The sequence below is a fragment of the Alphaproteobacteria bacterium 33-17 genome (assembly GCA_001897445.1).
Taxonomy (GTDB): Bacteria; Pseudomonadota; Alphaproteobacteria; order Rickettsiales; family 33-17; genus 33-17.
Genome location: MKSX01000025.1, coordinates 1 through 47575, shown reverse-complemented (window position 1 = coordinate 47575; position 47575 = coordinate 1). Strand labels below are relative to the sequence as shown.

Annotated in this window: 45 protein-coding genes; 12 read left to right on the top strand and 33 right to left on the bottom strand. The window is 31.9% G+C overall.

From position 1 onward, the window contains the following. The first annotated feature begins 489 nt into the window (after positions 1 to 489). Both BGO27_03540 and BGO27_03535 read left to right on the top strand, forming a co-directional pair. A complete protein-coding gene (locus tag BGO27_03540) occupies positions 490 to 5034 on the top strand; it encodes a hypothetical protein (protein ID OJV12576.1) in 4545 nt (1514 codons plus the stop codon). A gap of 306 nt (positions 5035 to 5340) precedes the next feature. Then, positions 5341 to 6441 (top strand): cell filamentation protein Fic, encoded by a 1101-nt coding sequence (locus BGO27_03535; protein OJV12575.1) that lies wholly within the window; start codon positions 5341 to 5343, stop codon positions 6439 to 6441. A 47-nt stretch (positions 6442 to 6488) separates the two neighbouring features. Here BGO27_03535 and BGO27_03530 read toward each other — a convergent pair whose 3' ends face one another. The 3 genes from BGO27_03530 to BGO27_03520 form a co-directional block, all read right to left on the bottom strand. Next, positions 6489 to 6893, bottom strand: a complete 405-nt coding sequence (locus BGO27_03530) for a hypothetical protein (GenBank protein OJV12574.1) — start codon at positions 6891 to 6893, stop codon at positions 6489 to 6491. A gap of 74 nt (positions 6894 to 6967) precedes the next feature. After that, a complete protein-coding gene (locus BGO27_03525; GenBank protein OJV12578.1) occupies positions 6968 to 7294 on the bottom strand; it encodes a hypothetical protein in 327 nt (108 codons plus the stop codon). Further along, on the bottom strand, positions 7287 to 7607 hold the full coding sequence (locus BGO27_03520) for a hypothetical protein (GenBank protein ID OJV12573.1): 321 nt from the start codon (positions 7605 to 7607) through the stop codon (positions 7287 to 7289). The genes BGO27_03525 and BGO27_03520 overlap by 8 nt, the downstream gene beginning before the upstream one ends. Positions 7608 to 7913: 306 nt before the next feature. Between BGO27_03520 and BGO27_03515 the strand changes: the two genes are divergently transcribed. Beyond that, positions 7914 to 8093: a hypothetical protein gene (locus BGO27_03515; GenBank protein OJV12572.1), complete on the top strand. Its 180-nt coding sequence runs from the start codon at positions 7914 to 7916 to the stop codon at positions 8091 to 8093. A 1-nt stretch (position 8094) separates the two neighbouring features. Next, positions 8095 to 9069: a hypothetical protein gene (locus tag BGO27_03510; GenBank protein ID OJV12571.1), complete on the top strand. Its 975-nt coding sequence runs from the start codon at positions 8095 to 8097 to the stop codon at positions 9067 to 9069. 18 nt (positions 9070 to 9087) lie between these two features. On the opposite strand, the gene BGO27_03505 is transcribed toward BGO27_03510, so the two are convergent. From BGO27_03505 to BGO27_03485, 5 genes are all read right to left on the bottom strand, one after another. Then, positions 9088 to 9354, bottom strand: coding sequence for a hypothetical protein (locus BGO27_03505; protein OJV12570.1), 267 nt, complete (start codon positions 9352 to 9354; stop codon positions 9088 to 9090). A 7-nt stretch (positions 9355 to 9361) separates the two neighbouring features. Further along, the gene (locus BGO27_03500) at positions 9362 to 9583 is read right to left on the bottom strand and encodes a hypothetical protein (protein OJV12569.1); all 222 of its coding nucleotides are present in this window, start codon (positions 9581 to 9583) and stop codon (positions 9362 to 9364) included. 708 nt (positions 9584 to 10291) lie between these two features. Next, the gene (locus BGO27_03495) at positions 10292 to 12511 is read right to left on the bottom strand and encodes a copper-translocating P-type ATPase (protein ID OJV12568.1); all 2220 of its coding nucleotides are present in this window, start codon (positions 12509 to 12511) and stop codon (positions 10292 to 10294) included. A gap of 16 nt (positions 12512 to 12527) precedes the next feature. Next, positions 12528 to 12824, bottom strand: a complete 297-nt coding sequence (locus BGO27_03490; GenBank protein OJV12567.1) for a hypothetical protein — start codon at positions 12822 to 12824, stop codon at positions 12528 to 12530. Positions 12825 to 12896: 72 nt separating this feature from the next. Then, entirely contained in the window at positions 12897 to 13754 is an 858-nt protein-coding gene (locus BGO27_03485) for a hypothetical protein (protein ID OJV12577.1), read from the bottom strand. Positions 13755 to 14101: 347 nt separating this feature from the next. Here BGO27_03485 and BGO27_03480 point away from each other — a divergent pair, with 347 nt between their 5' ends. Beyond that, a complete protein-coding gene (locus BGO27_03480; GenBank protein OJV12566.1) occupies positions 14102 to 14284 on the top strand; it encodes a hypothetical protein in 183 nt (60 codons plus the stop codon). A 138-nt stretch (positions 14285 to 14422) separates the two neighbouring features. Here BGO27_03480 and BGO27_03475 read toward each other — a convergent pair whose 3' ends face one another. Further along, positions 14423 to 14956 (bottom strand): hypothetical protein, encoded by a 534-nt coding sequence (locus tag BGO27_03475; GenBank protein ID OJV12565.1) that lies wholly within the window; start codon positions 14954 to 14956, stop codon positions 14423 to 14425. Positions 14957 to 15001: 45 nt separating this feature from the next. Next, on the bottom strand, positions 15002 to 17233 hold the full coding sequence (locus BGO27_03470; GenBank protein OJV12564.1) for a hypothetical protein: 2232 nt from the start codon (positions 17231 to 17233) through the stop codon (positions 15002 to 15004). Positions 17234 to 17321: 88 nt separating this feature from the next. Here BGO27_03470 and BGO27_03465 point away from each other — a divergent pair, with 88 nt between their 5' ends. Both BGO27_03465 and BGO27_03460 read left to right on the top strand, forming a co-directional pair. Beyond that, positions 17322 to 18449, top strand: coding sequence for a hypothetical protein (locus tag BGO27_03465; GenBank protein OJV12563.1), 1128 nt, complete (start codon positions 17322 to 17324; stop codon positions 18447 to 18449). Between the two features lie 143 nt (positions 18450 to 18592). After that, entirely contained in the window at positions 18593 to 18829 is a 237-nt protein-coding gene (locus tag BGO27_03460) for a hypothetical protein (GenBank protein ID OJV12562.1), read from the top strand. A gap of 53 nt (positions 18830 to 18882) precedes the next feature. Here BGO27_03460 and BGO27_03455 read toward each other — a convergent pair whose 3' ends face one another. The 13 genes from BGO27_03455 to BGO27_03395 all read right to left on the bottom strand — a co-directional run bounded on the left by BGO27_03455 (position 18883) and on the right by BGO27_03395 (position 33387). Further along, positions 18883 to 20979 (bottom strand): hypothetical protein, encoded by a 2097-nt coding sequence (locus tag BGO27_03455; protein OJV12561.1) that lies wholly within the window; start codon positions 20977 to 20979, stop codon positions 18883 to 18885. A gap of 38 nt (positions 20980 to 21017) precedes the next feature. Further along, on the bottom strand, positions 21018 to 21494 hold the full coding sequence (locus tag BGO27_03450) for a hypothetical protein (protein ID OJV12560.1): 477 nt from the start codon (positions 21492 to 21494) through the stop codon (positions 21018 to 21020). Beyond that, complete coding sequence (locus BGO27_03445) at positions 21482 to 23056, bottom strand: hypothetical protein (GenBank protein OJV12559.1); 1575 nt, start codon at positions 23054 to 23056, stop codon at positions 21482 to 21484. The genes BGO27_03450 and BGO27_03445 overlap by 13 nt, the downstream gene beginning before the upstream one ends. Further along, the gene (locus BGO27_03440; GenBank protein OJV12558.1) at positions 23049 to 23969 is read right to left on the bottom strand and encodes a hypothetical protein; all 921 of its coding nucleotides are present in this window, start codon (positions 23967 to 23969) and stop codon (positions 23049 to 23051) included. The genes BGO27_03445 and BGO27_03440 overlap by 8 nt, the downstream gene beginning before the upstream one ends. Then, the gene (locus BGO27_03435) at positions 23969 to 25249 is read right to left on the bottom strand and encodes a hypothetical protein (protein OJV12557.1); all 1281 of its coding nucleotides are present in this window, start codon (positions 25247 to 25249) and stop codon (positions 23969 to 23971) included. Before BGO27_03435 ends, BGO27_03440 begins: the two co-directional genes overlap by 1 nt. A gap of 519 nt (positions 25250 to 25768) precedes the next feature. Then, positions 25769 to 26806, bottom strand: a complete 1038-nt coding sequence (locus BGO27_03430) for a hypothetical protein (GenBank protein OJV12556.1) — start codon at positions 26804 to 26806, stop codon at positions 25769 to 25771. Positions 26807 to 26821: 15 nt separating this feature from the next. Beyond that, positions 26822 to 27931, bottom strand: a complete 1110-nt coding sequence (locus tag BGO27_03425; protein OJV12555.1) for a hypothetical protein — start codon at positions 27929 to 27931, stop codon at positions 26822 to 26824. Beyond that, positions 27924 to 28592, bottom strand: coding sequence for a hypothetical protein (locus BGO27_03420; protein ID OJV12554.1), 669 nt, complete (start codon positions 28590 to 28592; stop codon positions 27924 to 27926). Before BGO27_03420 ends, BGO27_03425 begins: the two co-directional genes overlap by 8 nt. A 173-nt stretch (positions 28593 to 28765) precedes the next feature. Continuing rightward, the gene (locus tag BGO27_03415; protein ID OJV12553.1) at positions 28766 to 29734 is read right to left on the bottom strand and encodes a hypothetical protein; all 969 of its coding nucleotides are present in this window, start codon (positions 29732 to 29734) and stop codon (positions 28766 to 28768) included. Beyond that, positions 29731 to 30489, bottom strand: a complete 759-nt coding sequence (locus BGO27_03410) for a hypothetical protein (protein ID OJV12552.1) — start codon at positions 30487 to 30489, stop codon at positions 29731 to 29733. Before BGO27_03410 ends, BGO27_03415 begins: the two co-directional genes overlap by 4 nt. Next, a complete protein-coding gene (locus BGO27_03405) occupies positions 30482 to 32812 on the bottom strand; it encodes a hypothetical protein (protein OJV12551.1) in 2331 nt (776 codons plus the stop codon). Before BGO27_03405 ends, BGO27_03410 begins: the two co-directional genes overlap by 8 nt. After that, on the bottom strand, positions 32799 to 33098 hold the full coding sequence (locus tag BGO27_03400; GenBank protein ID OJV12550.1) for a hypothetical protein: 300 nt from the start codon (positions 33096 to 33098) through the stop codon (positions 32799 to 32801). The genes BGO27_03405 and BGO27_03400 overlap by 14 nt, the downstream gene beginning before the upstream one ends. A gap of 7 nt (positions 33099 to 33105) precedes the next feature. Further along, on the bottom strand, positions 33106 to 33387 hold the full coding sequence (locus BGO27_03395) for a hypothetical protein (protein OJV12549.1): 282 nt from the start codon (positions 33385 to 33387) through the stop codon (positions 33106 to 33108). Positions 33388 to 33637: 250 nt separating this feature from the next. Here BGO27_03395 and BGO27_03390 point away from each other — a divergent pair, with 250 nt between their 5' ends. Next, positions 33638 to 34327 (top strand): hypothetical protein, encoded by a 690-nt coding sequence (locus tag BGO27_03390; protein OJV12548.1) that lies wholly within the window; start codon positions 33638 to 33640, stop codon positions 34325 to 34327. Here BGO27_03390 and BGO27_03385 read toward each other — a convergent pair. From BGO27_03385 to BGO27_03375, 3 genes are all read right to left on the bottom strand, one after another. Then, positions 34322 to 34789, bottom strand: a complete 468-nt coding sequence (locus BGO27_03385; GenBank protein ID OJV12547.1) for a hypothetical protein — start codon at positions 34787 to 34789, stop codon at positions 34322 to 34324. The two genes, BGO27_03390 and BGO27_03385, sit on opposite strands and share 6 nt — an antisense overlap. Positions 34790 to 35234: 445 nt before the next feature. Then, complete coding sequence (locus BGO27_03380) at positions 35235 to 36437, bottom strand: hypothetical protein (GenBank protein OJV12546.1); 1203 nt, start codon at positions 36435 to 36437, stop codon at positions 35235 to 35237. Positions 36438 to 36478: 41 nt separating this feature from the next. Beyond that, positions 36479 to 36955, bottom strand: a complete 477-nt coding sequence (locus tag BGO27_03375; GenBank protein ID OJV12545.1) for a hypothetical protein — start codon at positions 36953 to 36955, stop codon at positions 36479 to 36481. Between the two features lie 193 nt (positions 36956 to 37148). On the opposite strand from BGO27_03375, the gene BGO27_03370 reads away from it, so the two are divergent. The 3 genes from BGO27_03370 (at position 37149) to BGO27_03360 (ending at position 41272) form a co-directional block, all read left to right on the top strand. Continuing rightward, complete coding sequence (locus tag BGO27_03370) at positions 37149 to 38057, top strand: hypothetical protein (GenBank protein OJV12544.1); 909 nt, start codon at positions 37149 to 37151, stop codon at positions 38055 to 38057. Between the two features lie 96 nt (positions 38058 to 38153). Continuing rightward, entirely contained in the window at positions 38154 to 40364 is a 2211-nt protein-coding gene (locus BGO27_03365; GenBank protein OJV12543.1) for a hypothetical protein, read from the top strand. An 11-nt stretch (positions 40365 to 40375) separates the two neighbouring features. Next, positions 40376 to 41272, top strand: coding sequence for a hypothetical protein (locus tag BGO27_03360; protein OJV12542.1), 897 nt, complete (start codon positions 40376 to 40378; stop codon positions 41270 to 41272). 199 nt (positions 41273 to 41471) lie between these two features. Here BGO27_03360 and BGO27_03355 read toward each other — a convergent pair whose 3' ends face one another. Together BGO27_03355 and BGO27_03350 are read right to left on the bottom strand one after the other, a co-directional pair. Next, positions 41472 to 41669, bottom strand: coding sequence for a hypothetical protein (locus BGO27_03355; protein OJV12541.1), 198 nt, complete (start codon positions 41667 to 41669; stop codon positions 41472 to 41474). Continuing rightward, positions 41662 to 42315 carry a peptide transporter gene (locus BGO27_03350; GenBank protein OJV12540.1) on the bottom strand — a complete coding sequence of 218 codons (654 nt, stop codon included), beginning with the start codon at positions 42313 to 42315 and terminating at the stop codon, positions 41662 to 41664. The genes BGO27_03355 and BGO27_03350 overlap by 8 nt, the downstream gene beginning before the upstream one ends. Positions 42316 to 42564: 249 nt before the next feature. Between BGO27_03350 and BGO27_03345 the strand changes: the two genes are divergently transcribed. Then, positions 42565 to 43782, top strand: coding sequence for a hypothetical protein (locus BGO27_03345; protein ID OJV12539.1), 1218 nt, complete (start codon positions 42565 to 42567; stop codon positions 43780 to 43782). A 188-nt stretch (positions 43783 to 43970) separates the two neighbouring features. On the opposite strand, the gene BGO27_03340 is transcribed toward BGO27_03345, so the two are convergent. From BGO27_03340 to BGO27_03320, 5 genes are all read right to left on the bottom strand, one after another. Further along, positions 43971 to 44645 carry a hypothetical protein gene (locus tag BGO27_03340; protein ID OJV12538.1) on the bottom strand — a complete coding sequence of 225 codons (675 nt, stop codon included), beginning with the start codon at positions 44643 to 44645 and terminating at the stop codon, positions 43971 to 43973. Then, a complete protein-coding gene (locus tag BGO27_03335) occupies positions 44623 to 45990 on the bottom strand; it encodes a hypothetical protein (GenBank protein OJV12537.1) in 1368 nt (455 codons plus the stop codon). Before BGO27_03335 ends, BGO27_03340 begins: the two co-directional genes overlap by 23 nt. 243 nt (positions 45991 to 46233) lie before the next feature. Continuing rightward, positions 46234 to 46458 carry a hypothetical protein gene (locus tag BGO27_03330; protein OJV12536.1) on the bottom strand — a complete coding sequence of 75 codons (225 nt, stop codon included), beginning with the start codon at positions 46456 to 46458 and terminating at the stop codon, positions 46234 to 46236. Between the two features lie 237 nt (positions 46459 to 46695). Next, complete coding sequence (locus BGO27_03325; GenBank protein OJV12535.1) at positions 46696 to 47343, bottom strand: hypothetical protein; 648 nt, start codon at positions 47341 to 47343, stop codon at positions 46696 to 46698. Next, a partial coding sequence (locus BGO27_03320) for a hypothetical protein (protein OJV12534.1) occupies positions 47312 to 47575 on the bottom strand: 264 nt, incomplete at its 5' end. The genes BGO27_03325 and BGO27_03320, both read right to left, overlap by 32 nt.

The following is a 47575-nucleotide window of genomic DNA, read 5'->3' as shown; positions in this document are numbered from 1 at the left end:
ACTTTGTCATCATTGTCCTTTGCTTCCTTAACTTTAACTAACGCACCTATAATATACTCGTCCTCACAAAACAAGAGACCTAGCTTATCTAAAACCTTGATAATCTCAGTGCGTCTTTTTTCAATTAGTTCAAGTTTTTCAGCTTCTAATGCTTTAATCTTATCTAATATGTTACTCATAATTTATGCCAATACAAATAGTTATAGGGAAGGGGCGTTACACCCCATCACCTTCATTGACAGACATTAAGCATCCCTGCTTGCCTGTAAATTAAATTATAACTCAGGGTGTAAAACAAAGTCAAACAAATTAATCACCTTTATTGTTTAATATCCTAGCGGGTTATAGGGGTGGCAATGAACCCCTTAAAATTAACAAAATATAAGCAACTAGTCTTGCAAGTTGCGAAACCATAGGTTATAATCTATTCTGAGGAATCGGAATAGCGCACTTACGCATTGTGAACAATGCAGGGCGAAATGAGTAAATATGGCTATCTATCATTTGTATTATTGGTATATTGGAGCAAAACGAGCAGATGGATCTGATCGTAGCCTAGTTGCATGCCTCGCATATCGCCTAACGCAGCGTTTAATTGAGACAAATATTGACCATGATACAAATGTAAAAACCTTTGATACTAAAGATTTTACTCGTAAACAAGGACTTTACAGTTCTAAGATATTAGCACCAAGTCATGCCCCAAGTTGGTGTTTAGATGAACAAAGTTTAGTAGATAAAATAATACAAGCTGAAAAAAGAAAAGATGCACGTTATGTAAGAGACTTAACGATAGCCCTTCATAATGAAATATCTATGGAAGATAACATTGTTTTATTAGAAAACTTTATTAATCAGAACTTTGTTTATAAGCATTCATTAGTTGCAAACTATGCCGTTCATATTGACAAAAAACACAATCCTCATGCACATGTGGTTGTAACAACAAGGGCAATTGAAAAAGACGGGTTTTCTGCGAAGAAAAACCGTGAAATTGATAAAGAAGATTTTCTGGATACAATACGTGAGGATTGGGCAACCTTTTCCAATGAGTACTTTGTAAAAAGAGGACTTGATATTCGCATTACTAATAAATCTTATAAGGATTTAGGGCTTGATGTCCAAGCAACAATACATGAGGGATATGCAGCTAGAATCAAGTATCAAATTGATGGTTTTGCAGATCGTATTGATCATAATAATGATGTCCGTTTAAAGAATGCGATGCTTATAATTCAAGATCCTATACAGCTCTTAAAATTGGTATGCCATAAGTATGTAAACTTCACAAATAAGGAAATTTTAGACCAATTATATAATATATGTCAGCCTGTTTATCAGAAGCTTGGAAAAGATGAGAGCTTTCAAGAATTCTTGGATTTATATATGGCTGAGCTAACTGGTAGTGATATGCTGGCAGCGTTTAAAAAAGGGAAAAAGTATAAGTCAACTGATCTACTAGAACACCTCAATAACTTAGAAGGTGCTATCAAGGATAAGAATGATTCAAGCTCAGATAATGAATCCTTTGACGCTTCAAATACTGAAGATCCTGAAGCTAATTCTAGTAATTCTGGAGAACTTAACAAAGAGAAAAGAATTAGTTTAGCGGCTAAATACTTCGAAGAGTTTTGCCGTAAAAGTAAAGGATTCTTTACAGATCATGACCTTAATAAAGCTATAAGGATTATTTCAAATAAAGCAGATAAAACATTGAAAGATGAAGTGTTAAACTTTGCTAAAGCAAACATATTTGAAATTGCCAAAGATTCTAAAGCCCGTCACTTTATCTCGAGATTTACCCTCAATAGCATGTCCAATTCTCAGATTGACGAAGTTATTCAATCTAAGCTTGGCGTTAAAGTAAACGTTGATGATTTAATATTAAAAGCACGTGAATCTGATGGTATTGAATTTAAAATAGATAAGGATATTAAAGACTTATCTAATAAGGTAGTCAAAGAGTTATCAGAAAAATTAGGTGTCTTTACTAAAAATGACCTTACTAGGGCGATTAATCAGCATGTTAGTGTCGAGCAAGCAGATAAAAAAATCAATATTTTGCTTAGAGAGCATATAATTAAAAACCACTTAAGGCTTATGCCTAGACAAACTTTAAAAGGCGAGAACATATATAGTACTTGGGAATATATTAAAGTTGAAGAAGATATTTTAACTTTAGTGAATAAGCTTAATAAAACTAAGTCTGATGTATATTATAGTTCCGAATTTGAAAGAATGCTTGGGCTTACGGATTTATCAATTCCTCAGCAGGGAGCTGTTCGCCATGTTCTTAAGTCTAACAATATATCTATTATTCAAGGGGTTGCTGGTGCAGGTAAAACAAGGTTATTGTTGAGGTTTAAAGAGCTTACTAAACAAACCTCAAAAGGTACCAAAATGTATGGTATAGCTCTTGCTGGGGCAGCTGCACGAAATGGTTATAATGAAACAGGAATTGAATTCTCCACTGCCGAAATGTTCTTAAGAAAATATCATAGAGACCTAAAAAGAGGTGATATTCTTGTCATTGATGAATCGGGAATGCTTGATGCTAGAAAAATACGTGAAGTACTAAAGATTGTGGAAAGAGTAGGCGCTAAAGTGGTAATGGTTGGTGATATTAACCAAGCGCAGCCAATTGATGCAGGTCAATTGTTTGGATATCTTGGTCATAAGCTTGGTACATATGAACTAACAGAGGTTCGTAGGCAAAGGGATGAATGGCAAAGAAAAGCAACTATTCACATGGCTAATGATGAGTTTTATGAAGCTTTAAGTTTATATAATGAGAATAAGTGTTTTAGAGAGTATGAGAATTTAGAGCAAGCCAAAAAGATGGCTGCAATTGATATAGTGACTGACGTACTGGAAGGTAAGTCAAACTTTGATGATTCAATAATACTAACAAGAAACAATAAAGAAGTAGATGAGCTGAACCAGTTAGTTAGAAATCTTTATATTAAGGCTGGAAGGCTGAAAGAGCAGTTTAAAATTAAAGTTGCTAAGGGTAATTACCTTAACTTCTCAGTTGGCGACCGAATTATGTTCTTACAAAATGAATATAAAGATTACAATATTCGTAACGGTATGACGGGTAAGATACTTGAGATTAAAGGGGATATCCTTACTATTGATGTAGTTGGCGAAGGCATTAAGAAGATAGACGTTACGAAATATAACCATATAACACACGCATATGCGGCAACAATTAACAAGTGGCAGGGCGGCTCGGTTGAAAGCGTGTATGCCTTACTTACCAAAACACTTGATTCAAACCTATCTTATCCTTTACTTACAAGGCATAAAGCGAAATTAAAACTATATTATGATAAGAAGAGCTTTAATATTAAACCTAACGACAACATAGTATTTAAACTAGCTGCAAAACTTGCAAGAAGAGCAGTTAAATATAACGTTATTAGCTTCCAAAAAAGCCAAAGAGAACTTGAATACGAAGATAACGCTTTTAGGGATGTTAAAGAGTATAAACAGGTTAATGAAAGAATATTTGATTTGTATAAAGATTATGAGAATGTTGAGGAACGCTCTAAAACACTCCCTGCATTATTTAGTAGAAGAAAGGAATTAGCTCAAAGTATATTGAATGATTACGAAAAAGCAAAAATGTATGTTCAAGAAGCTGGTTATAACAAACTCAAGCTATTAAAAGATGCCAAGTTGCTTGCAACAAGTGACTTTACCGAGAAGCAAAAAGCTAAGATTAAAGAATTCTTGGAGCATGCTAATACTCCTAAAGGTATATTGCTAGCAGACGAGATTGTTAGAACCTGCAATGTTAATCTTTGTCTTGAGATCTTAAATGATAAAGAATTTGATTCATTAGTTCAAAATGCACAGTCAATAAAAGACATCAAAGATAATAATCATTATCAATATATTTATGATATTTATAGTGATGAACAGATAGCATTTGGACTGAAAAGTAAAAAGGATTCATTCATTCGTGATCAAGTCGTAGAAGTCTTTAAAAACATCAATGAGGATAAGGAAACCCTTCTTGAGTTAGAAAGGCAGCTTGAAATGTTTGCAGTTGTAATAAACAAAGAAGAATACAAGATTGAGGAGCTCACCAAAGAAATCAAATTACTAGAGACAAACAAAGACGTTAATGCTGAAGAAATACAGAAAAAAGAGATTTTATTAGAAGCAGCAAAAGAGTTTGTTGAAGTTAAACGCAAAGGTAAGGAATATAATAAATTACTTGTAAAAATCCAAAATACCAAAGAAAAAATCGGTAGATTCATGGACGAAGCCCAATACGAGGTTCTTAACAATTTAGTAGACCGTATTTATAGATTCGAAGCTAATATATCTGATAAAGTTGACGGATGTGTTTTAGATGTAATGCAGAAAGATAGCTTTATGCAGCAGGCACAGGAATATAAAAGCATTATGGCTATTAGAATCAGCCAGCACAATGAAGAGGTAAAAGAATTAGAAGCTATTATTAATTTAGATAAAGAGATATCTAAATTAAGGGATGAGTTATATTCTGCAAAAGAAACAATAAGAATTACAGCATCAAATGTTGAGGACTATAAAACTCATATTACTAATAATTACCCAGAAATAGCCGATAAGGTTATTCAGACTTTAGAATCACCAAGTTTTGACCAGCTTGACTTAAATGAACACTTTAAGAAGCAATACGGAGGTATTTTAAATAGGATCTTTAGTAAAGGTCAAAAATATCAAGAAAGAGCTGTCAAATTTAAAGAGTATAGTGAGAAACTAAGATTTTCACTTAGAAAAAGAGAAGATGCAGTTATTATAAGTAAAATAGCAGAAGAAAAGCTTGTTGCAGCCAAGCTTAAGATTCAGGATATCCTACAAGAACAGAGTCTAAGTGAAAAAGCTCTTAATATAAGTAATAATTTAGCGGATAGTAAATATATACCTTCTAAGATGAAAGAGGAAAAATTAAAACATCTTGATTCAATACTAATTGATTTAAAGGTTAATGCTGATGCTAATAATATAAATATAAAACCAAACGGCTTTAAAATGTAGTTTAATCTTGTCTTTACGACGTAATAAATCTAAAGTTGAATTAGCCGCGTAAAAAAGCTTACCTTTCTGAAAAGGGCAAAGAGTCATCAATGCCCTTGAAGTATTCCAATAATCACCAATAAATCCATAAAGTATTGGGTAATGCCTTATAGTCTATATTATTAGACCTTATTATTCCTGAATTAAAAAGCCGTATTTTAACAATGCGGAGATTATATTCATTATTCTACGCATAATATGCGGTGAATAATGTTGTTATTGCGTTGAAAATGTGATATAATCTATGCATAATATGCGGAGATAGCGATGTACATTCATCAATTACCTTTATGGCCAAGATTTTCATATAACAAAGATATACTTGGGGATTTGCTTGCAAATGTAAGATACCAACAAGGCAAGCTTCTAGGTAAAATGTTACAATTTGGTTTTGAGTTAAGGGAGGAAGCTACTTTAAGAATTCTTACAGAAGAGATTATTAAAACAAGTGCAATTGAAGGGGAAGAGCTATCGGTTGAAGCAGTACGTTCATCAATCGCTAATAGGATGGGAATAGAAATAGCTGGGTTAAATAAAGCAGATAGAAATGTTGAGGGTATTGTTGAAGTCATGTTAAATGCAACCAAGGACAATATTAAACCCTTAACAAAACAAAGGCTTTTTGATTGGCATTATGCCTTATTTCCTACTGGAAGAAATGGTATGCATAAAATTAATGTTGGCTCTTGGAGGAAACCAGAGAATGATCCTATGCAAGTGGTTTCAGGGGCTTATGGCAGGGAAAAGGTTCATTATGAAGCACCTAGTGGTCATATTATTGAAAACGAAATGCAACATTTTTTAGATTGGTTTAATAATTCAAATAATGAAAACCCAGTTCTAAAAGCAGCAATAGCACATTTCTGGTTTGTTACAATACACCCTTTTGATGATGGTAATGGTAGAATAGCAAGGGCTATTTCAGAATTATTACTTGCTAGAAGTGAGGCTAGTCCGCAAAGATTTTATAGTATGTCTAGCCAAATCCAGAAAGACCGCAGTAAATATTATGAGATATTAGAGAATAGCCAAAAAGGAAATCTTGATATAACTGAATGGATTAAGTATTTCCTTGAAACACTTTCTTTAGCCGTTCTGGATTCTGAAAACCTGCTTGGTAATATTCTTGCAAAAGCTAAGTTTTGGGATGTATTTAAAGACCAGTATTTAAATGAACGACAAAAGAATATTATTAACCGCTTACTAGAGGATTTTGAAGGTAAACTAACATCATCAAAATGGGCGAAAATTTGTAAATGCTCGCAAGATACGGCAATTAGAGATCTCAAAGATCTAATTGAAAAGGGTATTCTGAAAAAGGACGATCTAAGTGGTAGAAGCACGTCATACTCATTGGTTGAATATTGAAAAGCGGAAAACATTAAAATATGTTTTCCTGATTTCATACTTCTATGTTATTTCTTTTTATTCTTTTTTTGTTTATTTTGCTTTGAATTTTCTGGAACTTCAAATGTATATTTTGTACCGACAGATTTGTCACCTTTCGCATATTGTAAGGCTTGATTGATACCTTCCAAAATCTCTTTCTCTAATTTAGTTAGCTGTTCTGTTTCTGATTTAGATGGTTTTTTACTATCTTGCAGATTATATTTTTCCTTCATTTCTTCAAAGCTAATCAATTTAGGGTTTGATTCCATAATTTTAACGGCATCATCATAATCTTCTTTGTCTATTAATGACTCTATATATAGATCAATAGCCTCATCTATAATCATATCTAAGGATTTATTGTATTTTTTCGAGAAATGCTTCAAATATTCAAGTTTTTCTTCATTAATATTAATGATTTCATTCATCATCTTTTTTTCCGTCTATTTAATGCTGTACTGCTGTTTTCCAAGCAATATTATGTATTTCATAAAATGATTAGTTATCATTTCCCTAGTATGTTTCTTACATGGAAATCTAATTCTACATTAAGCCCGTCCATTATCTTCAGGAAAGTTGTAAGCTTAGGCTCTGTCTTACCATTCAATAATTTATATAGATTTTGACGATTAATAGTACTTTTCTTTGCTAGTTTTGCTATTCCCCCTTGTGCCTCTGCCACGCTTTTTAGAGCTAATAGGAAAGCTTTTGTGTCTCCATCATTCTTATATTCTTCTAATGCTACTTTTAAATAGATTTCTGCATCATCCGGTTCGCTAAGTAAGGAAAGATTGAACTCTTCAAACGTCCTAAAATTATTTTTGTTACTCATCACTTTCTCCTTTAAAATCATACCAATACTCCTGAGCCTTTTGTATATCATTCTTTTGCGTACTTTTATCTCCTCCGATTAGAAGTACAACTAACCTGGCTCCTTTTTTCCCAAAATAAATACGGTATCCGGAACCAAAAAATAACCTCATTTCATATAAATTTTTCTCGATTGTTTTATAATCGCCAAGATTACCTAAAGCTATTCTTGCTACCCTGTTTCTTATTCTAGCAGCAGTTTCTTTGTCCTTTATCGATTTCAACCACTCAGTAAAAGGTTCTTTGTTATTTTTTTTATAAATTAATATTTCCACTTTGCATCTATATACATTTCTTATTTAATTAATTGTCGCACAAAAGCGACAATATGTCAATTATATTTTTATTTAATTTTGCATTTACTACCTAGAACCCATCTTCTCGGTACTAAACAGCAAAAGGCTGTTTTCCATTAGCCCCAGATATGCACGAAACTCATTTTTAGAACTTATAAAAAATATTGCAAAGTTTACTACCGAGAAGATTTAATATAATGAAAGACGTACGTTATGTACGTATTGACTATTAAGAACAGTACGTATATTATTAATATAACGTACGTTATTATAATAATGGTCATTATGCATAAAGAAATCTCTTCAATTGAACTTAGACAAAATTTAGCTGACGTTCTAAACCAAGTGAATTATAAAAATGAAACTTTTATAATTACAAAGAACGGGAAACCAACAGCAGCACTTATTGACTTAGAAACTTTAAATAAGCTAAAGGATCTACAACCAGATAATACAAGTAGCTAATATGACTAATATTGAAGTTTTAGAATCTAGAGACATTAACATCACCCTGCACAAAGAATCGCAAAACGATTCACTTGGTTACTGGCTGGATACTTATTTTGCAACTCAGGTGCTAAATGCAGCCCCTGGCACAATTAAAGCCAAAAAAAACGATATCACCAAGTTTTTAGAATACTTTTATAAATCTATGAAAACCGACAATATCGATTTTTGGACTACTTCAGTGTCTAAAGGATTTCAAAATCATTTGTTAGAGATTCTATATAACTTTACTTATATCAATAGAATCTTCGCAACCATAAGACATGCGGCTAGGTGGATACATACCCAGCGGAACTTCTTAGCAGGAAATCCCCTTAAAGACGTTATGGATATAGGCATTGAAGAGCCTCAGTGGAGAGGCTTAGACAACTTAACTATACAAAGACTTAAAGCAAGTTGTGAACACCGCATTGCTTTATGTACCAGAGCTAACCAAAACCCATTGATGGAAGTTGCAGTTTTTTATACTTTACTCTACACGGGCTTGAGGGTTTCAGAGCTTGTAAGGCTAAATATAGAGCAATATCATTCAAGAGGTTTTCATAACGTCATAAGAAAAGGGCGAAAGGTTTCAAAAAAAATACCTTTACCAAGTGACGCTAAAGAAAGGGTAGATTTATATTTGCAAACTAGGAAAGAGCTTTTAGAAAAAGAACCGCTATTTGTTTCTAAAAGTGGAAAGAGGCTAACAACAAGAGATGTAAGTTTAATTTGTGATAGGATTGCTAAACAGGCTTCTGTAAAGTCACAAGAACCAATAAAATTATCTCCTCATATGCTCAGGCACACAGTTTTAAAAGCAATTACTAAAGAAGAAGGAATTGAGGTTGCTCATAGACTCAGTGGCAATACTACAATCAAAGAGCTTTTAAGATATATTGCCCCTACTCATGAGGAACTCGCAGCCGCAACAGAAAAGCTATTCAAGAAATAATCTTTATTATAGTGTAAATTATTTAAATAAATCCGAATGTGTACCCGTTCTAATCAAATTTAATTCCTTGATATCTTTATAATAAATTAATAGCCAATCGGGTTCAATATGGCATTCTCTATAGTCATTATAATTAACTAATTTATGGTCTTTATTTTTGATTGGAAGCTTCACATTAGTGGATAGTTTATCGACAATAACTTCAATTTTGCTTAAATTCTTACCTCTTTTCTTCATGAGTCTCAAGTCTTTCTCAAATTGTATTGTGGTTTTAATCTTTAGCATAAAATTATTATCTGAACTTATTAAATAATTCCTTAGCGGAATTATAGGTGTTTAGGTTTTTGTTTTGGTTAACGTCATCTATAGCTTTTAAAGTACTACTTTTAAAAGTTTTCTTTTCATTAAATACACTTTCAAGAATCAGTTCTTTTATCGATTTCCCCTCAAGCGAAGCCATAACCTTGATTTGCTTATGTTGTTCTGGCGTTACTTCCAATACTATTCTAGACATTTCATAACCTTATAATATTTCTTATAATAATAGCATAAATATACATATTGTCAAATGTACATTTATGCTACCTTCTTAAACAAAGTCCTAAGTTAATTATTTAATAATCATGGATTTTTATATATAGGTAATATAAAATTATTATAACGAGTATTTTAAATGTTTGCCCTAATCGACTGCAATAACTTTTATGCTTTTTGTGAGAGGATATTTAATCCAAATCTCAAAATTTGTTTTAGCCTTTTCGCAAAAGCTAGTAAATTCTAAATGATCAAATAATATTTTCGATGTTCAATATAAGTAGCTTTTCTTATAGGTTTATGAATGCTAATTACTGTATCAAAGTTCAAATGCTTACATATATAACTTATAACTAAATTTGAGAGTTCACTTGAATTTTTTAATAACCTGCCATATAGCCTTAAAGCACATAATTTATGACTATTTGTTAAAATTACCTAGAGAAGAAAAATATGAACTGAGAGAAAGTGACGAAAGTTACCTTGGAGTGAAAAGTATCAGTATTTAATGTTCTTTAAAATCGAATAAGTTTTGAACATTTAAGGCATAATTTTCCTAACACTTTCGCGGTTAATATCCCATTTTCTATCGTTATTTTTACTCTGAAATTACCTGGAACCTTCTCTTTAATATTATACTTCTCCGTTATGTAAAACTAATATTTTAAGTAAAATAAATCACCCTAATTTATAAGTCCTTCAATCTAAGTGAATTTATTATTACCGAGATAGAACTAAAGCTCATTGCCACACTTGCAAATATTGGGCTTAATAATACTCCAAGCCAGGGATATAAAATACCTGCTGCTATAGGTACTCCAAGTATATTATAAATAAAAGCAAAGAAAAGATTTTGCTTAATATTACGAATAGTAGCTTTGCTAAGTTTATAAGCTTTGATTATACCGTTAATATCGCCTTTAAGTAATGTAATCCCTGCACTTTCTATAGCTATATCTGTGCCATTTCCCATGGCAATCCCTACATTGGCTTGAGCTAAAGCAATAGCATCATTAATGCCATCTCCTGCCATCGCTACAATCTTACCTTGAAGCTGTAGATCTTTAATAACTTCTGCTTTACGGGCAGGAGTAACTCCCGCTTCTACCTTGTTTATATTTAACTTCTTAGCTATAGCTAAAGCAGTAGTAAGATTATCACCTGTTAACATTATAATATTAACATTATTCTGTTTTAACTCTTTAATCGCATTACAAGCTGAAGGTTTAATAGGATCGGCTGTACAGAACAAAGCCTCTATCTTACCCTCAATCCCAAAGAACATAACGGTTTGGCCATCTCTTCTCATTTCAAAAGCTAGCTTATCTATTTGCTCTATATTGTTAACTTCTTCACTAAATAATTTTAGATTACCAAAAGAGATAGCTACTCCATCAATTGAGCCTATTATTCCTTGCCCAGTAATTGATTGAAAATTTTCTACTTTCGCTAGATTGATATTCTTTTCCTTTGCGGCATTAACAATTGCCGCAGCCAATGGATGCTCACTATTCTGCTCAAGGCTTGCAGCCCAGTAGAGCAATTTACTCTCATCATACTCCCCAAGAGATTTAATCAAAGTTAGCTTAGCCTTTCCTTCAGTTAAAGTACCCGTCTTATCAACGACTATGGTATCAATTTTACTGAGTAACTCTAAACTAGAAGCATCTTTAATTAAAATTCCCAGCTTAGCGCCTTTTCCACTGGCTGCCATAATGGACATGGGAGTGGCAAGACCTAAAGCGCATGGACATGCTATGATTAATACCGCAATACTATTAACCATAGCATAAGCTAATTTTGGCTCAGGACCAGCAATATACCAAATTAAACCCGTGATAATGGCAATAAGTATCACTATTGGTACAAAATAAGCTGAAGTTAAGTCTGCTAATTTCTGGATTTGCATTTTGCTTCTTTGAGCTTTTGATACCATCTCAACTATTTGTGCAAGTACTGTTTCTTTACCTATACGCTCTGCTTTAACAATTATACTACCATTACCATTCAGAGTTCCGCCTATAACTTTATCTCCTATGTTCTTATATACAGGCATTGATTCGCCCGTTAACATAGATTCATCTATATTACTGTTACCTTCTATAATAATGGCATCCACTGGTATTTTCTCACCTGGCCTAATTCTAATAAGGTTACCTATTGCTACTTCTTCTAGTGGTATATCTACCTCTGTATTATCAGATTTAACTATACGGGCAGTTTTTGGAGCCAGTCCTAATAACTCACGAATTGCATTGTTACTATAACTCCTGGCTTTAAGCTCCATCACCTGACCAAGTAATGCAAGCGTTGTAATCACTCCTGCAGCCTCAAAATAAACTCCTACTTTCTGTAGTAGTATGAATTGATGGACTAAGATAATAGATATTACACTGAATATATAAGCTGCTCCTATCCCTAAGCTAAGTAATGTATACATATTTAAGCTTTTATTGAGTAGTGATTGATAACCTAATTTAAAAAATGGCCAACCACCCCAAATTACAATTGGGGTTGCAAGTAGCAGTTCTAATATGTTAGATATTTTATCTGGAATACCAATAAAATGCTTACCCATTGCTATAATCATCAATGGTATTGCTAAAACAGCAGAAATAATAAACCTTTTTTTCATGGAGAGATATTCATGATCTTCTCCTACTTCTAATGTAATTTGTTCTGGTTCAAGTGCCATCCCACATTTTGAGCAGTTTCCAGGACCTTTTTGTCTTATCTCAGGATGCATAGGGCAAGTAAAAAAAGCATCTTTTCCTACATTTAAATCTCCCTTATTGTTTGCCTGATGAATAGCACAACAACTAGCATGATTTTTATGCTCAACTTGGTCATCAGAAGTTTTAATATGCTTAGCACTATGATGATGGTGCTGATGTTCTTGGGTATTCATATATTGCCCTCTAATTTTACTCAAACTTTTTGATCAATTTTTTAATTTCTTCTATTTTTTTCTGCTTTTCATATTCGTCATTTGAATCAAAAGCTTTAGTGACACAATGTGATAAATGAGATTCTAAGATATTTACCTCTACATTTCTTATAGCTATTCTTACCGCCTTTAATTGAGTTAGTATTTCAGGACAATATCTACTTTCTTCTATCATTTTTTTTATACCTTCAATCTGACCTTTAATTTTATTTAATCTTGGTAAATTGATATCATGCATAATGGATTTGTTGTTGATTGTTTTATCATTTGTCATAGCTAAACCTTACTATACCGTATGTTAGAATTTAACTAATGTCAATAAAAAGCCACTGTGCTTTATAAGTTACTAGTGTTGCATTTCATCACATTGTTTGGTTTCAATCTGAATAGTAATATGATCTATACTAAATTCCGAATGTAAGAATTCTCGCATGTTTTTAATAAGTTCATCTTGATTATTAATATTACTATTAACAATAACATGAAGAGTTATTGCGTTACTAGTTGAACTAATCGACCAAATATGTATATGATGAATATCTATAATTAGAGTATTTAACTTTAATAGCTGTGTTTTTACTAGCTCGGGAGTAATGCCTTCTGGGCTACTTTCCATTAGGACCATAGAAGATTGTTTAATTAAGCGCCATGTAGTTTTAAGTAATAAAATTGAAATAAATAATGATAAAATAGGATCAATATTCATCCATCCAGTATATATTATAACTACGCCAGCTACAAACGCTGCAAGCGAACCCAATAAATCGCTTATAACATGAAGTAAGGCACTTTTAATGTTCATATCTTTATGTGAAGATTTGCTAATTATCCAAAAAGCTATAGCATTAACTACAGCCCCAGCTAAGCCTACGTATATTAAGGTTTTACCCTCTAACGTTATTGGTTCAAACAACCTTATTATTGCTTCATAAATAATATAGATAGAGAGAATCAATAAACTTAAACCATTTATCAGAGTGGCAATAATCTGAAAGCGATGGTAGCCATAGGTAAAAATACTATTGGCCGGTCTTTTAGAATAATAAATTGCTATCCAAGATAAAGCTAAGGCTAAGGCATCAGTAAACATATGTCCCGCATCAGACAAAATAGTTAGAGACTGCGAAATTATGCCAACAACAATTTCAACAATCATAAAGCTTACAGTAAGTATTAGTGACTTTAAAAGTAAGCTGCTATTCATATCAAGATTATGGTGTGCATGCTCATGCAGTGTTTTATGTTTACGTTTGCTATTATTATGAGAATGTTCCATATAACCTCTACTTATTATTTATTTTTAAAATAAATAGAAAAAGAGAATAGAAATTACTAAAGCGCCCATGCGCCTAAAGTTAATTGTTAGTAATCATTATTTCCTTTTTCATACATTATAACTTGCTTTATTTTCAATAGTATAATTAAACCCAATACTGATTATAACATATTTACTAACAAATTATATATTTATTTACATGGACTTGATTAAATGTTATGATTAAATAATCTTTTCTCCTTAAAGTACTAACAATTACGCAAGAGGATACTTATATGAGCAAAATTTTATTAACAGCAATTTCAATATTATTAAGCATTAAGCTAAGTTATGCCAATGAAAATAAAGACAAAGAAGATATAAAAAAACAAGAACAAGTTAAAAACATGGATATGAAAGATATGGACCATAAAAATATGACGAATAAAGAAAATACACAAACTAATAATAAAAAATAATTACATTTAATAATAATTTATTAAATGTCTCCGTAAATATAAGGGTAGCTTAAAGCTACCCTTATATTTTTTCTTATATATTTTAAGGTTGTCAAATTTTTCTAATAATACTAAAGTTTTATGTCATGCACTTTTTTATCACCATATTCTTTGTAATAATTTAATTTTATTTAAAAATTGGTGTTTTAAAGCAGCCCCTACATGTACTATTATTAAAGCTGAAAATATGTATGGTATTATTGCATGAATTTCATGGAATAACATACTTAATTCTGAATTTTTTTCAATAAATTTAGGCAAAGTAAATGAAAAAAAAGGAATTTTATATCCAGCAAAACTTGTAGCGAAAATTCCTGTAAGTGGAGCTATCAACATAAAAAAATATAAAAGTTTATGACCTATAGAAGAAGCTAAGTTATTAAATTTACTTATATTTGATGGCAAAGGAGGGATATATGTAGAAAATCTAATATAAGATCTTATAAAAAATAATACTAAAATTAAAATCCCAAAAGATCTATGTAAATTAAAAAGCTCTTTTTTCAAAGGCAGCCCACTTTTTAGTTTTATCATAAACCAACCTTCGCCAATCATAGCAATTAATAATATAGCCATTAACCAATGTAATATTCTTAAACTTAAATGATATTTATTATTATTTTCTAATTTCATAAATTTTTCCTATATTATATTTAGTCTTTTGAAAACATATTAATTTCAAAATTTTATAGATAATCCGATTCCAAATTTTTCTTTGGCATCATAATTACCGGAAATATATAATTGCTTAGTGATGGAATAATTAAGATTAAATCTATATTCGCTATTAGTATTCCATTTCCAATCAAGATTTGTACGATTAGTTAACTGATGTTCATTATTTAAACCAAAACGAAGTTTACCTTTTGAGTCTAAGCGTACATCACTTTTAATTAAAAATGGTAGAGTATATTCAAAACCTATAATGGCTTTATTGGAAGTATCACCGTCTTCTTTAGCAAAACTGCCTCCAACATATGCACCAAAGAACTGAGAAGTAAATCTCTGATATCTAATTTCGGCTTCATAATCCTTGTTATAATTATGCTCTACATCGAATAATAGGTTATCATCATTTCTGGTAAACTTAGTGCTAAAGCTAGCTAAGTTTGAAAATCCTTCAAGTCTATTAACTGCAAACCATTTGTTACCATGGTCTTTTGAATGATTTTTAGAGTGATTAGGGGTATTTTTATCTTCAGGATCAGAGTAACTAACAATGCCACCCATACCTAGTTTCATATGGTAAAGATTATGACAATGGAAGATCCAATCTTTTTCTTCATTAGCATAAAATTCAATTGTTGTAGTTTCATAAGGCGCTATATTTACCGTATGCTTTAATGGACTTTCTTTACCTTGGCCGTTTAGCACTCTAAAGAAATGCCCATGAAGATGAATAGGATGATGCATCATAGTTTTATTAACCAGAGTCATCCTCACATTTTCACCTTTTTTAATAAAGAATTTATCAGCTGCATACATAGGTGTATCATTAATAGTCCATACATAGCGTTCCATTGACCCAGTTAAATTAAGGGTAATTTCTCGGATTGGGTTATTTTTAGGAAGGGTAGAATCTGATAAAGATTTAAGAGCTTTGTAGTTATCCAAATAAGCTATATGTGGTAATTGAGGAGCTGCTTTTGGTTTGTTTTCTTTGTGTCCTTTATATTCCATTTTATCCATGGCTTGCATATTATGCATTTCATGTGTAGAGGATTGTTGTGGTTTTGAATGATCCATGTTCGCCATATCATTCATTTTTATATCCGCTTTAGGAGTATTATTACTACTTTCCATAGCAGTCATACTTGTCATGTCATGACCTTTTGGGCTAGAAGAGCTGCCGCCCATACTACTCATATCGTGCATACCGGACATATTCATATCCATAAGCACTAAGTTAGGCTTGGGAATAGTTGGGGCTGCAACCAATTTTCCTGCACCAATTCTAGCAGTGGCATATCCTGTGCCATCTTCTGAAGTTGCTCTAAACTCATAAGTTTTATTATCTGGTACTGTAACAATAACATCATAGGTCTCAGCCATGGCAATTCTAATTCTTTGAGCGGTAAAAGGCTTAACTTTTATGCCATCTGCTTCAATAACTTTCATAGTGCTGCCGGAATATTCCAGAATAAAATATGAAGAAGCTGCAGCATTAATAATCCTCAGTCTTATTTTGCTTCCTGGTTTTGCTTTACTTAAATCTAATGACTTTTTGCCATTAATGAGAAATGCATCATAACCTACATCTGACATATCCATAGGTCCCATTCGCATGACAGCATTTTTTACTCTTAAATCAAAAGCTTTGTAACCATTGCTTAAAACTTTATCCCAAGATTGCACCGAGTCTTTCTTAAGTGCATAATAATCAGGATCTTTTTTAATATTGGCAAGTACTTGTTCGGGATGTTCATCGGTCCAATCTGAAAGTACTACTATATGTTCTTCATCATATGTTTCTGTTTCTTTCTCAGGATAAAATATCATCGAACCATATACACCCTGTTGCTCTTGTAGTCCTGAGTGAGAGTGATACCAATAAGTACCTGGATGAGTTACTTTATATTGATAAGTAAAGCTCTTGCCTGGATGAATTGGTGGAGTATTTATATAAGGAACCCCATCTTGATCATTAGGTAATAGCACGCCATGCCAGTGTATTGAGGTTTCCTCAGCTAAATAGTTGTTAACTGTAATTTTTAAAGTATCACCTACTTTTGCTTTAACAGTAGGCCCTGGTATAGAATTATTTATTGCTAATCCTCTAGCCTCTTGACCACTATAATTTACCGTTTCATAGTTAACATTAAAAATATATTCTACTGTTTTAGCCTCAGCAAAATTGTTAAATAAAATAACATAGGCTGTAGATAGTAAATATAATATTTTTTTAAACATGGAAAATCCTATATTAGTTTGTTATTTGATTATACTATAAGTAATATTTAAAAAATATATAAATATATTTATTAGGTTTCAAATAAATATGCTGAGAAAATTACTTTTTATATTATTTATAAATTTTCTACTGTCTTCTTGTATTGTTTTCAAAAGTACTAGGCCATCATTACAAAATAATAATGTTTCATTTTATAAAATAAATAAAATAGTAGAAAAATATCCTCAGCTTCCTTGGGACCAATTTACAATAGTATTTTTAAAAAAATACTATAAATATAAACCTGAAGATATGAAATTTATGTTATTAAAAGGTGGTTACTCAGAAGACGCACTTTTTAAAGTTAATTTATTATCTAAGAATTACATTTTAAGGTTTATAGGGTTGAACCGTCCAAAAAATGATCGTGATTTTATTATACAATCTTTTGTATGGGCAGGTTCAAATAATTTTGGTCCGAAAGTTTATTTATATGATAAAGATTCAACATTTCTACTTATGGACTTTTTAGAAGGTAAAACCTTGGAATTAAAAGATACTAAAAATGCAAGTATTTTAAAAGCGTTAGGAAAAACTTTATTTAAAATACATAATGCACCTAATCCAAAATCAAATATTCGACAAATGAGCCAGTTTACTATTGGAAGAGATTGGTATTTATCAGTTAAGAATACTAAGCGTAAATATTTTGGACCTAGCATCCTAAAAGTCGCTTATAATCATTGGCTAAAATTAAATAAAGAAGTAAATGAAACCTCTTATAAAAATTCAATGCTTCATAATGACCCAAACTTAAGAAATGTACTATGGAATGGTAAGAAAATTTTCTTATTAGATTGGGAATTAGCTGGATTAGCAGACCCAAGGAAAGAGTTAGCGCATATATGTGCTTGGTACGGATTAAATGATAAATTAACTGATGTTTTTCTTTCCTCTTACTTGAAACGTAAGCCTTCTTTTCAAGAGTTATTAATTAATGAAAAAATGAAAAAAATAATTTTATTAGAATTTGCATGGGTTGGTTTATCAAGCTTAAAAAATAATATATCTATTAATGATTGGGATAGTTTTTATGCTAAAGCTGGGCCAAAAACAGTTGAAGATTTATCTTTAATTCAAATAAACTCAGAAAGCAAACCTTCTGATGAAACATTAAGAATAATTTATTTAGGCTTGATTAAACAATTCATAATTAAAGTTACCAAAGATAAATAAAATTTATTATCTTAAATATCATATAATTTTTTTAGCCAATATTTAATATGTGATTCAGTCTCGTAATTACAATATCTATAATTTTAATTTAATTCCATATATTTATTATTTGTAAAAACTTAAGAGCGTATCTTTTTGCCAAAATGTTGCTGATACCCCTAATAGATATAGTTCCTGGCGATAAACTACAGTTGCCTCTTATACAAATTGATAAGCCAAAACCTAAGCTAATGAATGTATTAGATGAAATTAATGGAAAGTTCGGCAGAAACACTCTTTTCTTTGCTGCTCAAGGTATTAATGGAGATTGGCAACCTCAATGCACTAAAAAGTCGCCTAATTATACTACATGTTGGGATGATTTGATAAAGGTGGTATAGAGAAAATAAAATAAGGGAATTTAAACTTTTGACCATCAACTCCCTTTTTTTAATTACATAACAAATGAAACCTTTTTCTCAGGCTGAATATGCATAGCTGAGTGAACGATCTTATGATTTACTTCTTGCACTTTTGCCAGAACTTCTGGTTTTTGGATGAATTCTTTTCTAAACTTTAAATCATTATAGTATACAAGGAAATCATCCCAATTACTTGGTTCAGAGACATAGGATTTATATATTTCTTCCTTAGAATATTTTTGATTATTAAAAATCAAAGCTATTTTAGCATCAATGTAATTTTGAGTACTTTCTTTAATATAATTTGCAAACTCATCTTTATCGTAAAAAACACAATTTACTAAATTTGGATTTCTACAAGGAGTCGTTTGATGTGATTCTTTTGTATAATATTGAAATTTTGATGAATTTAGTTTCATAATTATTGTTATGTCTTCCATATATCCTGATACCTTTGATAACGTAAATTTCTTATCTAGATAATCAAGCTTCGCAAGATACTTATAAACTTCCTCTACTGCAAGCAAGTTACTATTGTTTAAAACTAAAACTTCTAAATCTAATTTATTAACATAGCCCCGAAATTCATTAGCAATGCTTTTATTGTAGTGTGGTATTTCTGAATCTTTTATATAATTACGTATAGCGACAGTGCCATTGGAATTTTCATATATATTAATATACTTATCTAGTAATGTAATAAACTCAAATTTATTATTAAATTTCTGATATCTTTCATTTGGCTGAAATGGAGAAATATCATCATGAAGAAATGTGCTATTAATATTATAGACTGAAACCCAAGCATTACGACTTATTGGCTCAGCCATATATTCTAAACAAACATAATGTTTAGGAAAGTTTTCCCATATCTTTTCCTTTATTTTTATTAAGTTATTGGGTTGAAGACAATATTCGTAGGTTTTTCTTATGTTTGCATTATATTCGTCTTTACGATAATTATCCTCTTGTGAGTAGTAATAACTTATTAATTCTGAGGGTTTTGGAATTAATTCTTTTATTTGACTTATATTTTGATTATATATAGCTAGATCCTCCCTATACTTGTATTTTTGTCTTAATAATGAAGTTACATTTTTTGGACATTTACTTAATGTAATTTCTTGTACTGTTTGATTCAGGAGCTTTTGACAATAATCTATTTTGTCTTGTAAATCTTTTATATCATTTTGATATTTGCTAATTTTAGTATCATTTAATTTGATAGTCTCATATCTTTTGTTATAAATTTCAACTAATTCACGGTCATTAGTATCTCTTCCAAATGTTTTATTTAATTTTTTAAAGACAGAAAATAATTTTGCGTCATGATAGTTTTGAAATTTTTTAGGTAGTTCATACATTTCATATAGATTATTGTCTAAAAACTTTTTAAATAGCTTGCATTCAATGTTTATATGTTTGTCCAAATCATATTCCTTGCAAAACCAACTTGAGCTTGTATTAATTTCGGAAATATATTCAAGGAATTCTTCTGCCATGCTATGGAATTTATCTATAGGCATAACTCCTTCTTCTGTTTCTAAAAAATTTGCCGTAAAAGGGATTAGGCATTCTAATTTATGATTAGCATCACCAAAGTTCATGTCATCATAAGCACTATGTATTTCATATAAAAAATCTTGAATTGAATGAAGTTCCTTTAATAACTGCGTCGAATATTCAATGTTATAATTTAAAAACTTATTAAATATGGTAAAATTATCTTTATAATTTTTAGCCATATGAAGGTTGTGCTTTTCATCTATTATATTAAGCTCCTCTAAATAGTAAAAGATTTCATCAACACTTAATAAATCTCCATTATTGATAAGTATCTTCTCAATATCTAATTTGCATGCATATAATAAGTCTTGAAGGGAGTGTTTTTCTAAACATTCATAACCTATTATTTTATGGTTATACTTACTAAGTTCATCTAAACTCTTCTGATTTAAGCTTCTTAAATAAGGACTTATATATTTAATTAGCTCTTCTTTTGTTTCAAATAGCTGATATAAAACTCCGTTATCCTCATATCTAAAGTTTTCCAAACTAAATACCGATGGTTCTGGATGATCAGGATCTAAATAATCTATACAAATATAGTGTTCTGGTTTTGTTGTCATTTTGGTTACCTTCTTAAAAATTAAAATTAATAAAGCTCTTAAAACGTGTGAAAGTTTTTTGAAAATTTGTATATATACTTAGCTGAATGCTCTACATTCTTTGAATGAAATACTGCAACAGCTTTTCGCCAATTTTGATAAACCCCGTAGTTGGTTCTTATAAACTTAGCGGCGTATTCTATGTTATTTTGGGGGTTAAACATGTCGTTTACGTCCTTAAAAGCAGATTTATGATATTTGTAATTAATCTGCATACATCCAATATCAATATTGGTGACGCCTTTTTCGATAAGATTCTTGACGTATTCAATAGCATGTTCCTTTGTTCTAAAATAATAACCTTTACCCTTCACATTTACTGTCCATGGATGCTTTAATGACTCTATATGCGACACCGTTTGAAGGATTCCTTGAGGAATACCGTACTTTTCAGCTGCATTACTAAAATGCGCCTTGCATGATGCTTCTGCGCTTATTGAAAAAAGTACCAGCATTAAAAAAACTAATCTAACCATGTGATTAACCTCCTATTGTTAAACCAAAAGGGAATACTTGCGAAAATTGGTGTATTGGTGCCTAGATCGGATATAATGATGCATTTGTCTTCAGGTAATGAAGTTATTGTCTGGGGCGAAACTAAATCATCTTTTTCATAGGTTACAGATGTGCTTTTGCCTTGCTGATTGGTTTGAACGTTTTCTTTCTTTATCACCGTTTTGCCAATTGCCTGAGAAATGAGGTTAGCTGTTTCTATATCATTTTGCTTAAGTACAATTCTGTACTTGCAAAAAGACTGAAGAACCTGAGCAAAATCTTTTCCGTAAATATCGTATAACTGATTAATAGTCTGGGCTACAAAGATACAGTTAAACTTGTATGACCTTGATATTGCTGGCAAATCAACAAGCGACTTTACTTTTCCTAGTCTTGGGAACTCGTCCATTATTAAAGTAATGCTTCTTGCCTCTGCTTTAGGCTCGCCGTTAGATAAAAGATTACTCGAAACCCTATCAAAAAAGAGCGAGATAACAGGCGATAACCAGTCTCTATCTTGGTCAGGTACTATCAAATATATAGTAATAGGCTTAATTTCATGATTGCGTAAGTCTTCAATAGCAAAACTACTATTACCGCTCATTGCGTTTCTAACATTTTCACTAGCATAAACAGATAATATATTACTTATGCAACCACTAACACCCGACCACTGTTCAGAAGAATGTGTATCATTTGAAATATCATTACAAAGGCTTACTAAGTACTTTAAATCAGAGATTTTAGGATCCCTTAAAATAGCTTTAAATACTTCTTTTGCATCTTGTGAAGTATAGAAATCTCTAATATCAGGTAATGAGGTTGAACCGTTAAGTTCAATTAAATAGCAGGCTATTGTAGAAATTGCGAGTTTAGCCCTGTCGTTAAAAAACTTTCCATTGCCGCTAGTTTCCGCTGAATTAGGCATCAATATGCTAAGAACCATTTCAACGTAATCAGCAACGTTTTTGTTACTAGCTTTAATCATATTGCTGTCAAATGGATTGAAGACGCAACTTTCTTTCATTGAAGGACTAAAAACTAAGATATCGCTAAACTTTGATCTTTGTTCTTTTGTTTTAGCATATATCTCACCTTTGGGATCATGAACTACTATAGAATTACTGCAAGTAAACATAGTAGGAATGATAAAACCTGCTGTCTTACCTGTCCCAGGGGGTGCAAAAAGGAGTATTGAAGTATTAGTTTTAGTAAAAAGGTAATTAAACCCTTTTTTTCCTAAAACAATGCCTTCTTTAAAATTAATTTCAGAAAAGAAAAGGTCAAAGAAAGTAGCCCATCTAGCATTTTTATCCTTTTTGACCTTTTCTTTTACAAAATTTACTATGAAGAACATGCCAAACGCAGCTAGCATCAGGCTTACGAGATAAACCCATGGTAAATTTAAGCCATTTGACTTGAAAAGCTGGTAAGCTCCTACAAATGGAACGTAGCTATACCCCATATTAAACATAATATTAGGTATCATAACCAGCATTAAAAAAAGGTTTACTACCAGAAATACAATTGTAATATCAAGCATCAATCATCTCCTTTTTTTTAGCTATGGAATATGAAATAGAGGAATCAGTTCGTTTAGCTAAAACTACCATATCGATTTTTTCCTCTAAAATACGGTAAAGGCTATCTTGTGATGTACTATCGATATTTCCATTGATAACAGCATATTGCGTTACAGCTCTAAGTGCTGATTCGTATGAATCGGCATGTATGGTTGCCATACTACCCTCATGAGCTGACTCAATAGCCCTATTTAAAATGAAAGCATTCTCCTTTCTGATTTCACCTACTATAATGCGGTCAGGGTTAAGCCTCATTGCTTCATTTAAAGCCTCAGCTGCACTAGAAGATCTAGAATGTTCGTCGTAAACAATTGAGCACCAGTCAGGATGATTACACTTAATTTCAGGTATACCTTCTAAAGTAAGGATTGTTTCATTGTGCGGAATTTGAGAAACCAAAGCATTAAGTAAAGTTGTCTTTCCTGATCCAGTACTGCCCGCTATTAAAATAGTCTTTTTCGCAATAACCGCTTGTTTTAATTCTTCCCTTAAAGCCTCATCTTTAATCACTTCTTCAAAAACTATTGGCTTACTTCTGTTAAGCCTTAAATTCATTGAAAACTCGTGACGTGATAATTTGCCCCCTACAATGGTAACTCTATTGCCCGTACCAAATTCCAATGAAACAGCATTTTTGCTTTCTAAGTCAATGTCATGGGCATTAGCAAGTAAAGTGACGAATTGCTTTAAATAAGAGAGTGACAAACTTTCATCTACATATATTTTGCGGTTACCAAAAATATCCTTAGTAATCACTTCCTCAGGCTTATTGATTTTAACCTCAAAAATTGTTTCATCATCTGCATATTTTAGAATTTCTTTTGAATAAAAGCGCAACATAGGGCGACTCTCTAAAAAATAATCTAAGTCCATTATTCAGCCTCCCCTAATTTTCTGCCAGATCCACATATCTTGAAACTTCTAACAGGGCTGTCCAAATCTTTATAAGTACTTCCATCTATACGTATATATGTTGGCACTTCATTTACCATAGATGTGTAGCAGACTGGTTTGCTAAAACTAAGGTCATAATAGTACCACTTTATTAACCCAGTATCACCGATTCCACTTGATTGTGATGAATATTTAGGTGCGGAAATGTGAACTGACCAAGTAGGTAATTCATCGCTATACTCAAAATTAATTTCGTTACCTGAATTATCTAACCAAGGCGCAGCTGCAACGCCAGTATAACCATATTCGGGAAGAACAGCTTTTTGATTAAGCTGATTATAATAATTTTTAGGATCTTGTAGTGTATACCTAAAACCTGAATCGATTTTAGAAGTAAGTAAATAGTTTGAATCATCATAAGTAAATGAAGGTATGCGTGATAATTCCATATTGGGATATGGCTTGAGTATATCATTAGCAACTTTAATCTGTTCTGAACCTATAGGGCTTGCAATTAAAGTTAAATTAGCTTGTGTGTACGGCGCTTTTTCATATAACATACATGCACCAGCCTTTATCTTTTCATTACCTCTTATGACAACAGGAAACGCATTGATATAGCTCATCTTTTCATTATCACTATGCTTAATTCCGCAGGTTTCATATTCTGCATTGATGATTTCATCGGTTGGAATGCAAGATGATATCTGAAGCTCATTACCGTTATCATCGTAGAAGAATGCTTTTACCACGTGAATCAGTTTTGTATCTTCATTATAATAATACGGCTCATCTTGACATATCTCGCCTCTAAGTACTGCATTCACTTTAGGCAAGCATTGGCTGATTTGAGTTATTACGCCGTCAATATCAACAATTTTACGGGTATTTACTATAGGCTTATCGTCAAAATTGCTTTGTGTGCATCCATCAATTGTTTCAACAATCTGTATCGGATTGATTTTATCAGGCTGGCACTTCTCAACTTGCACAACCTCATCTTTTGAGTTTCGGTAACTTAATCTATATTGTTTAAAGGCTACATTTTCTTTTGCATCTATTTTAGGAGTACAAGCCTGAAAATCTTTAACAATTTCGTATTTAAGGTTTGAGTCATGGCAGCTAACTATCTCCTTTCCGCCTCTTAAGACTCTTTCCTGTACTACCGCTTGCATTGCAGAAAGATCAACTCTAATAGTACAGCCGTCTGTAGTGGTTACATTTGTTAGCTTTTCAAATTGTGGGTTAAATTGAGGCATCTCTCTTTGGGGTTGTGGATTTCCGTATCCACCACTTTGAAAACCACTATTATTGCTTGGCGTATGACCAAGCTCATTTTTCTTTTCCTCTTTTTTCTTTTCTTTTTCATTTTCGATATTGCCTTTTGTTAAATCCTCATAAGCCTTAGCAAGAACTTCTGGCTTTCCTTTGATGGTAAACTTGTCGCCTTCGTCAATTTCCCCTTCTACATGCGGCTTACTTAAAAATGGCTCATCTAAGTTTGTTTCTTTCCCTAAAAGGCTAGCTTTATTCCAAATGATATTGTAGACCGTATCAGAGTTTTTAGATTCCTTGCTAGATACCTTACCAACTATCCTAAGATCTTTTATATCTGAATCACCTTTAGGCTCCTTAATGCTAAGTACTTTAGCCTTTAAATTCTCACCTTTTTTTCATCTACAATGATTTTGAGTAGCTTTTCTTTATCTTTAGCTACGTTTTCTGCTAAAGCGTTTTGTGCGTATAAAGCGATTACTGCAAATAATATATTTTTCATCTTATTGCTCCTTTAATGTTTTTGCTGTCAGGGTTCCACCATGTGCTTCAGGAAGGGTAATTGTCTCGTTAAGTAGAATACTTATATTTGTACCTGATGGTATTTCTATAGATGGCTTAATATTAAGCTTTTGTCTTAAAACTTCACTGGATACGTTACCCATTTCTTTCATTAATGGGTAGATACCCAGTCTTAATCTTTCGTCATTATAAGGTATTGCTAATTGTGAACCTGCAACGATTGATGCAGCAATTCCTGCTTCCTTGTACTTATCACCTGTCCTATTATCAACAATACCCGATAGTCCTGTCCTACCTTGTAAGTCATGGGCTATACTTTCACCTGTAAGAATTATATGAGAACCTTGTGGAGTAATAAATTCTTTAAATACTACGTTAAGCCTTCTGTCACCATGATTTTCAAGTGGCTTAAATTCACCAAGTACCATAGTATATGCAGGCAGTACCTTCTTTGTTCCATCTGTTGAATATACATCATTCTTAACGTACGCTTGAACGGGTCCTTTAACATCTGAGATAATATCGTTATAAAGTATTAAATTGATCCATGTACCTCTTGTAATAGTGCGACTATGATCTAATGGAGGCGTTGAACTTGCTATTGGCTGATCTAAGCGGGCAATTTCAGCTATATTTTTTACATTAGGTTTTAAATATTCAAGTTCCTCTTTCCCTGCTGCCAAAATCTCGTTTGATGCTAGTCTTTGACTTTCAAATTTCTGCTCTGATTTTTTCATTTGATTTTCGATAGAATCATTATCATTTGGTATAAATTCTAACAAATGTTCTTTATTGGGTTTTAAGGTACCTGCTTCAAAAATTTCTTCTTTAAAAGCAGGTTTAAGGAAATCGCTAGCAATTTCGTCTATACGTCTTGTCGGCTCAGGCACAATATCCTTTAAAGGTGGCTTACTTCCTGTATCTTTCACAAGCAGCACTATACCGATACCGCACAAAGTAAAACCAAGTATACTAACTAGAAGCAGATATTTTAAATTTTTGCTACGCTTTTCTAACATTTCCCTAACCCCCAATTAGTCCATTTCAACACAAACTACTTTGTCGCCATCAATGATAGTCCATGAATTTGAGATAGAACTCGCAATAATATGTCCCTGATGAAATCTTAATTGCAAAGGTGCATCGACACCGTCAACCCTTTTGTAAATGACTGGATAACCGCCTGTCATTAAGGGCTTTCTGAAATCAAAGAATGTCTTTTCGCCATCATCATATACAGCCATAGGGGCTATATCTTGATTGCCTCTAATTTTGTATTTGGTATTAATTTTGTCAGGATCAGCCACGTTTTCTAAAAAGTCGTAACGCGATTGGGCTATTTTGTGTTTAAGCTTATCATCTGATTTTGGAGTGTATCCCTTAATTTCAGGATTTCTAACATACACTACCATATCACCAATAACATCTTCGTCTGTATCATATGAACTTAGATAAAATGGATATATTGTCCCTGACTCACCAATAACGGTAAAACTTGTATCGATGCCAGCCTTATTAGTTGATAAGGAAAATATTGTTTTAATATCATCTGCACTCATAACCGAAAAGCCGACATTATCTTTAAGAGCAACCGACTTTATAGCTTCTGGTAAAACAACGTGCGTGAATAAATGCATGCGTATTTTAAGCTTACTGACTTTGTCTTGCTTATAATCAATGTACATAATACTTTTTGGATCAGAACTTATTAAAAAAGCTTTTTGGGCTTTTCTTAAATCATTTTTCTCTATTTGATTATCTTCTGGAAGAGTTTCAGCAAACTCATCTTTCTTAACAGCAGCTTCTGCAATGTTAATAATGCTACAAAACCCTAATGCGAGACATGCAGTCTTTTTAAATAACCGATAATTGAAATCGTTGATAAATAAAAAGATTCTTTTAAGTAATGTTTCTAGGATCTTCCCTTCTTTTGCAAAAGCTAAAACATCAAAATTTAAATTCAAGGTAAGTAATACCGCTTTCAGCGCCCTTGATTTTAAATTTCTTCTGTTTTGGATCGCTTTTTGCGAAGGTAGGCTCCGAGAAACAATTTTGAAACAACCTTTAAAAACGGCTGAAGCTTCGCTTGCGCCTGTTTTCTTTTCTTTGCTCAGGTTCCACCAAGATACAATGTTTTTATTCATGACTTCCCTCTTTTTTCCTTGAGATACTATATTCACTAACTAATATCTTCATTGGGTTTAAATAAGACTCAGTTACTGCATATTTGCGTTCATTGGTAAAACTATAACGAATTTTAGCAGTCCAATATCTGATAGCCTCTTTACCGTCTTTACGGTCTATCGTTTTAAAATTAACCTGATGAATATTATTGTTTTGGCTTAAAGAGTCTGTGATTGCAAAATCGTCTAAAATATCTATAGATCTTGTAACGCCTTTATTTTCCTCTCTAAATTCATTGAATTCTTTTTTAGCTATTTCAATTATTTTCTCATCTGATAAAGCTAAAAAAAGCTGTACATTTTTTTGATCATCAATGAAATTAACCTCATGTCTACTTTGGACGTATCCTCTTAAAAAGCTTCTTACTAATTGATCGTTTTCGGTAGGAATCATATCATGGGCTTTAGGCAGAATCTTTACGAAGGTTTGCTTGTCGCTATTTAATTCAACATAAACAACTTCTGGGGGTTTTGTGATTGTATATAGACTTATGCAAAGAACGCCAATTACCAGTAAAGCACACAAACCACCTAAGGCATAAGCGCTAAATTTATAGGTTTTATTAAGTCTTCTTTGCTCTAGGAATGGTTCAAGTGCCACAAAATCCATATTATCTTGCATGATTTACTAACTCCTTCATTTGCTTAGAACATTCACAGCGACTTTTTTTGTAATTCATTACCTTTGCCGCAGGACCAGCATTACCAGATGCACAAGCTGTTATACTAAGTAAAACACCTGCTAAAATAATCCTTTGAACTATATGCAACACTCTCAACATGATATTCCTCCTGTTAAATCCCTCTTCCATATTTTTGTGCTATATAACTACCAGCAGAAACTGCACCTCTATATACAGAACTTACAGCTGTAGCTGCACCTTTAGCTAACGTACCTGCTCTTGGTCCTGATACATCACTACCCGCACCACTCATAAGCGTAGCAACAATTTCAGGGGCTTTACTAAGTAAAATGTTAGAAACTATACCCATCGCCAATATTTCAATTAAAATCGTATTGCTAAATACAGCCCCCTTTGTAAGATCGACCATACCCTGCTCGTAAAGGTGTAGGCTTTTGGTAATTGGTGTAATACATAGGGTTAAAATTGCTATAGAAACACACGGTATCAGATTGTACGTAAAATAACCTTTAATCATATTACTTGCGATCCATCTAAATTGCGGGAATACAGCCATAGAAATGGCAATAGGGGCAACCAGTAACAATATTGAACTTGCAACATTTGCCAGTATCATTTGAATTGCGAGCAGTATGAAAAATATATTATAAACTACCCATATCACACCTATCATTGCCCAAGACATTATACTATGTAGGCGTAGGCTAGGTAAAAAATCAGATGAAGTCTCTTTTGAATATTTGTCTGTTACAATAGCAATCTTATCAATAAGCAGCATTAAAGTATCATACGGCGATCCACCCGATGTGTTCAATGCCGCCCTAAATAAAAATTGAGGTAATCCATATACTAGATCATTTATAGGACTAAATACCCAGTCCATAAATATATCCTTTTCAAAAGCTATTAGCGTTAAAACATTAAATATTATTACGAATGATATGCAGCTCAACAGATCAAAAGGCGCTTCCCTTTTGTACCAGTTGTATATTGCCCATATTAAATATCCAATTGTTATAAACCCAAACAAAGGCCTAAAATCATTTGCAAGGGCTTGATAAACATTTTCTACTAAATGCCGACTATTTTCTGTAAAAACGGCGGTTAACTGAATTATCATTTACACATCCCCAATGCTCTTGTATAATCTGTACATTTTGCCTTACGGTCTGCCCTAGTATAAATACCTTCCTCTTTTTGGAATGGATTTGAGTTTCCTGATCCAAACAAACTATTATTCTTAGGTTCTGCGGCATCATAACCAGAGTAATTCATCATTGTTTGTACCTTGGTGGTTTGCGCCATTAAGAATAAAAGATCATTCTGAATTTTCGCATTTAATGCGGCAAACTTAATTGCGACGTCTTGTTTTTCAGCTTGTGTTTCAGCATTATCCGCAATTGATAAAAGATATTCGATATCCTTATAATTTTTTACCACGTCGGTTTTGATACTTTCCGTAGTGATTACAGCCTCACGCATTGACATGTTGATATAGTTTTTACGCTGCTCGTAATTACCAGACTCATACAACTTTCCGATAGGTGTAAAAATACTATCGATATTTGAACTAATGTCTCTAATGTTTCCGCTACTTAGTTCGCCAGGTTTGTTGATGTTGTAAATAATGTCATATGAATCCTGTAGTTTGCCTTTCATATTTCCAATATCTCTAAGTAATGGATTAGGAGTGCTTTTTAAAGCACCTTCTACACTTGACATTCTTTCTGTTTGTTGCTGAGCTTCCTTAACTAAGGACATTGTCTGCTGCACATTGTCAATCATGTGTTTATACGCAGTAATATCAGTAACAGGGGTGGCGGCAGCTGCTGAATTTAATGAGATTGCTGATAATAATAAAAATTTTCTAAGCATTTAAGTACTCCTCTACGAAATTATTTGGATTAGATAGTTTAATTCTTTTGAGCTTTTCAACCGAATCAACATCAGATTTAAATAGCCTTAAATATTTGCCAAGGCTAGACAAATTCACATCCAATATAATAGATCCCCTATCTATACGTTTTAACAACACTTGATAATTAGCCCTTGTTTCTTTTACCCATTGAAATTCCTGCTGATTTAGACCTAGTCTATTTACATAGTCCTCTTCCTGAGCGCCTTCATCAGGGAAAAAGATCATATTAGCAATATTAGGACGCATAACATCTTTAAGCGGATGTTTTGCAAAAGTTGCAACGTCCTGAATAGCGCCGATTATCAGTCCTTTTCTTTTTCGCCATTCGCTGGCTGCTTTTCCTAGCTTTTGTACAAATAGTGGATTATTCAAATATTGATGTAGTTCATCTACAAAGCAGATGTGCGGTGCTAATGAATCTGCAACCTGATTCTCAAATGAATGAAACAAGTATGATATTAAAGGATCACTAACCTCTCTATCTGCAATCACTTTGTCCATATCAAATGAAATGATATTATTGTTGAACTTAAGTAAGTCCTCTTTGCTTGTGAAAAGCTTACCTTTATAACTTTGGCTCATAGGTAGCCACCTACAAAGTTCGTTATACAAGTGATCATCTTTTGATAATGATTCAGTTAGCATCATTATATTTTGAAGTTCTGGAACATTTGTACTAACAATAGCTTCAATTGCTTCTTCAATAAGTTGTTTTTGTTTTAAATTGGCACTAGTAAGTCTTACCATTAATGATATTAAGAATTCTCTGTTATATTGAGTGTTTTCCATCATGAAGGGATTTAAACCCAAGTTATCCTCAATAGGATCAAAATATGTGCCACCAAATGTTTCTGTTGCTATGCGCATACCTTGCTTACTGTCAAATGCCAGAATATGCATATTCTCATATTTCAAGCAGTTTGTGAGTAAATAAGTTATCAAGGTTGTTTTACCTTTTCCGCTACCACCAAAAATCATAGTATGACCAAGTGGCGGCTCACTCTCACCCACATGGAAATTAAAACCATACCAGTTATGGCTTAAGGTTTTAAAATATGCGATCGGCTCATCACCAAAGCATTGACTTTCCTGACCAAATTTACTACTTGGAAATGAAGCTAACATACTAAGATTTTCCGTTGTTGGCTTCCAGCCTCTAGCATTAAATAGTGTATTATATACATCTGGAAAATATCCGTGATATATAGCTATATCTTTGCAATATATGTAACCAATACCAAGGTTTTGTAAGCAGTTCTCAAGCTTAAGTACTTTCGCCCTTAACTCTTCTAAACTATCAGCATTAACCCTAAAATAACTGACATAGTCTATAAGACCGCATTTACCAGTTTGGACTTTGTCACCAAGCTCATAAAGTGCGTCAACCGATCCACGGAAAAACATTGAAAAGGTTTGATATAATCTTTGTTTTGTATGAATAGCTTTATTCGCCTTCACTTCCTCAATAGCTTTTGCATGCTGAGTAAAAATGATTTCAGCATCAATATTAAATACTCTTTCAAATACTTCTTGTGATATTGCTGAAGGTAAAACTTTAAGCATGATATAGCTGCTATAACGCTGCTTGCTAGCACCAAAATGTCGATTATCAACATATTTAACAACCCCACTATCGCAATTAATATTGTAGCTTACGTTTCCAAGGTAGTGATTTAAGTTTTTAAAGCTACCGCTCAGTTTTAAAGGCCAAATAGTTTGAGAACTATTATTAATAATAACGTCCCAAAATGACATTAGACCATTATTGAATGTAAGCACTTTTGCATTTAGTTCATGAAAGTACTCTTTGAATTTCTCTACTTGGTTATTGAGTAATCTTAAGTCTTCATAGATTAGTTCCTTAGTTTTGCTCTCAGACCAGCTAATTTTTTCAATATCAAATGCATCTATTTTCTTTGCAAATACTACATATGAAGTATTTTCATAAGCTCCTTTGTAATCCATGCTTCGCGCTTGATTCATCTCTTTAAGAAGATGATTGTTACCACCTTTTAATGAAGGTATAGTGGAAGGGACTCTTAAAGTATAAAATGAATAATAAATATCATTATCAAGCTTTTGATAAAGATAATGACGCTTTTCAAACAAGCTATGTTTCTTTTCTTCTGAAACGCAGGATATATCGATTCCTTCAATACTTATTGTTTGAAGTAAATATCCATTTTTATCTACAATGGTTTTTTGATCATCAAGCAATTCTATGAATGGTATATAATCAACTATCTTATCGTCAGAATATGTAAATTCACCATTTAACATACTTAAGCCTCGCTTTAATAACCCGCTTAAAACCAAATTTCATAACATTAAAATAAAAAGCTTTTAAAAACTCAGGATCTTTGCGGCTTTTTTTTCTCAAAATCAGGATAATCGGAATGATGATAAATATATAAATAGAATAAGATATTACGACATTGAGCATAAACACTGAAGGCAGAATAATAGCAATCATTAATGCCGCTATTACTAACCCAAAAGAATATAGATCAAGCCCTAATATGCTAATAGGCTTGTTCATCTCGTTGAAAAATCTTACCCTTATCATACCACACCTATAACAAAAAGTGGTTAACAAAACCTTGTATACCAACCGCAACAATTGAACCTACTAGATATATAACAAACTTACCGACATCAAAACGTCTTGCAGACCAAGCTTCATAAAAGAACGTAGCCCAAACCACAAGTAACAAAATTGGTATGAATTTACCTATTAAATAGGTTTCTACAATGGTTTTTGACTTTGTTGCAGCTGTATCAAAAGGATTACCGCTTGCTAATGCATTTTGCGCTGAGAACACAAAACCCGCTAATGTGTAAGATAGTTTTTTCATTTTTTTCTCCTAAAACTTTGAATTACAAATAAAACAAAGTGAATTATTTAAATATATGTACAAATATAACTTATTTTATCACATGTGTCAATTTTTAGTTATATTATATAACTAAATTTTTTCTAATAATAATATTTAGTAACTTTTATTGATAAATAATTGACAAGTAATGGGTTTCCGTCATATTATTGAATAATATAAAAATATAACTAATATTTTATTACTTGGCAGGCCTACGGGATTATAAAGGATGACTACAACTTTTGGCGAAAGACTTCAGAAATTAAGAGATATGACAGGATTGTCGCGTTATAGCTTGTCAAAAAAGTATAAGATACCGTATAGCACATTACGTCAATGGGAAGAGGCTAGCCGAATTAGTTATGATTATGTACAAAGATTAATCAAACTATTTAATAGTATAAATATTATTGTTTCCGACGACTGGCTTATTAATGGCACAGGGCCCGAACCATATATTAATAAAGAAACAGATAGGTTGGACTTACAAACAGGTCATCATCAAATTCAATTCGATGACGTTCTTGCCTTAATTGAAGCCAAAGAATATGAAAAGAAATACATCAATAGCATTGTTATCAATATATCTGATCAAGCTATGAATCCTTTGTTTAAACCTGGGGACTATGTCGGTGGATTTGTTACAAGTACAAACAATATGGATTTGTGGATTGGGGATTTTGCAATTGTAATATTACAAGACGGTTCAACATTATTTCGTAAGATTCTATGGTCACAACCTGATAAGGAAGTTGCTTTAGTGGCTATTAATCCACTTGCTAAAGAACATAATAGATATGTAAAGATATCAGATATTAAACATTTTGCACCTTTGTATTGGCACAGAATTTTAAGAAAGGATAAAATTACAACTTATAACAATATACGTGATTCCCGCAATTTTTATGGATTTTTATAAAGTAATTTTTTTAAATTCTTCGAATAATTGTACAAATCGTTCAGCATTTTTGCACATTAAATTCACAATATCCAAGTTATCATCTTTTGAACTCAGTATCAGTTGATATGCTTTCATTGGTGTTTTAGCTATTAAAACAAAGCCATTAGAAATATTCGCTTTCTTTTTTCTTTCTAATATTTTCGTACCTATGGGATTATCAGAAGTAAGAAAACTAAGCAGATTGAAGCCGCTGGATAAGTGAAAACCAGCCTTATAAGCTGGGTCATAATAGGCATAGAATTTTTTATCATATTCTTTTTGCCAATTTAAATCAGAAATAATATAACTTGATGCAGCAATAGTAAAATCATGTTCAATAAACATAAAATCAGTAATTTCAACTGTTTTATATTTATCAAAATGGCTTTTAAAAGCCTTCCTTATACTTTCATCATATATAGCAATATAATTTTCCTTCACAACATTCACTCCGCTAATTTAATTCATGACAAACCTATATCCCGCTACCAAAACAAAAGAGGGGGCGCAAAGTAATCAACTAAAGGTTTAACACGTGTGAATTAATTAACACATTTTCAAGATATAGTTAAGTATTTTTTTATTAACAAATAATTAACGGCGCGGTTTTTCCATATATTTCAGTATGTTACGTAACACATATTTTTCGTAACTCCCATCTAGTGCAGAAGCTAAAACATCAAAAACAATAGTCAAGGTAAGTATTACCGCTTTCAGCGCCCTTGACTATTGTTTTCTTATGTTTTTATTTGCTTTCTGCGATGGGCAGGCTCCGAAAAATGATTTAGCTAGTAACATTTAAGGAGAGAGTTTAGCCTTCGGCTTTCCCCTCTCCTTTTTCTTTCTGCTCAGGGGCTCACCAAAAAATGATTACTAATGTTTCGTCCTACTTTTTTACAATATTCTGGATTGTTTCATGAAGTTCTAATGCACATTTGATACCCTTGTCATGCATAGCCTTATGAACCTTAAAAAACTTTTCACTATTGTTAATAGCTTCTCTTACAAGCAGTCTTACCTGTGCTTCTATATAATTGGAAGCATACCTTTTAACATATAATAACTTAGCTTTATGTTGTTGAAATAATTTATGATATTCGCTGAACAAACCAGAATATGATTTTATGTAATAAGTTTCACCATTTTCTGTACGGAATGTTTTTGGAAGTATACGTCCATCATTATTAACGCCTTTAAAATTACCTATTTTTATAGGCCTTTCGTCAAGAATTGAAAACATTTCAATGAAAAGAGGTAACAAAGAAACATCTAAATAATATGCACCTAACTCTTTGACTGAATTAGATGATAAAGCCAATTTGCAATTTTGTAGAGTATAAATGAATTTCTCTACTATAGCCACCTCGATTGCTACATTATAAACCTTTAAATGTTGATATATAGTATAGAAAGAATTAAGCCACATCTCTTCAGAAAATATTGCTTTTAGCTGTAAATAGATTTCTTCATTATGGTTTTTGATTTCTTCGGCTGTCTTATCTGCATAAAAATCTATGCCTAGATTTTTAACCAACTCAAAATAATCAATCCAATTATCTAATAACTCTAAAGTGCGTTCACTTTGCTGAAATTGCTTAATGATCTTGTCATCAATAGATACTATAATAGGTGAAAGTGCATGTGATACTTCATGTAGTTTCATATAAAGCTCATATTCACTATTAAAACCTGTTGCAGTAGAAATTTTGAACTGCTCTATTATATGGTAAAGATTGCTTTTTATATCAATAATTTCATCGACGTCCAATAAAAACGAGTTGTTAATTATAAGCTCTTCAATTTGTAAAATACAATAATATCTGAAGTTTGTTTCTAGTTGGTTTTCTATTAAAATGTCATGGCTTTGACCTTTGTTAGTCAAAATATTGTTCCAAAAGAAAAAACCAACTTTTTTGTACTGTATTAAATCTATAGGCTGCTTGATGCATTCAATTTGATTATTTATATAAGTAATCAATGAAGTTTTGTTTTCGAAATGTTTCTCATAGCCTTTATAAAGATACAGCTCAGGGGAAATTTTGTCCTCTTGAACGTAATTTACGTGGATATACCAATTTTGATCAATCATAAACTATTCTCCTGAACTGCTCTAATCCTTATTTTAAACTTTTAATTCTGAATTTGCCAGTATCCATCATTATTTCTACAAGCTTTGCCAAAAGCTTCTTGTCTTTTGCCATCAACTTGAATCACTTGAGTATATTCTCTACACACCCTACCTTCTCTTGATTTGTAGGTTTGAGTTGGCATTACAAAGCCACTAGCACCTGTATCAGGGTCATCCCAGCCTATCTGCTGGTTTGTTCTAGCATTTTCTAAACTTCTTTGCGTGGTGTTAATATGAGTTTGTTGATCTTTGGGATCCAGATGTTCACCCATCCAATTACCAAATGCAGCACCACCTAATGCCCCTAACGCAGCACCTACCATTCTTCCCTTCCCTTTTCCGATATTAGAGCCGAGAATACCGCCACCAATTGCCCCAAGACCTGTAGCTACATGCTGACGTGATATAGGCATTGACCCATTTTCACATGCGGTGATTACGGATAAACTTATTATTAAAGTTGCAACTTTTTTTTTCATATATTTTTCCTTGTTTATCAATAACTTAATTTAATACAACATCTTAGGTTGTAATTTTGTTAACAAATTTAGCTTGACGCCAAATTCAATTATAAGTATATATCGTATTTATGACTTATGTCAATATATAGTTATAGTTTATAACATATTATTGGTTTCTGTTATACAATATAGTTATTGAATTGGAGGAAATATGAAGAATTATGTTGAAAAGAAGTTGATGGGTATCCAAGACTATACACAAGACTCGGTCTCATCTATACAAAATAAAGTATTTAAAGTTACCGACTTTACATTAACCCATGCTAAAAATGTAACTAAAAGTACTATTCAAAATATAGGTAAATCTATGAGAATATTATCCCTAACAACTAAAGATGAGGTTTTAGGTCGCAATGTAAAAATGGACTATATCAGACCATCTAATACATATAAAATTGCAAGCAATATAAAAAACGGCAACTCTTCCAGAAATCGCTACTATGGGGAGGATTTAAAGGTATTAGCAATAGTTGGTGTATCAATCTATCTTACTCCTATTGCGCTAAGCTATATGGCTCCAATTGTGGCTCCTTACTATTCAACAGTCACAAATTATATAAGCGGCTCATCTAGAGTAAGTTCTATGCTTAATTTTGCAGCGCCAATGTATAATTCAGCATCTAGCAAAATAAAGGAATACGTGCCTAATTACGCTATTTCATGGATTGCTACCGAGCTTTCATTACTAAAATCATTTTTGATGAATTTTGGAGCAGTTAAGGATCTTGTGAAATATGTGGCTCTAAATCACACTCAGGCTTCAGAGTATTTCATGGGTTATTTGATAGGAAGATATGTGGTTGATAAAACTAATTATCAGGAAACATATTTTGATACAAATTCATTTAATACTTTAAATCGTGAAGTATTAAATGGAACTTATTCTAATCAGGAAATGGTTAAAGTGGTAGATAGCAAAGGCATAGTATCATCTGCATCAGATAAGATGTACAGATACTTAATTAAACCTACAACATTATTTAGCCGTGATCGCATTTATTATACTAACGATGCTATTAACGAAAATATAAAAGCGCAAACACGCAATATGGCTCGTTAAGAACCAATAAATATTGACAACTTAAACAATTCTAAGCCCTTTAGAACTTTTTTAAAGGTCAAGGAATCTTATTATTTTTTATAAAGAGTAACAAATATGAAAATACAGTCACTAATTAGTTTTTTAGATAATTTTGATGACCTTGCTATTGCAGGTAATCACGATAATATCTTACACCTTTACGCACCTATACACCAAGATAATGTATCATTTGAGATATTGAAGTTTTTAGAAAATCAGAAGGTAATTGATTTTATTATAAACTCAGATGGTTATGTAAGTGATGTAACCATTAAAGATGACGAAAAGATTCCTACGGAGATAGTAACCGCTCAGGCTTTCATTAAGCATGTAAGTAAAAAACAGGAAGCTAATTTAAACGTAAGAACATTACATAATAAAATGCCATTTAAGCTTGATATAGCCGAAAAGCACGTATTAAAGCCAACCCCCAATATTAATACTAATAGCGCTACTATAATCAAAGATATTGGCATGACTATTGCCAACCTATTAAATTTAAACTCAAGTGAATCTAATATAATACATTATCCTCATGAAAATAAAGAAATTGTAAGAATCCCGTATGATGAAGTAGATCACGCACGGCTTTACACCTTAAATAACCTTGGAAGGGACTATAAGCCATACTTTGAAATTAAACCCCTTTACAAAATTAAAAAACGATCATTTTTTAAAACGGAAGTTGATCTCTTCAAACAACTTACCTTAAAAGTACACAAGCTACATGTTGCAGATTATGCTAGGTTTCTTAACGACACTATGGCTAAGCTTGAGATGATTAAAACCTTTACGGATTTGGTTAATAAACAGATTCGTATATTTAATAATAATCGTAATATTAGCGATACACATACATTACGCAATGAATTCACCTATACTGGTGAATTTTATTGCTTTTATAATGATAATAACGATATAAAACCAAAACCTTTTTACAGCGAAACTTTTCCCGATGTACTTAAGGACGAAAGAATACCTGAGTTTGTAAGGGCTTTCTTTAAAGATTCTGTGGATAAAAAAACGTTTAGGATTGATCGTAATTATACCCGTTGTATATCATATACAATATGTGATATTCGTAATATTGAACAATTGTATAAGGATTGGCAAGATTACATAAACCACCACAACAAAATTAAGGCCTCTTTCTTGTCATCTTGCCTTCAGGTACCGACTAATCAAATTAATATTGAAGACAGTATTTACGATCCTAATATTAAGTTTTTTTTACATGACTTTAATTATAATACTGCCATTTTTTATAAAATGCAGGACTTAGGAATTTTAACCATTAACAATATAGATGATAAGCTCGAAACAATTAACATTACACTTAAGTCTAAAAGACCTAATGTTATGACAGCTCATCAGCTCTTTAGTGAATCCCGCCTATTCAATGATATTGATGTCGCTCTTTCTGAACTTTTTGACTCAAAGCTGGTTGGTAAAACCCTAGTCCTGTCAGAAGATTTCTATAAAAAGCATCAGGATTTAATAGAACAATTAGCTAGTGAAAATCTTCTATTATCTAGAGAACAAAAAGGTCAATACTTACTTAAAATTCAATGTTATTATCCCTTATTTCAAAAAGTACTAAAGTTACAAAGTAAGATAGCAGAGAAATACATTAATAATATCGATGAGACTAATTATTTTGCCTTACCTAAAGCCTTGCTTTATTTCGGTGACGAGAACAACAAATCTAATATAACAAAAGCTAATGAATTTGAGTGTAACCAGCGGCATAATCAAAAGCAATTATCTCAACTACTTAAAAGCTTTTTAACAAAATACAGCATTTCAGGTGTGACGAATGATCAAAAGGCTATGATATATGATTATATGAATGACCTTTCAAATAGCGGTGCAGCTAACAATATTTCGATTAGAAATTATAATCGTTTAATATATGTATTAGTTAGGGTTCTTTATCAGAATGTAAGTACAACAACAAATACTGAATTTACTAATGATTTTAACCAGCTAAAAAATTCAATAAACAGTGTAATGATTTCAACAACAAGAGTTGAAAGTGAAGCAGACCCACTTGCAACATTTCTAAATGGTTTATTTGAAAATAAGAATCCTCTATCAGTACCGCTTAATTCAGAGCATATACCCGCACGTTTAAAAGCAGATCCATTAGAAAAACCAGAACTCTTAATCAAACTGCCTGTTAAGGAAATAATAGGGACTGTTAAAGCCAAAATGACTACTTGTTTAAGAAGTTATGTAGAAGAAATCAGAAGGAAAAAAGATTTATTAGGTATCAATACAAATTAGGAGAAATAAACATGACAAACGTAACATTAAATATTCATATTTTATCAATTAATGAATTTGTAGAATTACATAAACTTACAAAAGACGGTTTGGGTATTAAACCAGCACTTGCCCTTTATACTCAGAAGAATTTAGCAGATAAACACCACGCATTTTGTGTAATTGGAAACCCTGCAAATAATGTAATTGAGAACCTTGATCTTTCCAATGAGGATCTATCCTACTTTACATTCATAAATATCAATTTCAAGAACTGTAATTTGAACAATACTGATTTTTCACATTGTTTAATGAGGCTGGTTAATTTCGAAAATACTCAAACTAATTTTAATGCTAAAGGACTTAAAAAAGTACAGTATCACGATGATGAAACATATTCATTAGAGAAAGAGATTTTTGACTCGGTAGATAGCAATTATCAAAATGATATATTTGAAGCTATATTCAACAATAATCGTGAAAAAATCACAAGACTTGAAGAAAAGAAAAAGCCTGTAGTCAAAAAGGATGTTGATTACGCAACAAGCATTTATAAATATATGATGCCAAAAGGGTTCATTGCCTTAAGCGTTGTATTAGGGTTAATTGTAGGGATTCGATCTGGCTTCAGATCTGGTTTCACTACATTTTTGCTAGGTAGCTGCATCACTATAGTATGTAAAGCAGCTGAAAAAATCCTTTCTAAATTTAAATGGTTTTCATCAGCTGTTGAATACAGCAAAAAAGCTATTAACTGGACTGCAGAATCTTATTATAGCATAAAAGAATATTTCTTTGGAAAGAATAAAGTTGTTACAAACGAAAAGAAAATCCCTATTGTGAGGAATACTGTAGTAAGTGATGTTGGTCGTGATTCCAACCCTTTCAGAGCAAGAGTAAATGAAAACACCCAATCTTTATATAGATAGATGAAACTATGATAGTATGATTTCATTATTTCATTATATAATGTTTTCATCTAAAACAAAGAAGGAGAATAGCGTATTGCATTATGCCCCTCTCCTTTTTTAATACCATTAAATCATTTATTTTTGACTTAGATTATTTAACTACTCATATATTCATTATAATATGAAATCATATATTCCTGTTCTCATATTATCATAATTACATGTTTTCCTTTTTCAGGATTGATATGACTAAGTCTTGTAATGATACTTCTTTTTCCATTGCAATTAGCTTAAGTCTTTTATGTAATTCTTTATCTAAATCAAAAGATAACCTTACTTTATTTTTCTTACCTATATCATTAATGGTTTGAACTTCCTTTTCTCTACTTGGTCTACCTGCTTTTAAACTAATCATGAATAACCTCCTCTTTTAATTTCATTTTTGCTTCCTGAATAATGTTACTTATTTCATCCATAGCAGCCTCATCTTGTTTTGCAGATTCAAAAACGGATAATCCTTGTGCGGCAGTAGTCGAGTATACGACTCTTTGGAATGTTCTAGTTTTTAATATATCTAATTCATAACCTGAAAGAGCTTCTACTACACTTTCACCAATTTTTGTTCCATATATAGCCCTACTTATTACAAAAGCGGCTTTCAGCTCGCCATTAGTAATCTCAATTCTTTGTTTAACTAAGTTTACTAGTGCTTCTGCCGCCCAAATATCATATGGTGAAGGCTGTACAGGTATTAAAACTAGATCAGATGCTTTAATAGCACTTACAGCTAAATCATGAGCTTGTGGCGCACCATCTATCACAATATATTCATATTGTGATTTTATATTCTTAATGTCTCTATCTATTGTAGGTCTATCAATTCCTACTACAGTTATAGAACAGTTCTCATTAGCCGCCGACCAGTCTCTAGCACTACCTTGTGGATCTGAGTCCACTAATAATACTTTATGTCCCTCCAACTGCAAACCCTTAGCAATATTAGTTGCTAAAGTGGTTTTACCAGCGCCACCTTTTTGATTTAAAATTGATATCACAGTCATATACCCCCCTTGATTACATGTGCCATGCTTTCCTGACATCATATTTACATGATATCATACTTTCATGCTAATGCAATACATATTTTCATTTATTTATGAAATAATGTGATACTGATTACATATAATCATGTTTTCATCTTTATATGATTACATATTTCTTCTGATAAATACTATTTCTTTAGCCTTATAATTTTATTCTTTATTTTTATGTATTGTTCAGTAAGATTTCTCATATAAACGGATTATATTATGGAACTTGTCAAAGCATATTGTTACAGACTTAAGACCAATGATGAAATAGAACAAAAGCTATTTCAGTTTGCTGGCTGCTGTAGATTTGTTTGGAACAAGGCACTAGGAATTCAAAAGCAAAGAAAAGAAGAAGGTCAAAAATATCTACCTTATGAAGAATTAGCTAAGGAACTTACCTTGTGGAAAAAGGAAGAAGAATTAGTTTGGCTCAAAGATGCACCTTCACAATCACTTCAGCAAACTCTCAAAGACTTAGACAAAGCTATATGGGATGTGTTTAAAGTAAAGGGAAGACAAGACCCGCGCTTTAAGAAAAAAGGTGTACACTATAGTTTCCGTTACCCTCAAGGAGTAAAGATTGACAATAGAAGGATATTTTTACCGAAAATCGGATTTGTTGGTTTTTTTATAAGTAAGGAAGTAGAAGGGACAATAAAAAATACTACAGTTAGTAAAGAAGGAAATCACTGGTACGTATCAATTCAAACTGAATGTGAAGTAGAAGAACCACGACACTCACATAACGATAAGGTGATAGGACTTGATTTTGGTGTGGTGGATAGCATTGCAGCAGCATCAAGTGGTGATATGCCTAAAGCTATTTCAAGCTTTAGACTACACCAAAATAAATTTGCCTTAGAGCAGCGTAAATTAGCAAGAAAAGAGAAGTTTTCACAAAACTGGTATAAACAAAAGAAAAAAATATCAGCATTACATAATAAAATAAAAAACATTAGGAAGGATTACTTACAAAAGCTATCAACTACTATTTCCAAAAGCCACGGCGTAGTAGTAATAGAAGATTTAAAAATAAGTAATCTTACTAAATCTGCAAAAGGTACTATAGAAGAACCTGGCAGGAATGTAAAAGCTAAATCCGGTCTTAATAAAGCTATATTAGATCAGGGTTGGCATAACTTCACAACTATGCTTGAGTACAAACAAAAGTGGCTTGGTGGAAAGTTGATAAAGATTGACCCCAAGTATACATCACAAAAGTGTAGCTCTTGTTCTCATGTGTCACAAGATAACAGACCGAAAAGAGAAATATTTGAGTGTGTAGAATGTGCTTACCAAGATCATGCTGATATAAATGCAGCTAAGAATATAAGAGCGGCGGGACACGCCGTGATGGCCTGTGGATCGAATCAAGTAATTGGTCGGAAGCAGGAATCTGTAGAAATGAGCAATCATTTTCTTCCTGTTGCAGTTTAACTGCACATGAATCTCCTTGCTTCAGCTGGGGGAGAATGTCAAAAAGATATCCTAAGCCGTTACTATAGTGCAACACCTGATATATACAAAAGTCGTAGAAAAATTCGTAAAAGATAGGTGTTGCAAAAGGCAACATAGCATAAAATTAAAAAAAAATAAATCAGTTTTTTAAAAGGTTATGCTTCTATTCATTTAAACGGAAGATGAACCTTACATGAGAAGATAGATCTATGACGGTTTTTAACAATGTTATAAAAGAGATCTTTAGTATCGTTGTTAAATTTAATGTTTAACAGAAAGTCAGCATAATTTAATATAAAGTCTTCAGTTGAGGTTAAACACAATAAATTATCTGTAAGTTCTTTCTGATATCGAGAAATAAAGAATGTAATATTATCATTAAGTTTCATTTCAGATAGGATATACATAATTTGTAACATTTTATTTTTTTTTTGATCATTTATTTCTTCATCAAAGACTTTCATATTATTTATATAGTCTATAAATACAAATTTATATTGTTTGTCAGTGTGTAAATTTATACTAGCTAAAGTCTGTAACTTGTTCTTTAAAGAAATATCATCATAGGTTTCATGCTTATCATATACTAAGTTTTGCATACTATCCAACCTTGAGTCATACGGTTCATAAATATTGAGATCTAAATAGTAAGCTTTATTACTATACAAAAGCCCATCTTTATAAAGCTGGAATAATATTTTCTTTAATGTAATTGTAGAGGTTTTAACTCTATTGCTATTAATGAAGTTAATTGTTTTTTCAGAAAAAACATTATCATTGTAGTATTGATCGATAGGCTCAATGCCAGACTTAAAATAATTAACTAACTTTTTTTGAAACATAATATTCCTTATCTTGTAATTCTTTGATTTTGTATCCTTTATATTTTGAACCACAGTGTTCCTGCGCCTTAGCCTTAGCATGAATGTAGTTTGATAGTCTATAAACAAATAACTTCCTTGAAAGCTTATAGGTCTTTTCAGCGAATAGTAGGCTTATAAATTTATCAACAAGTTTTCCAACATCCTTCAAAGAAAGTATTTTAGAGAATTTTTTAGCAAAATGATGAATTATATCATCTGAATGTTCAGAATAGTATTCTACAACATCAATTTCTTGTTTTAAACGTGGTTTGAAAAGAGGATTTTCAGAAAATAGTTTATCTGATTGTTTTGTTCTTGTTCCTATTATACTTCTTTTTTGTACATTATTTATTTTAATAAATAAGAGGTGACAACTTCTTTTATTATTATCAACAAAGCTTAGTTTATGTTCATGTTGCTCAAATAGACTTTCAATGATTCGTACAACCAGTTTTGGATTCTCAATAACCATTTTATCGTAAGCACGCTTTTTTCCATTCCATGCTTTAAAAAAAGAAGGAAGAAATTTGATTCCAAATAGTTTAAGTATTTTTTTGTATCTTTTTATGGTTCTTTCGCTACATCCGCATTTAGATGCATAATATTTAATAGGTTTGTTTCTTACCTTATAGCCCTTATGTGCAGCAAATATTTCTTTATAGATTATTTCTAAGAATTTGATGAAAGTTGGGTTCTTTCTTTTTAGCTCGAAAAGTATATGACCGTTTTCAATCATTTCTGCATCAAGTTTTTTATTTGAAAGCATATCGAATATTCTTTCGCCATCTTTAAACTTGTTGATTTCTTCTATATAGGAGCAATCACGGTTATACAAATACCCTAGACCGTTATTATTTAAGAAGAGTAGGGCAGCACTTGTACAAACTGAATACAATTTCTCTCCCATAAACTCAATGATGCCGCTGCCAGTCAATATTTCAAATACAACGTCAATTTTAGATCTTTCAAGTCCAAACACATTGATTAAATACTCTTGGTCTAAAACTACCCAGCTCAGTTCTTTTTTAGCCTCAAGCCTTTTCTGCTCTTTGAAAAGTATGTATTTGATTACTTTGTAACAGTCTTTCCTATATCTTTTATCCTTTAGTTTAAAATACTCGTTGTCATTGAATCTATTTATAATTGGTTTAAAGTGTTTGTATCTTTCTTTAAGCCATTCTTCCATTAAAGGATCAATAGATGAATTTTGAAGATCTAATAATTCATTTAACAGAGACTCAGCAGTTACTTCTTCTCCTGAATTAAACAGGGAAGGGGACACAGAAGCATTAAGCCCTGAGGAATCTGTACAATATTGTAGCATGACGAATTCCTTAAAGGCTTAAGCTAAAAGTAAACGTATATAATGTAATTTGACTTGATTTTATCTGTATTAATGAAAAATTTTCCATTTTTCCCCCAAAAATTAAACATGTAGTGTTGACTACTGATAACTTTTGGAGTAATCTAAGAAGTGATGAGGTTTCTTGTTATTGTTCCAAAAATTAACAGTAGATACCAAAAAAGATAATAAAAAGCTCCCTGCAAGGAGCTTTTTTTTATACCTTTAAGACTTAAATTCTATCGCATCATCAAAAAATGACCTCTTAATTGCCTTTAAATGATTTTGATCATCAAACTCAGCATAATTTTTTATTGCTAAGTTTAGTAACTTCCTTACTATTGTTGGCTTTTCTATTTCTAATTTTATAGACATTTCTTGAAGAGCTACATCAAGCTCTTTAGGGACTATAATATTATATTTAGTTGTATTTTTCTTTGTTAAAGCCATTTTATACCTCGCAAAACTGACATGATCAAAACTGATTTAATCATTTCTAATCGCTTCATCTTATTATTGTGATTTATATCCTTTAACATGTCAATATTAAATTTCCATATATTTCAATGAATTGATAAATTATTCAGCCTAAAGAATGAATCTTTACTTGAAAAATATGGATACAAATGATATTTGGGAATGGTGAATACGGTTTGCTGAACCCCTGCTTTTTGAGCGGGGGTTTTTTCATTCAATAAACTGTTGCCACTCTTTTGGAAGAAAGGAAGGGCTAACAAACTTATCAATATATACTAAAATTTGATGGTTTGGTACGAAGGTACTTAAATAATTATAGTATTTACCTACAAGATACTGATTTGTTGTATAAATCGTATTTTCTGCATTTCTAAACTCAGCAGCATTTGTAAAATTGGAAGATCCAGTAATAAGATATTTATGGTCGATAACAACAATTTTGTTATGAAAAATTCCAGTAACATTGTCTGGAACAATTAGGGTAAAGGCAGGATGTATAATTTCCTGAAGGATATTGTGATTTTTAACTTGCTGCTTATCAATTATAATTGTTACCCTAACCCCTCTTTGTAAGGCATCTTTCAAAGCTAATTGTATAGGTTTGGCAGTGAAGGAATAAGCTCCCATTAAAATCTCATTCTGAGCTTTATTTATGTAATTAATGTTAATTTGTTGGCATCCAGCAGGGGGCGTAAAACATGTTGTTACTTCATCTTTTTGTAAACTAGATTTTTGCTCAATGATCAGAATCTGCATACCTTGGTACACCAATACCGCAACTAGTACAATTAATGACCCTATCGTAAACTTTTTTGGTATAATAAGGTTATTGTTTTGTTTCTTTCTTCGTCTTGTCATTTAGGGATTCTATACCTAGTTTTGTATATTCTTTATATATTGTAACAGGATCATCTTTAATACTATTGCAAACAGAAAGCAATGCCCCAAGTACTAAAGCCTGACTATTAAACTTCTCGTCTTTAGTTTTAAACTGTTCAAATTCCCGCTCAAACATTTCTATTATCTTAGACTTAATTACAAGACCGCCTAATTCAATTTTGTGTCTTGTATCTAATTTTCTTTTTGTAAT

Bases quoted from the DNA above. Each gene is read 5' to 3' on its own strand.
- BGO27_03540 (OJV12576.1), top strand. From the start codon at position 490: ATGGCTATCTATCATTTGTATTATTGGTATATTGGAGCAAAACGAGCA.
- BGO27_03535 (OJV12575.1), top strand. From the start codon at position 5,341: ATGTACATTCATCAATTACCTTTATGGCCAAGATTTTCATATAACAAA.
- BGO27_03530 (OJV12574.1), bottom strand. From the start codon at position 6,893: ATGATGAATGAAATCATTAATATTAATGAAGAAAAACTTGAATATTTG.
- BGO27_03525 (OJV12578.1), bottom strand. From the start codon at position 7,294: ATGAGTAACAAAAATAATTTTAGGACGTTTGAAGAGTTCAATCTTTCC.
- BGO27_03515 (OJV12572.1), top strand. From the start codon at position 7,914: ATGCATAAAGAAATCTCTTCAATTGAACTTAGACAAAATTTAGCTGAC.
- BGO27_03510 (OJV12571.1), top strand. From the start codon at position 8,095: ATGACTAATATTGAAGTTTTAGAATCTAGAGACATTAACATCACCCTG.
- BGO27_03505 (OJV12570.1), bottom strand. From the start codon at position 9,354: ATGCTAAAGATTAAAACCACAATACAATTTGAGAAAGACTTGAGACTC.
- BGO27_03500 (OJV12569.1), bottom strand. From the start codon at position 9,583: ATGTCTAGAATAGTATTGGAAGTAACGCCAGAACAACATAAGCAAATC.
- BGO27_03495 (OJV12568.1), bottom strand. From the start codon at position 12,511: ATGAATACCCAAGAACATCAGCACCATCATCATAGTGCTAAGCATATT.
- BGO27_03490 (OJV12567.1), bottom strand. From the start codon at position 12,824: ATGACAAATGATAAAACAATCAACAACAAATCCATTATGCATGATATC.
- BGO27_03485 (OJV12577.1), bottom strand. From the start codon at position 13,754: ATGAATAGCAGCTTACTTTTAAAGTCACTAATACTTACTGTAAGCTTT.
- BGO27_03480 (OJV12566.1), top strand. From the start codon at position 14,102: ATGAGCAAAATTTTATTAACAGCAATTTCAATATTATTAAGCATTAAG.
- BGO27_03475 (OJV12565.1), bottom strand. From the start codon at position 14,956: ATGAAATTAGAAAATAATAATAAATATCATTTAAGTTTAAGAATATTA.
- BGO27_03470 (OJV12564.1), bottom strand. From the start codon at position 17,233: ATGTTTAAAAAAATATTATATTTACTATCTACAGCCTATGTTATTTTA.
- BGO27_03465 (OJV12563.1), top strand. From the start codon at position 17,322: ATGCTGAGAAAATTACTTTTTATATTATTTATAAATTTTCTACTGTCT.
- BGO27_03460 (OJV12562.1), top strand. From the start codon at position 18,593: ATGTTGCTGATACCCCTAATAGATATAGTTCCTGGCGATAAACTACAG.
- BGO27_03455 (OJV12561.1), bottom strand. From the start codon at position 20,979: ATGACAACAAAACCAGAACACTATATTTGTATAGATTATTTAGATCCT.
- BGO27_03450 (OJV12560.1), bottom strand. From the start codon at position 21,494: ATGGTTAGATTAGTTTTTTTAATGCTGGTACTTTTTTCAATAAGCGCA.
- BGO27_03445 (OJV12559.1), bottom strand. From the start codon at position 23,056: ATGCTTGATATTACAATTGTATTTCTGGTAGTAAACCTTTTTTTAATG.
- BGO27_03440 (OJV12558.1), bottom strand. From the start codon at position 23,969: ATGGACTTAGATTATTTTTTAGAGAGTCGCCCTATGTTGCGCTTTTAT.
- BGO27_03435 (OJV12557.1), bottom strand. From the start codon at position 25,249: ATGCCTCAATTTAACCCACAATTTGAAAAGCTAACAAATGTAACCACT.
- BGO27_03430 (OJV12556.1), bottom strand. From the start codon at position 26,806: ATGTTAGAAAAGCGTAGCAAAAATTTAAAATATCTGCTTCTAGTTAGT.
- BGO27_03425 (OJV12555.1), bottom strand. From the start codon at position 27,931: ATGAATAAAAACATTGTATCTTGGTGGAACCTGAGCAAAGAAAAGAAA.
- BGO27_03420 (OJV12554.1), bottom strand. From the start codon at position 28,592: ATGCAAGATAATATGGATTTTGTGGCACTTGAACCATTCCTAGAGCAA.
- BGO27_03415 (OJV12553.1), bottom strand. From the start codon at position 29,734: ATGATAATTCAGTTAACCGCCGTTTTTACAGAAAATAGTCGGCATTTA.
- BGO27_03410 (OJV12552.1), bottom strand. From the start codon at position 30,489: ATGCTTAGAAAATTTTTATTATTATCAGCAATCTCATTAAATTCAGCA.
- BGO27_03405 (OJV12551.1), bottom strand. From the start codon at position 32,812: ATGTTAAATGGTGAATTTACATATTCTGACGATAAGATAGTTGATTAT.
- BGO27_03400 (OJV12550.1), bottom strand. From the start codon at position 33,098: ATGATAAGGGTAAGATTTTTCAACGAGATGAACAAGCCTATTAGCATA.
- BGO27_03395 (OJV12549.1), bottom strand. From the start codon at position 33,387: ATGAAAAAACTATCTTACACATTAGCGGGTTTTGTGTTCTCAGCGCAA.
- BGO27_03390 (OJV12548.1), top strand. From the start codon at position 33,638: ATGACTACAACTTTTGGCGAAAGACTTCAGAAATTAAGAGATATGACA.
- BGO27_03380 (OJV12546.1), bottom strand. From the start codon at position 36,437: ATGATTGATCAAAATTGGTATATCCACGTAAATTACGTTCAAGAGGAC.
- BGO27_03375 (OJV12545.1), bottom strand. From the start codon at position 36,955: ATGAAAAAAAAAGTTGCAACTTTAATAATAAGTTTATCCGTAATCACC.
- BGO27_03370 (OJV12544.1), top strand. From the start codon at position 37,149: ATGAAGAATTATGTTGAAAAGAAGTTGATGGGTATCCAAGACTATACA.
- BGO27_03365 (OJV12543.1), top strand. From the start codon at position 38,154: ATGAAAATACAGTCACTAATTAGTTTTTTAGATAATTTTGATGACCTT.
- BGO27_03360 (OJV12542.1), top strand. From the start codon at position 40,376: ATGACAAACGTAACATTAAATATTCATATTTTATCAATTAATGAATTT.
- BGO27_03355 (OJV12541.1), bottom strand. From the start codon at position 41,669: ATGATTAGTTTAAAAGCAGGTAGACCAAGTAGAGAAAAGGAAGTTCAA.
- BGO27_03350 (OJV12540.1), bottom strand. From the start codon at position 42,315: ATGACTGTGATATCAATTTTAAATCAAAAAGGTGGCGCTGGTAAAACC.
- BGO27_03345 (OJV12539.1), top strand. From the start codon at position 42,565: ATGGAACTTGTCAAAGCATATTGTTACAGACTTAAGACCAATGATGAA.
- BGO27_03340 (OJV12538.1), bottom strand. From the start codon at position 44,645: ATGTTTCAAAAAAAGTTAGTTAATTATTTTAAGTCTGGCATTGAGCCT.
- BGO27_03335 (OJV12537.1), bottom strand. From the start codon at position 45,990: ATGCTACAATATTGTACAGATTCCTCAGGGCTTAATGCTTCTGTGTCC.
- BGO27_03330 (OJV12536.1), bottom strand. From the start codon at position 46,458: ATGGCTTTAACAAAGAAAAATACAACTAAATATAATATTATAGTCCCT.
- BGO27_03325 (OJV12535.1), bottom strand. From the start codon at position 47,343: ATGACAAGACGAAGAAAGAAACAAAACAATAACCTTATTATACCAAAA.